At 60.0% G+C, this 57,493-nt stretch carries 53 protein-coding genes and 2 pseudogenes (2 of these 55 cut by a window edge); 22 read left to right on the top strand and 33 right to left on the bottom strand.

Annotated elements, in window-relative coordinates; genetic code table 11:
• Positions 1-28: pseudogene (locus NLK58_RS15000) on the top strand (helix-turn-helix domain-containing protein); its annotated part reaches 236 nt to the left of the window's first position; the annotation flags it as partial.
• A 52-nt stretch (positions 29-80) separates the two neighbouring features.
• Here the strand turns inward: NLK58_RS15000 and NLK58_RS14995 are convergent.
• Entirely contained in the window at positions 81-1,511 is a 1,431-nt protein-coding gene (locus NLK58_RS14995) for an IS66 family transposase (RefSeq protein ID WP_341581198.1), read from the bottom strand.
• Between the two features lie 352 nt (positions 1,512-1,863).
• Here NLK58_RS14995 and NLK58_RS14990 point away from each other — a divergent pair, with 352 nt between their 5' ends.
• Both NLK58_RS14990 and NLK58_RS14985 read left to right on the top strand, forming a co-directional pair.
• Positions 1,864-2,136 (top strand): CopG family ribbon-helix-helix protein, encoded by a 273-nt coding sequence (locus tag NLK58_RS14990; protein WP_341581197.1) that lies wholly within the window; start codon positions 1,864-1,866, stop codon positions 2,134-2,136.
• Positions 2,124-2,414 carry a type II toxin-antitoxin system RelE/ParE family toxin gene (locus NLK58_RS14985; protein ID WP_341581196.1) on the top strand — a complete coding sequence of 97 codons (291 nt, stop codon included), beginning with the start codon at positions 2,124-2,126 and terminating at the stop codon, positions 2,412-2,414. Before NLK58_RS14990 ends, NLK58_RS14985 begins: the two co-directional genes overlap by 13 nt.
• A gap of 701 nt (positions 2,415-3,115) precedes the next feature.
• On the opposite strand, the pseudogene NLK58_RS14975 reads toward NLK58_RS14985, so the two are convergent.
• Positions 3,116-3,301: pseudogene (locus NLK58_RS14975) on the bottom strand (IS4 family transposase); the annotation flags it as partial.
• Position 3,302: 1 nt separating this feature from the next.
• On the bottom strand, positions 3,303-3,980 hold the full coding sequence (locus NLK58_RS14970; RefSeq protein WP_117619224.1) for a hypothetical protein: 678 nt from the start codon (positions 3,978-3,980) through the stop codon (positions 3,303-3,305).
• A 162-nt stretch (positions 3,981-4,142) separates the two neighbouring features.
• Between NLK58_RS14970 and NLK58_RS14965 the strand changes: the two genes are divergently transcribed.
• Positions 4,143-5,477 carry an HD-GYP domain-containing protein gene (locus NLK58_RS14965; RefSeq protein ID WP_117619223.1) on the top strand — a complete coding sequence of 445 codons (1,335 nt, stop codon included), beginning with the start codon at positions 4,143-4,145 and terminating at the stop codon, positions 5,475-5,477.
• 19 nt (positions 5,478-5,496) lie between these two features.
• Here the strand turns inward: NLK58_RS14965 and NLK58_RS14960 are convergent, their stop codons facing one another.
• Together NLK58_RS14960 and NLK58_RS14955 are read right to left on the bottom strand one after the other, a co-directional pair.
• On the bottom strand, positions 5,497-5,922 hold the full coding sequence (locus NLK58_RS14960) for a hotdog fold thioesterase (RefSeq protein WP_117619222.1): 426 nt from the start codon (positions 5,920-5,922) through the stop codon (positions 5,497-5,499).
• Between the two features lie 361 nt (positions 5,923-6,283).
• Complete coding sequence (locus NLK58_RS14955) at positions 6,284-7,036, bottom strand: ABC transporter substrate-binding protein (RefSeq protein ID WP_117619220.1); 753 nt, start codon at positions 7,034-7,036, stop codon at positions 6,284-6,286.
• A 194-nt stretch (positions 7,037-7,230) separates the two neighbouring features.
• On the opposite strand from NLK58_RS14955, the gene NLK58_RS14950 reads away from it, so the two are divergent.
• Complete coding sequence (locus tag NLK58_RS14950) at positions 7,231-7,914, top strand: type 1 glutamine amidotransferase domain-containing protein (RefSeq protein ID WP_117619219.1); 684 nt, start codon at positions 7,231-7,233, stop codon at positions 7,912-7,914.
• A gap of 77 nt (positions 7,915-7,991) precedes the next feature.
• On the opposite strand, the gene NLK58_RS14945 is transcribed toward NLK58_RS14950, so the two are convergent.
• Positions 7,992-8,444 (bottom strand): thioesterase family protein, encoded by a 453-nt coding sequence (locus tag NLK58_RS14945; protein ID WP_117619218.1) that lies wholly within the window; start codon positions 8,442-8,444, stop codon positions 7,992-7,994.
• A 94-nt stretch (positions 8,445-8,538) separates the two neighbouring features.
• Here NLK58_RS14945 and NLK58_RS14940 point away from each other — a divergent pair, with 94 nt between their 5' ends.
• The gene (locus NLK58_RS14940; RefSeq protein ID WP_117619217.1) at positions 8,539-9,267 is read left to right on the top strand and encodes a MotA/TolQ/ExbB proton channel family protein; all 729 of its coding nucleotides are present in this window, start codon (positions 8,539-8,541) and stop codon (positions 9,265-9,267) included.
• Entirely contained in the window at positions 9,264-10,310 is a 1,047-nt protein-coding gene (locus NLK58_RS14935) for a peptidoglycan -binding protein (protein ID WP_341581194.1), read from the top strand. The genes NLK58_RS14940 and NLK58_RS14935 overlap by 4 nt, the downstream gene beginning before the upstream one ends.
• A gap of 40 nt (positions 10,311-10,350) precedes the next feature.
• On the opposite strand, the gene NLK58_RS14930 is transcribed toward NLK58_RS14935, so the two are convergent.
• Positions 10,351-11,463: an S-(hydroxymethyl)glutathione dehydrogenase/class III alcohol dehydrogenase gene (locus NLK58_RS14930; RefSeq protein WP_341581193.1), complete on the bottom strand. Its 1,113-nt coding sequence runs from the start codon at positions 11,461-11,463 to the stop codon at positions 10,351-10,353.
• Positions 11,464-11,554: 91 nt separating this feature from the next.
• On the opposite strand from NLK58_RS14930, the gene NLK58_RS14925 reads away from it, so the two are divergent.
• From NLK58_RS14925 to NLK58_RS14860, 14 genes are all read left to right on the top strand, one after another.
• Positions 11,555-12,142, top strand: coding sequence for a TetR family transcriptional regulator C-terminal domain-containing protein (locus NLK58_RS14925; RefSeq protein WP_341581192.1), 588 nt, complete (start codon positions 11,555-11,557; stop codon positions 12,140-12,142).
• An 84-nt stretch (positions 12,143-12,226) separates the two neighbouring features.
• Entirely contained in the window at positions 12,227-13,348 is a 1,122-nt protein-coding gene (locus tag NLK58_RS14920; RefSeq protein WP_341581191.1) for an alkene reductase, read from the top strand.
• Positions 13,349-13,379: 31 nt separating this feature from the next.
• A complete protein-coding gene (locus NLK58_RS14915) occupies positions 13,380-14,129 on the top strand; it encodes an SDR family oxidoreductase (protein ID WP_341581190.1) in 750 nt (249 codons plus the stop codon).
• A 136-nt stretch (positions 14,130-14,265) separates the two neighbouring features.
• Positions 14,266-14,730 (top strand): FAD-binding domain-containing protein, encoded by a 465-nt coding sequence (locus tag NLK58_RS20645; RefSeq protein ID WP_376788051.1) that lies wholly within the window; start codon positions 14,266-14,268, stop codon positions 14,728-14,730.
• A gap of 14 nt (positions 14,731-14,744) precedes the next feature.
• On the top strand, positions 14,745-15,242 hold the full coding sequence (locus NLK58_RS14905) for a DUF6231 family protein (RefSeq protein ID WP_341581189.1): 498 nt from the start codon (positions 14,745-14,747) through the stop codon (positions 15,240-15,242).
• Positions 15,233-16,879 carry an NAD(P)/FAD-dependent oxidoreductase gene (locus NLK58_RS14900; protein WP_341581188.1) on the top strand — a complete coding sequence of 549 codons (1,647 nt, stop codon included), beginning with the start codon at positions 15,233-15,235 and terminating at the stop codon, positions 16,877-16,879. Before NLK58_RS14905 ends, NLK58_RS14900 begins: the two co-directional genes overlap by 10 nt.
• Positions 16,880-16,952: 73 nt before the next feature.
• Positions 16,953-17,372, top strand: a complete 420-nt coding sequence (locus NLK58_RS14895) for a YkvA family protein (RefSeq protein ID WP_341581187.1) — start codon at positions 16,953-16,955, stop codon at positions 17,370-17,372.
• A 70-nt stretch (positions 17,373-17,442) separates the two neighbouring features.
• Positions 17,443-18,213 (top strand): MotA/TolQ/ExbB proton channel family protein, encoded by a 771-nt coding sequence (locus NLK58_RS14890; RefSeq protein ID WP_341581186.1) that lies wholly within the window; start codon positions 17,443-17,445, stop codon positions 18,211-18,213.
• Between the two features lie 2 nt (positions 18,214-18,215).
• Positions 18,216-19,133, top strand: a complete 918-nt coding sequence (locus tag NLK58_RS14885; RefSeq protein WP_341581185.1) for a flagellar motor protein MotB — start codon at positions 18,216-18,218, stop codon at positions 19,131-19,133.
• Positions 19,134-19,367: 234 nt separating this feature from the next.
• Entirely contained in the window at positions 19,368-20,576 is a 1,209-nt protein-coding gene (locus NLK58_RS14880; RefSeq protein ID WP_341581184.1) for an ammonium transporter, read from the top strand.
• A gap of 84 nt (positions 20,577-20,660) precedes the next feature.
• Positions 20,661-22,094, top strand: a complete 1,434-nt coding sequence (locus NLK58_RS14875) for a circularly permuted type 2 ATP-grasp protein (RefSeq protein ID WP_341581183.1) — start codon at positions 20,661-20,663, stop codon at positions 22,092-22,094.
• The gene (locus tag NLK58_RS14870; RefSeq protein WP_341581182.1) at positions 22,088-23,026 is read left to right on the top strand and encodes an alpha-E domain-containing protein; all 939 of its coding nucleotides are present in this window, start codon (positions 22,088-22,090) and stop codon (positions 23,024-23,026) included. The genes NLK58_RS14875 and NLK58_RS14870 overlap by 7 nt, the downstream gene beginning before the upstream one ends.
• Entirely contained in the window at positions 23,023-23,808 is a 786-nt protein-coding gene (locus tag NLK58_RS14865) for a transglutaminase family protein (protein ID WP_341581181.1), read from the top strand. Before NLK58_RS14870 ends, NLK58_RS14865 begins: the two co-directional genes overlap by 4 nt.
• A gap of 95 nt (positions 23,809-23,903) precedes the next feature.
• Positions 23,904-24,635 (top strand): proteasome-type protease, encoded by a 732-nt coding sequence (locus tag NLK58_RS14860; protein WP_341581180.1) that lies wholly within the window; start codon positions 23,904-23,906, stop codon positions 24,633-24,635.
• Here the strand turns inward: NLK58_RS14860 and NLK58_RS14855 are convergent.
• The 20 genes from NLK58_RS14855 to NLK58_RS14760 all read right to left on the bottom strand — a co-directional run bounded on the left by NLK58_RS14855 (position 24,632) and on the right by NLK58_RS14760 (position 48,730).
• Positions 24,632-25,711 (bottom strand): lipocalin-like domain-containing protein, encoded by a 1,080-nt coding sequence (locus NLK58_RS14855; protein WP_341581179.1) that lies wholly within the window; start codon positions 25,709-25,711, stop codon positions 24,632-24,634. The two genes, NLK58_RS14860 and NLK58_RS14855, sit on opposite strands and share 4 nt — an antisense overlap.
• Complete coding sequence (locus NLK58_RS14850; protein WP_341581178.1) at positions 25,708-27,978, bottom strand: FtsX-like permease family protein; 2,271 nt, start codon at positions 27,976-27,978, stop codon at positions 25,708-25,710. Before NLK58_RS14850 ends, NLK58_RS14855 begins: the two co-directional genes overlap by 4 nt.
• 7 nt (positions 27,979-27,985) lie before the next feature.
• Entirely contained in the window at positions 27,986-28,669 is a 684-nt protein-coding gene (locus NLK58_RS14845; protein WP_117619199.1) for an ABC transporter ATP-binding protein, read from the bottom strand.
• A gap of 15 nt (positions 28,670-28,684) precedes the next feature.
• Positions 28,685-31,852 (bottom strand): efflux RND transporter permease subunit, encoded by a 3,168-nt coding sequence (locus tag NLK58_RS14840; protein WP_341581177.1) that lies wholly within the window; start codon positions 31,850-31,852, stop codon positions 28,685-28,687.
• Complete coding sequence (locus NLK58_RS14835) at positions 31,849-33,087, bottom strand: biotin/lipoyl-binding protein (protein ID WP_341581176.1); 1,239 nt, start codon at positions 33,085-33,087, stop codon at positions 31,849-31,851. Before NLK58_RS14835 ends, NLK58_RS14840 begins: the two co-directional genes overlap by 4 nt.
• A 63-nt stretch (positions 33,088-33,150) precedes the next feature.
• Entirely contained in the window at positions 33,151-36,387 is a 3,237-nt protein-coding gene (locus NLK58_RS14830) for an efflux RND transporter permease subunit (protein ID WP_117619196.1), read from the bottom strand.
• A complete protein-coding gene (locus NLK58_RS14825; RefSeq protein ID WP_341581175.1) occupies positions 36,384-37,463 on the bottom strand; it encodes an efflux RND transporter periplasmic adaptor subunit in 1,080 nt (359 codons plus the stop codon). Before NLK58_RS14825 ends, NLK58_RS14830 begins: the two co-directional genes overlap by 4 nt.
• Before the next feature lie 86 nt (positions 37,464-37,549).
• A complete protein-coding gene (locus NLK58_RS14820; protein WP_117619194.1) occupies positions 37,550-38,440 on the bottom strand; it encodes a F0F1 ATP synthase subunit gamma in 891 nt (296 codons plus the stop codon).
• Positions 38,424-39,959 carry a F0F1 ATP synthase subunit alpha gene (locus NLK58_RS14815; RefSeq protein WP_341581174.1) on the bottom strand — a complete coding sequence of 512 codons (1,536 nt, stop codon included), beginning with the start codon at positions 39,957-39,959 and terminating at the stop codon, positions 38,424-38,426. The genes NLK58_RS14820 and NLK58_RS14815 overlap by 17 nt, the downstream gene beginning before the upstream one ends.
• Positions 39,952-40,719, bottom strand: a complete 768-nt coding sequence (locus tag NLK58_RS14810; RefSeq protein WP_117619193.1) for a F0F1 ATP synthase subunit B — start codon at positions 40,717-40,719, stop codon at positions 39,952-39,954. Before NLK58_RS14810 ends, NLK58_RS14815 begins: the two co-directional genes overlap by 8 nt.
• Before the next feature lie 3 nt (positions 40,720-40,722).
• Positions 40,723-41,010 (bottom strand): F0F1 ATP synthase subunit C, encoded by a 288-nt coding sequence (locus tag NLK58_RS14805; RefSeq protein WP_117619192.1) that lies wholly within the window; start codon positions 41,008-41,010, stop codon positions 40,723-40,725.
• Entirely contained in the window at positions 41,007-41,702 is a 696-nt protein-coding gene (locus tag NLK58_RS14800) for a F0F1 ATP synthase subunit A (RefSeq protein ID WP_341581173.1), read from the bottom strand. The genes NLK58_RS14805 and NLK58_RS14800 overlap by 4 nt, the downstream gene beginning before the upstream one ends.
• The gene (locus NLK58_RS14795) at positions 41,702-41,998 is read right to left on the bottom strand and encodes an ATP synthase subunit I (RefSeq protein WP_205422207.1); all 297 of its coding nucleotides are present in this window, start codon (positions 41,996-41,998) and stop codon (positions 41,702-41,704) included. The genes NLK58_RS14800 and NLK58_RS14795 overlap by 1 nt, the downstream gene beginning before the upstream one ends.
• Entirely contained in the window at positions 41,985-42,293 is a 309-nt protein-coding gene (locus NLK58_RS14790; protein WP_117619189.1) for an AtpZ/AtpI family protein, read from the bottom strand. Before NLK58_RS14790 ends, NLK58_RS14795 begins: the two co-directional genes overlap by 14 nt.
• A complete protein-coding gene (locus NLK58_RS14785) occupies positions 42,290-42,700 on the bottom strand; it encodes an ATPase (protein WP_341581172.1) in 411 nt (136 codons plus the stop codon). Before NLK58_RS14785 ends, NLK58_RS14790 begins: the two co-directional genes overlap by 4 nt.
• Positions 42,697-44,085 (bottom strand): F0F1 ATP synthase subunit beta, encoded by a 1,389-nt coding sequence (gene atpD / locus NLK58_RS14780; RefSeq protein WP_117619187.1) that lies wholly within the window; start codon positions 44,083-44,085, stop codon positions 42,697-42,699. Before atpD ends, NLK58_RS14785 begins: the two co-directional genes overlap by 4 nt.
• A 12-nt stretch (positions 44,086-44,097) precedes the next feature.
• Positions 44,098-45,006: a carbamate kinase gene (gene arcC / locus NLK58_RS14775; RefSeq protein WP_341581171.1), complete on the bottom strand. Its 909-nt coding sequence runs from the start codon at positions 45,004-45,006 to the stop codon at positions 44,098-44,100.
• Between the two features lies 1 nt (position 45,007).
• On the bottom strand, positions 45,008-46,009 hold the full coding sequence (locus NLK58_RS14770) for an ornithine carbamoyltransferase (RefSeq protein ID WP_117619185.1): 1,002 nt from the start codon (positions 46,007-46,009) through the stop codon (positions 45,008-45,010).
• Between the two features lie 18 nt (positions 46,010-46,027).
• Positions 46,028-47,257, bottom strand: coding sequence for an arginine deiminase (locus NLK58_RS14765; protein ID WP_341581170.1), 1,230 nt, complete (start codon positions 47,255-47,257; stop codon positions 46,028-46,030).
• Between the two features lie 24 nt (positions 47,258-47,281).
• Positions 47,282-48,730 carry a YfcC family protein gene (locus tag NLK58_RS14760; RefSeq protein ID WP_341581169.1) on the bottom strand — a complete coding sequence of 483 codons (1,449 nt, stop codon included), beginning with the start codon at positions 48,728-48,730 and terminating at the stop codon, positions 47,282-47,284.
• A gap of 470 nt (positions 48,731-49,200) precedes the next feature.
• On the opposite strand from NLK58_RS14760, the gene NLK58_RS14755 reads away from it, so the two are divergent.
• On the top strand, positions 49,201-51,333 hold the full coding sequence (locus tag NLK58_RS14755) for an EAL domain-containing protein (protein WP_341581168.1): 2,133 nt from the start codon (positions 49,201-49,203) through the stop codon (positions 51,331-51,333).
• Between the two features lie 12 nt (positions 51,334-51,345).
• Here NLK58_RS14755 and NLK58_RS14750 read toward each other — a convergent pair whose 3' ends face one another.
• The 6 genes from NLK58_RS14750 to NLK58_RS14725 all read right to left on the bottom strand — a co-directional run.
• Positions 51,346-52,005, bottom strand: coding sequence for an energy-coupling factor ABC transporter permease (locus tag NLK58_RS14750; protein ID WP_117619181.1), 660 nt, complete (start codon positions 52,003-52,005; stop codon positions 51,346-51,348).
• Positions 52,006-52,086: 81 nt separating this feature from the next.
• Positions 52,087-53,820 (bottom strand): SulP family inorganic anion transporter, encoded by a 1,734-nt coding sequence (locus tag NLK58_RS14745; RefSeq protein ID WP_117619180.1) that lies wholly within the window; start codon positions 53,818-53,820, stop codon positions 52,087-52,089.
• Positions 53,821-53,828: 8 nt separating this feature from the next.
• Positions 53,829-54,695 (bottom strand): MBL fold metallo-hydrolase, encoded by an 867-nt coding sequence (locus NLK58_RS14740; protein WP_341581167.1) that lies wholly within the window; start codon positions 54,693-54,695, stop codon positions 53,829-53,831.
• Positions 54,696-54,780: 85 nt separating this feature from the next.
• Positions 54,781-56,295 carry a sensor domain-containing diguanylate cyclase gene (locus NLK58_RS14735; RefSeq protein WP_117619178.1) on the bottom strand — a complete coding sequence of 505 codons (1,515 nt, stop codon included), beginning with the start codon at positions 56,293-56,295 and terminating at the stop codon, positions 54,781-54,783.
• 233 nt (positions 56,296-56,528) lie between these two features.
• A complete protein-coding gene (locus NLK58_RS14730) occupies positions 56,529-57,311 on the bottom strand; it encodes an SDR family oxidoreductase (RefSeq protein ID WP_117619177.1) in 783 nt (260 codons plus the stop codon).
• On the bottom strand, positions 57,298-57,493 hold the 3' portion of the coding sequence (locus NLK58_RS14725) for an AMP-binding protein (protein WP_341581166.1). Its footprint extends 1,991 nt past the window's final position; the window shows 196 of its 2,187 coding nt (coding positions 1,992-2,187); its start codon lies beyond the right edge, outside the window — the gene reads right to left on this strand; its stop codon occupies positions 57,298-57,300. The genes NLK58_RS14730 and NLK58_RS14725 overlap by 14 nt, the downstream gene beginning before the upstream one ends.

Below are 57,493 nucleotides of genomic sequence, written 5' to 3'. Positions count from 1 at the left end.
GCCGCGACCGGGGCAGCCCCGAAAACTGGACAACAAAACCGTCAAGTAACTATTCAGTTGCCTCCCCGTAAAAAGCCCTGTTAGCCCCGTTCCGGTGCCGACATAAAAGCCGGCTCACGCCCGGTAAACAGCTGCGTCAATACCTCGGAGGCACCCAGGTTCTGTTTCCGCGCCGTGGACAGAAGACTGCGCACACGACAGAAGATCAGGGCCCCCTCGAATGAGCGGAAGCAGCCGGAGATTTTCTGCTGCACCTTGAGCATGCGGATATCACGTTCGCCTTGGTTGTTCGTAAACGGAACCGTCGGATCGTCCAGGAAGCGAAGGACATCCGTCTCGTAGTCGCGCAGCCGCTCCAGCAGGTTGCGGGCCCGTGTGCGTTTGAGCCGACCGCGTTTGCCCTGCCGTTGGCTTTCATCCGGGGGCGGACACTCTTCTTCTGCTTTCTTGAGGCATTGCCGGTATGCCTTGCGCCAACCCTCCGCCTTGTCCGGCGGCAGGCTGCCACCGGCATTCTTGACCGCATCATTCATGGTGCGCAGCAGGGTCTGCATGCGCTGCGCCCAGGCCTGCTTGTCCTGTTCCCAGGCGCGCTGCAGTTCCCGCAGATGGTGGGCATTGCAGAGCGCATGCCCGCACTCATAGCGGTAGTACGGTTTCCAGTGGTCGTGACAGAGCACGCCGTGAAAGCGTGGCAGGATACCGATCTCCTCCATGGCCTCGTGGCCTCGCTGCGCATGGGGTGCCAACCAGGTCAGGCCGTCGTTGGAGGCACAGTGCAGCCAGTGGCGTTGACCACCGATGTTGATGCCGGTTTCATCGGCATGGATCAACTCCGACTCGGCCAGACGGTCCTTGACCCAGTGCTCGAAGCCCTCAGCTTTGTCGAAGGCTTCCTGATTGAAGTTGAACAGCGACCCCGCGCTCAGCGCAAGGCCGACCTGATCCTCGAAGTACTCGCGGATGCGTTCGTAGGGCAAGAGCTGGTACTGCGACAGATAAACCGCATGCGCCTTCAACCGGGGCCCATACTGCACCGGGCGGTCGACACCGGCCGGGAACGGCGCCACTATGCGCTGTCCCTGTTCGTTCTCCAGGATCTCGGCCTGGTACTCGGTGACGAAGCGGCTGATGTCCAGGTCGAAGACCTGGCGCTTCTCGTAGCCGACCACTCGGAATTGGTTGCCCTGGGGCAGGGTGCGCCGGTCCACTTTCACGGTTCTGATCGCATCCGGCTCCTCGACCGGTTGCAGTGTCTTGCCAATACGACCAGGCTGCCCGCCCGGTTTGCGCTCGCCCTTGCTGCGGCTCTCCTTGGGCCGGTTCGGATCCTGGGAGGGCGGCTTGCTGCTGTTGCTACTATTGGCGCTGACCCGGCCGAGCAAGATCTGGATCAGCACCATCAGCAGCTCAATGGCCGCGCGCAGCGAAGGCGAGACCGCTGAATCGTCCTTGAGCTGTTGCCTGACATTCGCCAGGGCGGCGTCGACATCAATGTTGCTGATCTTCATGAACCGGGATTCCGTCGCTGGATGCCCCATTATCGCACGACTTTTTCAGGCCGGATTTTCCCTCCTGAGCAGGTTTGTGCGGGACTTTCCCTGTTGGCGACCTGCCCGGGGATGTCTGTCCGCTTAAAACACCACTGACGGGTTGACAGGCGACTTGAGCGCCCCTTTACCGCAACGTCCCGGGCGCGGCCGAAATTCCCGGGATTTGAGAAAAAACCCTGTCAAGCACTTTTTGAGAAAAAGTGAGCTGAATAGTTACAACAAAAATAAGGGCTTTCTTTACTCAGTGGCGGGCGAGAGATTTTTCGGTATAGTATTTGAAGGTACTACCTTTAAATACCGAGGTGACAAAATGGCAACATCCGTAAAACTTGACGATGATATGAAAAGCCGGATCCAGCACTTGGCTGAAGCGCGACATCGTTCATCGCATTGGATCATGCGCGAAGCGATCCGTGACTATGTTGAGCGTGAGGAAAAGCGAGAATCTTTCAAACAGGATGCATTATGCGCTTGGGAGGCGTACCAGAAAAACGGCCTGCATCTGACGCTTGAAGAAGCTGACGCCTGGCTGGAGAAGCTTGAAGCGGGTGAAGATGTGGAGCTGCCTAAGTGCCACGTCTGAACTGGTCGCCGCCAGCTCTCGATGACGTACAGCGACTCTATCGCTTCCTTGCTATAAAAGATGAAGATGCCGCGCGCCGTGCCATCAAAACAATACGGGCAGGCGTAAAAATACTCGCACACCAACCGGAGGCAGGACGTCCTGTTGAAGATATGGATCCGGTGTTTCGGGAATGGCTGATTGATTTCGGAAGTAGCGGCTATATTGCCTTGTATCGCTTCGATGGTGAAACAGCAACCATCCTTGCTGTGCGACATCAAAAAGAAGCCGGATACTAAGACAAGAAAGAGTAATGACAGATGGTCCAGCAATACTTCAATCTCACTGGGCCGACCGCAGAACTGGCCATGCGCAGCATGACTGAACCCAGACCCAGGGGTGCCGCTGAGAAAACGGCGGTTGCGGTTCGAGCCTCGGGGCTGAGGCTGCTATCTTTCAACAGGATCTGACCAAAGCTGACAATGTCGAAAAGTTGTTCGCGGATACCGAGGCCCCACTTGGCAAAGCTCTGTCTGGTCTCACAGGCAATGCCGATTTTACCTCGACCCCCGTTAACCGAACCGCTGGCAAACCACTTTAACTTGCTGCAACACAAGGGCATGGTCATCCAGCTGATTCTGCTGGCCGGGCTCGGCACCTATGCGCTCGTTGATTATACCCTGCTCACCAACTACCTTGTTTCCGGTGACTTGCCACTCTGGCCCTTTGTGTCGGCGGGACTGCTGGCAGGTGCCCTCGGTTTTCAACTTGGGAAAGGTGCTCCGGGAGCAGAGCGCCTGGGCCTCGCCGCCCTGCTCGGTGTCATTGCGATGGTGGCCGCCTACCCTGGCCTTCAACGGTACACACTGATGAATTCTCCCGAACCAGTGGCCGTAGCTTTCAAGATGACTCAACCCGGCTACTTTGAGCACTCTGACTATCCGGCTATCAACCAACAGGAAAGCAGCATCCCGGAATACTGGCAGAGTCTGCCTTCAGGAAAGGCGCGCACGGCGGGAGTGAAGTTCAAGCGCAGGCGCATCACGAACGGGAGCTGCCGTTGCATCAGATCGGCGAACAGCCAGTGGGCGGGATAGCCGCGATCAAACAGGATCAGGCTGCCGGACGGGGCGTCATCGAGATGGCGTTGGGCGCAGCCGCGTTCACAGGTATCAGGGGAGACGAGGCTACCCTGCCCAGAGCCGAACCCGGAATCGGTTCTTTCGCCACAGCAACGCCAACCAGAGAGCGTGGGCGTTGATCAGCAATGCGAGAATCCATTCAAAGGCATCATCCTTACGGCTGTAGAACTCGGGCGCGACGCCGTTGAGGACCACCGAGAGAATGCCGACACCCAGAATCAGCTGGCACAGGTTCAGCAGTCTCATGCCGGTGTGTTTCCAGAGCGGATGGCCTCGCAATCCGGCACTGACGAGCAGCTCGCAGATAAACGTGAGCGAAAAGTACAAAACCACACCAATCCGGCGGATCAGATTAAAACCATCCCCGGCATGGCCCAGCGCCAGCGTATAAGCGCCCAGGGATAGGCTGGCCACCAGCCCCAACCAGGGAACCCAGGCAACGCCGGCCGAATGAACGCCCAGCTGGCGCAGCCAGCGGCTATTCAGCCACCAGAACAGAATCCCCAGCAAAGCCGCGGGCAACATGGTGCCCTTGAAGATGAAATAAGAGGTGCCATGGCGGCCGGTTCGGCTGATGCTGGTGCAGCTGTCCCAGTAGGGCATGCACAGCTCGACGTACCCTTCCAGCACCGAGACCACAAAGGTGGTGTGGATAGTAAGCAACGGCACAAGCCCGGCGGCAAGTGCCAGCCACCAGAGATGGAATGAACGATGGTCTGCCATGGCAGAAGGTCCTCAGCGCATCCCCGCCAAAGGGAGATCAACCTACAAAAACCGGTCGCTAACATCTTGAATGAACATTATTTGACCAAATTTTGCAATCGAGTCCATGCTGTCAGGGTGCTTTTGCCTCAAAATAGGGTCTCAGGGAGTCAGGATCGGTTTATGAGTACACCGCATCAGGAAATTGTTGAGAGCCAGATCGATGTGTCGGAACTCGCCATCGGCATGCATGTCATCCGTCTGGACCGGCCCTGGGAAGACACCGACTTCCTGCTTCAGGGGTTTGTGATTCGTGATCAGTCCGAGATCGATGCGCTGCGCGCCCAGTGTGATTTTGTCGTTATTGAAGGACGAGTCAGCGGCGCCCCCTTGCCAAGGCCTGAAAAAAGCGGCCTGAAGCCATCAGGCCTGATGCGCCTATTCAGGCGAAATACGGCTCCGGAGGTCTCCAGCAACACGGCCAAAGCAGTGCCACCACGCAAACGTGTCACGTACATTAACAAGGTCGAAGCCGGGCGGGAGATGAAAACGGCGGTTATCCGCTTTGAGGAGGCCCAGAAGACGGCCAAGTCGATCATGTCTGGCCTCAGGGTAGGCCGCACGCTGGACCTGAACAATGCCCGCACCGTGGTCAACAGCTGTGTTGAGAGCGTGCTTCGCAATGAAAACGCGCTTCTACTGCTCACCAAAATCAAACATCAGGACGAGTATACCGCCGAGCATTGCATCAACGTGTCCATTCTGGCGGCTGCGTTTGGCAAGCACCTCGGCTTGCTGGAAGGCGAGATCCGTAATCTGGCACTGTGCGGTTTGCTGCACGATGTGGGCAAGACACGGATTTCCGATGAGATCCTCAACAAGCCGGGGGCTCTCACCCCCCAGGAGTTTGACGTGATGCGCCTGCACACGACTCACGGGCGCACCATTCTGATGGGTACCAGCAACTCCCTGAATACTGCCGTGGATGTGGCATTCAGCCACCATGAGCGCATGGACGGTTCCGGTTACCCCCGGGGCCTGCAGGCACAACAGATCCCCTACTTTGCCAAGATGATCGGGCTGGTGGACACCTACGACGCCATTACCAGTAACCGGGTGTACGACAAGGGGCGAGCCTCCATGCAGGCACTGGAAATCATTCACAAGCACCGTGGCACCCAGTTTGATGAGGAGTTGGCCGACGCCTTTATCCAGATGATTGGGGTGTATCCGCCGGGCTCGATTGTTGAAATGGTGAATGGGGAGGTGGGTATCGTTGTCGAGAGCTACCCCAGCCACAAACTCAAGCCCAGAGTGCTATTGGTAAGAGACATCGACAAAAGCCCGCTTATGCCTTTCCGCACCCTCGATCTGAAAGCCTCGCCCGAAGATGCCGCCGGCGACATCTACCGCATTGCCCGTGAAGTCCCGGATGGTACCTACGATATCGTTCTACAGGACTTCGTGGACGAAGGCCTGATCGTAGTCAAATCACAGGAGGACTCGAACCAGGCTTGATCTGAGCGGCTGAGCCAGGCTACGGGCGCCTGGTTACCGCCATGGTCAGCCGGGAAATGCAGGTGGTTTTCCCTCCTTCGTTCTCAAGCCGGATTTCCCACACCTGGGTCGTACCGCCGATATGAATGGGCTTTGCAGTGCCGTACACCCAGCCTTTGGTAACCGGGCGGATGTGGTTCGCGTTGATACCCAGCCCCACAGCGACAGTCTCCGGGTCTTTCAGGCAACAGTTGGCGGCCATGCTGCCGAGGGTTTCTGCCAGCAATACCGAGGAGCCACCGTGGAGAATGCCAAACGGTTGAACGGTACGTTCATCAACGGGCATGCGGCCTTTTATGTAATCATCGCCGATTTCAAGGTACTCAATACCCATGTAGCTGACAGCCGTGCTTTCGCTGGCTTCGGCGAGGTGTTCGAGGTTCGGGGTCTGGGTCCAGATTGCCATACAGATGCAGCTCTCATTTATCAGGAACAGGGTTAGAAACAGGGCATTCAGTTTATACAGATAGGATGCGAACTACCAAGATCTCTTTAACCTGTGCTCAAGACGAGTATGTGCGAAGGTTTTCTTCGGCGTAGTGGTCGAAATTCCGCCCGAAACTGTTATTGATCGGGGTGCTTCCTCCGATAACCCATATCGGTTTACTCAACTCTGACAAGTACCCCTTTTCCCAGCTCGGGCAACCGGTTTCTGCCATCTGGCGCCGGATACCGATACCCGGCACCGGCCGTATCATGAAAAGGTCACCGTTTCGGCCAACCATGGCCCGGGGGACGCCCTTCGCCTTGGTAATGTCTGCCGGGAATCATCGGGGGGCTCTGCCCAGGTATTTCAACACCAGGTCCTCGTGTATACCTTCCATTTCGATCAGTTTGAGTGCCGCCCTGATATCATCAGCGTATTGGAGCACTGGCGAGTTTTTCGCCACCGCGATGTAGGACCGCTCACCAGGCACGAAAAATGGGGAGATATCGGCTTTAATGTCCAGTTTGTCAATCACATAGAGTCCTGCAAGTTCCGGAGCAATCACCACATCCACCCGGCCTTTCTGCATCATCCGCATCAGGTTTTCGTAGCGCGGCGCAGGCTCTTTCAGCAAATTTTCATCCGTGTCGAACCGCCGGAAATAGGAAGCACCCTCAAGAACACCAATGGCCCGGCCATAGAGATCCGAGTAGCGTTCGATCCTGTGCTCCTTATGCAGGTAAAAGAAGAGGCGGCGTTCAGGTGGAAAAGCCGGGGTCACCAACTCCATCAGCTCCGCCCGCTCCTCGGTCTCCAGAGGGCCGAGCATTACATCCACCGCCCCCTGCTGAACCATCCTCAAAACCCGGCGGAAAGGCGCCTCCCGGTAATGCACTTTCCAGCCCAGGCGGTCTGCGATTTCCTCGAATATTTCTACGTAGAGGCCAGTTCTCTCACCATTTTCGATAATCCTGTACGGAGGTGCATGGCTGGCGCCCACGGTTACTGTCAGGGCTTCCACGGTTTCCGTGCCCTGCTGGGCCGTGGCGGGAAGCGCCAGCGCCATCACGAAGGCGGCTATGAATACTCGCATTCCTGTCGTCCTTGCCTGTGTGCTTTTTGCGTTTTTTCAGGATCTGGCCATATATGTCCAGAGTATAGACGGTTCAAGATCTGCGGGGGCCGGATTTACGTAACGGTGGTTGAATTCAGCCACCGACGGCACAAGGTTGTTTCACAGACCAGTCAAGAAGTGCCATTCATTCGTTAACGTTAAGGACAGACACCATGAAGATTCTGATGGTTCTCACCTCACATGACCAGATGGGCGATACCGGCCACAAGACCGGCTTCTGGCTCGAGGAGTTCACCGCACCCTACTACGTTTTCCGGGATGCCGGCGCGGATATCACCATTGCCTCGCCGAAAGGCGGCCAGCCACCGGTGGATCCCAACAGCGAGACGGAAGAAGCCCTGACCGAAACCACCCGGCGCTTCCAGGAAGATCCCCACGCCAAGGAGTCCCTGGCCAGCACCAGGAAGCTGAGCGACGTGGACATGAACGAGTACGACGCCATCTTCTACCCGGGCGGCCACGGCCCGCTGTGGGACCTGGTCAACGACGACAAATCCGTCGCCCTGATCAAGACTGCGTACGAGCAGGGCAAGGTCATCGGTGCCGTATGCCACGCGCCGGCCGTGTTCAAGAACGTGGAAATCAAGCCCGGCCAGAACATTGTTGGCGGCCGGGAAGTGACCGGCTTCAGCAACAGTGAGGAAGAGGCGGTGGGCCTGAGCGGCATTGTGCCTTTCCTGCTGGAAGACATGCTGAAGGAAAACACCGCCACCTACACCCGGGGTGACGACTGGGCACCGCATATTGTGGTGGATGGCAAGCTGATTACCGGTCAGAACCCGGCGTCTTCCGAAGGGGCGGCGAAGGCCGTCGTGCAGGCCCTGCAGGAAAGCTGACCGGTTGAAATCGGGGTCAGATGAAAATGGGGTCAGATGAAATTTTCATCTGACCCCATTTTCATCTGACCCCATTTTCAGTCCCTCTCTCCGGCGTGGCTGATCAATCCGCCGGGCGCACCCGCCTCCAGCAACTGCCGTATGTGGTCCGGTATTGTCACCTTCCCCATAACCGAAGGCTGAATCACTACATAGGTGATGTCGGCGTCGGCTATAAAGGCCTCATCTCCGTACCGTAAAAACTCCAGATGCAACGTGAAGGACGTGTTGCCGATTCGCCCAGTGCGAATCCGGGCCTCAAGAACCTCATCGAATTTTGCCGGAGCTTTCCAGTTCACCGTGAGACTCACCACCTGGATGTCCAGATCCTGGTCCAGCAGATTCTGGTAATCCCCGAACAGCATGCGGATGTATTCGTTGACCGAAATATCAACAAAATCCGCATAACGGGCATTAAACACCACACCCTGGGCATCACATTCGCCGTAGCGGACGCGGAAGCGAAAGTGGAAAGGCAGATCACCAGCCATGAAGCTCCCCGATTAAAGTTCAGTTACCGATCCCAACAGCATCTCATATCTGTGCTAACGTGTTGAGGAATATCTCAAAAGGCTGGCCCTCTCCATGAGCAATCCCAAACACACCCTTTTCTGGATGACGATTTTCCTCGGCGTGGTCGTGGTTGTCGGCGCCCTGATCCACAAACCCCTGATCTCCGCCTTTATGGCCAACTGGGTCTTCAACCTCCTGATTCTGGGCGTACTGATTGTCGGCATTGCCCTGACCTACCGACAGGTGTTTGTGTTATTCCCGGAGCTGAAGTGGATCGCCCAGTTCCGCACCGGCCACGCCGGGCTCTCGGTAGTCCAGGAACCGCGGCTGCTGAAGCCACTGGCCCGGCAGCTGGGGGAGGACGCCAAGCGCGATCGTTTTACCCTGTCTACCATGTCCCTGCGCACGGTGCTCGATGGCATTCATTCGCGTATGGACGAACAGCGGGAAATTACCCGATATTTCATCAGCCTGCTGGTATTCCTCGGTCTGCTTGGCACCTTCTGGGGGCTGCTTGGCACCATCAATTCGGTCGGTCAGGTGATCACCGGCCTGGACATGAGCCAGGAGGACTTCGGCAAGGTGTTTGCCGAGCTTCAGGAGGGCCTTTTGACACCTCTTGAAGGCATGGGCACGGCCTTCAGTTCATCCCTGCTGGGTCTGGGCGGATCGCTGATTCTCGGCTTCCTCGACATCCAGGCCGGCCATGCCCAGAACCGGTTCTATGACGGGCTTGAGGAGTGGCTGACCGGCGTGACCAACCTGGTGGACCGGGTGGATGACAGGAAAGACCTGTCATGATCGGATCCAGACGCCGCAGCCGAAGCACCACCAACGTCTGGCCGGGTTACGTCGATGCCCTCTCGGCGCTGCTGATGCTCGTGATCTTCATGCTGCTGGTCTATGTGGTGAGCCAGCTTTATCTTTCCCAGACCCTGTCTGACCGCGACACCCAGTTGGCCCGCCTCAATGCCCAGTTGAACGAATTGTCGGAGCTTCTGGGCCTGGAGCAGAACAAGACCGATGCCCTGGAAGACCAGATGGCCAGCTTTCAGGACGATTACAGCGCCAGCCTGACCCGAAACGACAAACTGGTGAACCAGCTCGAGTCCACCCGCGAGCAACTGATGCAGCAGACCGCCATGGCCGAAGCCCGGGCCGAGCGGCTGGCAAGCATGGAGCAATCCATTGATGAGAAAGAGGAGATGTCCGCCAGCCAGCAGGCGATGATCCTGCGGCTGTCCAATCAGATTGCGTCGCTGCGGGAGCAACTGAGGCAGATCGCCTCCGCGCTGAAGTTGCAGGAGCAGATGACGGCGGAAAAAGAGCAGGAACTGGAACAGGTCAGCCGGCGGCTGAATACCTTGCTGGCCGAGCGGGTAAACCAGCTCGAACAGTACCAGTCGGAATTCTTTGCCCGACTACGGGACATCCTCGCCAGCAACGAGAACATCCGGGTGGTGGGCGACCGTTTCCTGCTGCCCTCGGAGTTGTTGTTTGCCTCGGGTTCGGCAGAACTTGGTGAGGATGGCATGCGCGAACTGGACAAGCTGGCAAAGGTGTTGCTCGCTGTCGCCGACAAGATTCCGGAGGATGTCGACTGGATTCTTCGAATTGATGGCCATACCGACGTTGTGCCCATCAACACCCCCAAATTCCCCTCCAACTGGGAGCTTTCCACCGCCCGCGCCGTGGCCGTGGTCCGCTATCTGGCAGCACAGGGGGTGCCCGAGCGACGCATGGTGGCCGCCGGCTTCGGCGAATTCTTCCCGGTGGCAGAAGGCACCTCGCCGGAAGCGCTACAGAAGAACCGGCGGATTGAGCTCAAGCTGACGGATCGCTGACCGGGCGCGGCCCACGCCGCCAGCCCCGACCAGCGGCCCATCAGAAATGAATAACCGTCCGGATGCTCTTACCCTCATGCATCAGATCAAATGCCTTGTTGATATCCTCCAAAGGCATTTCATGAGTAATAAACACATCCAGCGGAATCTCGCCTTTCTCGGCCTTTTCCACGTAGCCCGGTAGCTCGGTACGGCCCTTTACGCCACCGAAGGCTGAACCACGCCAGACCCGGCCGGTCACCAACTGGAACGGACGGGTGCTGATTTCCTCGCCGGCGCCGGCAACGCCGATGATGGTGGATTCGCCCCAGCCCTTGTGACAGGCCTCGAGTGCCGCGCGCATCAGTTTCACGTTACCCACACACTCGAAGGTGTAGTCCGCGCCGCCGTCGGTCATCTCGACGATCACTTCCTGAATCGGCTTGCCGTAATCGTTGGGATTGACCACATCGGTGGCACCCAGCTGTCTGGCGATGTCGAACTTGCCCGGGTTGATGTCCACACCAATGATCCGGCCGGCTTTCGCCATCTTGGCACCGATGATGGCGGCCAGGCCGATGCCGCCGAGACCGAAGATCGCGACGGTCGCGCCTTCTTCAACTTTGGCGGTGTTCAGAACCGCGCCGATACCGGTGGTCACGCCACAGCCCAGCAGGCAGACCTTGTCCAGGGGTGCTTCCCTGGGAATCTTCGCCAGGGAGATTTCCGGCAGCACAGTGTACTCGGAGAACGTGGAGCACCCCATGTAGTGGTACAGCGGCTGGCCCTTGTAGGAGAAGCGGGAGGTGCCGTCCGGCATCACGCCCTTGCCCTGGGTCGCCCGCACGGCACCACACAGGTTGGTCTTGCCGGAGGTACAGAACTTACACTCTCCGCATTCGGCGGTGTACAGGGGAATCACATGGTCGCCGACTTCCAGGTTCTTCACGCCAGGGCCTACGGCCTCGACAATACCACCGCCTTCATGGCCGAGGATCGTCGGGAACAGTCCCTCGGGATCAGCCCCTGAGAGGGTGTAGGCATCAGTGTGACAAACACCGGTGGCAACGATACGCACCAGGACCTCGCCCTCCTGCGGCGGGGCAACATCAACTTCAACGATTTCCAGCGGTTTGTTGGCTTCAAACGCCACCGCGGCACGGGATTTAATCACTGGCAGGCTCCTCTGGATCGATCGGGAATCTCGGCTATTGCGGATCCCGGTTATTTGACGGACTCTAGACGACCGGTCTAATATAGCAAACATGACAACAAACGACACCCGCACTCACATTATTCACACCGGCGCCGACCTGATCGGCCAGAAAGGTTTTGGCGCAACCGGCATTAATGCCGTGCTGACGGCCGCCGGCGTGCCCAAGGGGTCGTTCTACCACTACTTTAGCAGCAAGCACGATTTCGGCCTGGCGGTCATTGATACCTTCGCGGAGGAATACGACGCCAAACTGGATCGGATTCTCAACGACACCAGTCGCACCTGCGTGGACCGCTTGCGCGCCTACTTCGACACCGGCTTTGAGACCATGACCAGTTGCGAGTACACCCGGGGCTGTCTGATCGGCAATCTGGGCCAGGAACTGGCGGGGCAGAACGAAGCCTTCCGGCAACGGCTGGACACGGTCTTTGCCAGTTGGGAAAAACGGTTCGAACAGTGCCTTGGTGACGCCCAACGGGCCGGGGACATCAGCGCCGGCATAGACCCGGCCGACGCCGCCAGCTTTCTGCTATCCGGCTGGGAGGGCGCCATCCTGCGCTCCAAGGTTCTCAAGTCCACGGAACCCATGGAGCGGTTCGTGCGGGTCTTTTTCAAGCAGTGCCTGAACATCGACTGAACTTTTTTTCGATCACTGACTAGTAGACTGGTCTAATTAATAGCATTTAATCTTAAGAGTATTTCATCTGAAGGAGGATGCCCGATGAGCAACCAGAACGATCCACTGTTTCAACCGTGCCACCTGGGCCAACTGGCCCTGCCCAACCGGGTTCTGATGTCGCCACTGACACGCTCCCGCTCAAGCCAGCCCGGGGACGTTCCCAACGACATGAACGCCCGCTACTACCAGCAACGGGCCAGCGCCGGCCTGATCATCAGTGAAGCCACCCAGGTGTCACCACAGGGCAAGGGCTATGCCTTTACCCCCGGCATTCATTCGCCCGAGCAGGTTGAAGGCTGGAAGAAGATAACCGGTGCGGTGCACATGGCCGGTGGCCGGATCCACATGCAGCTGTGGCACGTGGGCCGGATTTCCCATCCGGATCTGCAGCCGAATGGTGAGCAGCCCGTTGCGCCGTCCGCCATCAGGCCCGAAGGCGCCAAAACCTTCATCAGCGCCGACTCCGGCATGGTGGATATTCCGGAGCCACGGGCCCTGGAAACCGGGGAAATGGCCGATATCATCGAGCAATACCGCCAGGGCGCACTGAATGCAAGGGAAGCCGGCTTTGATGGCGTTGAAGTCCATGCCGCCAACGGCTATCTGCTGGACCAGTTCATCAAAAGCGGCAGCAACCAGCGCACCGACGAATACGGCGGCCCGGTGGAAAACCGCCTGCGCCTGCCGCTGATGGTGGTCGAGGCCGTTATCGACGTCTGGGGCAAGGACAAAGTCGGGGTTCGCGTCAGTCCCACCGGCAGCTTCAACGCCATGGACGACGACAACCCGGTTGAGACCTTCGGCACCTTCGCCCGGCACCTGAACGACCTGGGCATTGCCTACATCGAAGTGGTGGAGGACTCCTTCCAGGGCAATCATGCCAACGGACGCCCGGAAGAGGTGATCGATGCCATCCGTGCCGGCTTCAAAGGCACCTATATCGCCAATGGTGCCTACACAGCCGATGAGGCCCGGAAGCGTATCAGCGAAGGTCGCTGCGATCTGGTCAGCTTCGGTCGACCGTTTATCGCCAACCCGGACCTGCCGGAGCGCTTCCGCCAGGGTGCGCCGCTGAACGAATGGGACGACAGTACCTTTTACGGCGGCGACGAGCGCGGATACACCGATTACCCAACGCTACAGGAACTCGAAAAGAGCGCCTGAACAAGGCTTTCATTTCCAAAGGAGACAAACCATGAGCAATACCAACGACCCGATCAACAGCAAAGTCGTCATTATCACCGGTGCCAGCAGTGGTCTCGGTGAAGCCACTGCCCGCCGTCTGGCCGACAGGGGCGCCAGGCTGGTACTCGCCGCCCGCCGTGAAGATCGCCTGAAAGCCCTGGCGGAGGACCTGAAATCCAGGGGCGCCGAGGCAATCTGGCAGGTCACCGACGTGACCGACCGCGCCCAGGTGGAATCCCTGGCCGCCGCCGCAAAAGAGGCCTTCGGCCGGATCGATGTGCTGGTCAATAACGCCGGCCTGATGCCTCTGGCGCCGCTGGACGCCCTGAAGGTAGACGAATGGGAACAGATGGTGGACGTCAACATCAAGGGCGTGATGTATGGAATCGCGGCGGTGTTGCCAACCATGAGGGAACAACACAGCGGACACGTCATCAACCTGTCGTCCGTCGCCGGCCACAAACTGTTTCCGGGGGCCGCTGTCTACTGCGCCACCAAATACGCCGTCCGGGCCCTGTCTGAAGGGCTGCGCATGGAAGCGGGTGACGAAATCCGCAGCACCAACATCTCGCCGGGGGCGGTGGCGACCGAGCTCACCAGCACCATCACCGATCCGGACGCCAAACAGGCGGCGGATGAGCTCTACAAGGTGGCGATTGATTCCGACGCCGTGGCCCGGGCCATTGTTTATGCCATCGAACAGCCCGCGGACGTCGATATCAACGAAATCATCCTGCGGCCCACCGCCCAGGAGTTGTAACACCAACCAGCAGCCTGTCGGACTTAAGTGATCGTCACGAGCCGCTTTCCCACCGGCACAGTAGATCAGCCTTAAGTCCGACAGGCTGCTGGTCCTTCAAATCCGTCGCAACGCCGCCGTATTCCATCTGGCGGCGTTGGCGGATGTTATTCACCACGCATTCGTAATTGCCCGTCACACCACCAGCGCCCGGGACAGTGGGAACTCCTCCAAGTGCTCATCCTGGCTGGCCATTCGCTGCCTGCCGGGGCGGGCGCTGCAGCAACCATCAGTGAATACGAAGCCGGTGAGACCGGAGACGAGCCTGCCTATCGGTGGCCCTGGCCCGAGTTGCCGTATCAATGAGCCGGATCTGGACTGGCGTTACGGCGCGGCATGGCCTGAGGAGCAACTGATCGACTATGATGTGGGGAGCAACTACGGCAACTGGCAATACCTCGCCGGCGTGGGAGCCGACCCCAGAGGCCTGAGGCAGTTCAGCCTCGATAAGCAGACGCAACAGTACGATCCCACGGGCACCTTCGTGGATCACTGGGGTGGACAAGCGGAACAGCCCGTGGGATTACACACAGTGGATGCAGCAGACTGGCCTCTGTTGTGACAGGCGTGGCAGCTATGACAAATTCCGGAAATACCAGCACAGCGCGGGACACCCTGGCCCGCATTATCGACACCACTGCACCGGGCACACTGCTAAGCTGCGGAGCTCTGGCCACAGAGGTATCCCGGTTCTGGCAACAGCATCGGGAAGACACTCACCTGCACACCCTGGACACCAGTGACCCCAACGCCAGCCTGCCAATGGACCGTGTTGCGGATCTCGCACTGATCAGCGACACCCTGGAACATCTGCCCCACGGCGAAGGGGCGCTGCTGCTGGGCCAGCTCAGGAACTACGGCACCCATCAGATAGCCGTGCTGGTGGGCGAAGCGCCGGGCTGGGCCTTTACCGATTTCATCGGCCTGGGCTTCCGGCGCCATGCCGAGCTGGAAAGTGAGAACGGCGTACTCACGCTGTACACCTACAACCTGGATACTTACAACCATAAACGGACCTGGAACAATCCAGAGAACTGGGCCAATCCGGAAATGTGGGGAAAAGCATGGTGGTGAACAGCCCGTCTTCAGGAAAACTCAAACCCAGCACCATCCGAATCGGCACCCGGTACCGGGCCAACCGTCTGAAAGGTCCCTACGATGCCATCGTGATCGGCTCCGGCATTGGCGGCCTGACCACGGCAGCGTGTCTGGCGAAGGCCGGCAAGAAGGTTCTGGTGCTGGAACAGCATTACACCGCCGGTGGCTATACCCACAGCTATGCCCGCAACGGTTACGAGTGGGATGTGGGTGTGCACTATATTGGTGACATGGGCTCACCCCATACCCTCGGCCGCCGGCTGTTCGACTACATCACCAACGGCAAGCTGGAATGGGCCCCCATGGACGAGAACTACGACCGGTTCTTTCTGGGCGACAAGGTGGTCAACCTGCGCGCCGGCAAGGAAGGCTTGCGGCACTCGCTGCTCAGCGCTTTCCCCGATGAACAGAACGCCATCGACCAGTACCTGAAGCTGCTGGGCAAGGTAGCCGACGGCATGCAGTGGTACACCCTCTCCAAGCTGACCCCCGGCATTCTCAGCCCACTGGTCCACAGGGGCCTGGATGTGGCACTGCCGGAGTGCTTTAACAAGACCACCTGGGAGGTACTGAGCGAGCTGACCGACAACCAGGAACTGATTGGCGCCATCACCGGCCAGTGGGGCGATTGCGGGGTTACGCCGAAACAGTCCAGCTTCATGGTCCATGCGCTGATTGCCAAACACTACCTGTATGGCGGTTTTTACCCTGTCGGCGGCGCCTCGGAAATCGCCAAAACCATTATTCCGGTGATTCAGGAGCCCGGCGGAGAGGTATTCACCTACGCCGATGTTACCGACATCCTGGTCGAAAAAGGCAAGGCGACGGGTGTACGCATGGCCGATGGCGAAGAGATCCGCGCGCCCCTGGTGATCAGTAATGCCGGTGTCATCAATACCTTCGAGAAGCTGCTGCCGGCCGCTGTAGCCGAAAGAACCGGCTATCAGGGCAAACGCCAGCACATCACCCCGTCCATGCCTCACATTGGCCTGTACATTGGTTTGAAAGGCACGCCGGATCAGCTCGGGCTGCCCCGCACCAATTTCTGGATATACCCAGGTGCCGATCACGATGGCAACGTGCAGCAGTTCCTTGATGACCCCGAGCACGCGGATTTCCCGGTGGTGTACATCTCCTTCCCGGCCGCCAAGGATCCGGATTACCAGAACCGCTGGCCGGGCACCTCCACCATCGAGATAGTCGCCCCCACCACCTGGGAGATTTTCGAGCCCTGGCAGGACACCCTCTGGGGCAAACGTGGCGAGGACTATGAAGCCCTGAAGCAGAAGATCACCGACCAGTTACTGGAGGTAATGTACGAAAAGCTGCCGCAGTTGCGGGGCAAGGTGGATTACGTGGAAACCTCCACCCCGCTTTCCACCGCCTGGTTCTGCCGTTATGGCCGGGGCGAACTGTATGGCCTGGATCACAACCCGGAACGGTTTGAACAGGACTGGCTGAAACCCAAAACCGACATTCCGGGCCTTTACCTTACCGGCCAGGACATCCTCACTTGCGGGGTGGTGGGCGCCATGATCGGTGGCCTGGTCACCACCCTGGCCATTCAGGGCTGGCGCGGTACCGGACTGGCGAAGCGAATCTTCGTGGGTTAATGCCATTGGCAATGCCTCCGGGGTTGCGCGATCATGGCTGCCCAACATCTCAGGTAATAAAGGGAACCTGTTCATGGCCCTGTTCAGCCAGAAAAACGCCGAGAAACAGTTAAACGCGGAAGCCAGCAAGGTCCATCGGGAAGACCTTGAAACACTGCTGGACCGGCAACACGCCATCGAGGAAAAAGTGAAAGGCAGCGGCAAACTGAAGCGTTTCAGTGCGGATATCCAGCTGATGTTCTCGATGATCCGGGACTACTGGTACGGCAATTACCGCAGCGTTCCCTGGAAGACAATCGCAGCGGTGGCGGGAGCGCTGCTGTATGTCATGAACCCGCTGGATGTTATCCCGGATCTGATTCTGGGTTTCGGTTTTCTCGACGATGCCGGCGTGGTCGCCCTGTGTCTGAAGCTGGTGGAATCCGACCTGCACCGTTACGCGGCCTGGAAAGAGCAGCAGGAAGAAGTGAAAAGTGTCCCTCAGACGAATTGATTAAACTCTGAACTGAAGGTAACCTCACCCCCCCAGTTCTGTCGGCACGTCAATCAAATCTGGAGTTCCCGTGGATTTCGCCACTCTTATTGGTCTTGCTGGCGCCATAATACTTATCGCCTCCGCAGTGATTCTCGGCGTATCGCCTTTGGTTTTTATCAATCCTGCGTCACTCTTGATCGTTGTTGGCGGCACGTTGCTGGTGGTACTTGCCAAGTTCAGCATTGCCCAGTTTTTCGGCGCCTTCAAGGCCGCTGCCAGGGCATTCAAGTTCAAGTTACCGGAAACCCAGGCCAGCATTGAAGAACTGGTGGAAATCGCCAATGTCGCCAGAAAAGAGGGCGTACTCGGCCTTGAGGGCCGGGAAGTAAGCAGCCCGTTTCTGGGGCAGGGCATCCAGATGCTGGTTGACGGACAGGGCGGCAATACCATCAAGCAGCTTCTGAGCAAGGAACGCCTGATGACACTGGAGCACAATCGCTCCGGCGCCAAGGTTTTTACCGCCATGGCGGACGTCGCTCCGGCCATGGGCATGATCGGCACCCTCATCGGTCTGGTTCAGATGCTTTCCAACATGGAAGACCCGAAATCCATCGGCCCTGCCATGGCCGTTGCGCTTCTGACCACACTCTATGGCGCCATGATCGCCACCATGATCGCTACGCCCATCGCAGACAAGCTGTCTCTGCGAATGACAGAAGAAGCCCGGATGCAGTCTCTTTACACAGACGCTCTTGTGGCCATTCAGGAAGGCACCAATCCGCGGATTATAGAACAGATGCTGTCAAGCTACCTGCCACCGAAGGAGCGTGAGAAACTGGTCGAAGCCGAGGGCACATAGGCATGGATGAGCTGCCGGAAGAGGAAAAACCGGGCATCCCCGCCTGGGTAGTCACCTTTGCAGACCTGATGTCTCTGCTGATGTGTTTCTTTGTTCTGCTGCTTTCGTTCTCGGAAATCGACGCCCAGAAGTTCAAACAGATTGCCGGCGAACTTTCCAAGGCCTTCGGGGTCCAGCGCGACGTACCGGTGCTGGAAATACCCAAGGGCACCAGCCCCGTTTTTGACACCTTCTCGCCCGCCCCTCCGGAGCCCACGGTAGTAAATGAAGTAAAGCAAACCACCACGGATGAACAGCCGGAGCTACAGACCCTGAAAAGCCCCGCAGACCTGGCCGTGGAGGCCGCGATCCAGGACCAGATAAAGGAAACCATGGGCGATCTTCTGCAGGTGCTGGAGCCGGCCATCGCCGACGGACGCATCAACGTCAGCCAGGACCAGCGGCGCATCGTGATCCGCGTCGAGGAAAAAGGCTCGTTTCCATCAGGCTCCGCACAGCTGACCTGGGAGTTCGAGGGCCTCCTGCTGGAAATGGCGAAAGTTCTGGCCACGATTCCCGGCAACCTGACCATTGAAGGCCATACCGACAACGTGCCCATCCGCACAGAACGCTTCTACAGCAACTGGGACCTGTCCGCGGCCCGGGCGGCGGCTGTGGCCAATGTATTGCTGGCCCGGGATTACGTGCAGCCCACCAGGCTTGCGGTAACCGGGCTGGCGGATACCGAGCCGAGAGTGTCGAACACTTCCCCCGAGAACCGCGCAAAAAACCGCCGGGTGGAGATCATCATTGATCTTTCCGAGCCCATGCAGGAACAGGAAATTCGCCTGCGGGAGCTTATTGAGTCCGAATCCGTGGATCAGGAAACGATCATTGGGATCGAGTCCGGCACCCTCTCTTCCGGCGAAATTAGCTGGTAAAAACACGCCAGATTGGTGCATTCACCCTGAAAACGCACAACTATAGTGCGGTAAGCGCCAACCATACCCCGCCAGCCGCTTTCAATATTGCCGCAACCCCCGTCCCACTCTCGAAATGCATTGTTTTGGAACAGCTCTTGCTTATCCTGCACCTCATCAATGCACAATTCCATGCCCTTTCCATGCACAACGGCCCGGAAGAGGCCCGATACCCAACATCAGGAGCGAAAACCCGTGGACATCACGAGTGCAGTAAACACCCTGACTGAAAGCGCCAACACACTGTTCATCCTGATCGGTGCCGTTATGGTGCTGGCCATGCACGCCGGCTTTGCCTTTCTGGAAGTCGGTACCGTCCGCCACAAGAACCAGGTAAACGCGCTGGTCAAGATCATGACCGACTTCGGCATCTCCGCCGTGGCCTACTTCTTCATCGGCTATTACATCGCCTACGGCACTCATTTCATGAGTGGGGCCGCCGAGCTCACCGCCGCCAACGGCTATGATCTGGTGAAGTTTTTCTTCCTGATGACCTTTGCCGCGGCCATTCCCGCCATCGTATCCGGCGGCATTGCCGAGCGGGCAAAGTTCTACCCCATGCTGATCGCTTCGGGCCTGATCGTGGCGTTCGTCTACCCCTTCTTCGAAGGGCTGGTCTGGAACGGCAACTACGGTTTCCAGAGCTGGCTTGAGAACCAGTTTGGTGCATCCTTTCACGACTTTGCCGGCTCCGTTGTGGTGCATACGGTCGGCGGCTGGATTGCGCTGGCGGCTGTGCTGGTACTCGGCGCCCGTAAAGGCCGGTATCGCCACGGCAAGGTCGTGGCGTTTGCCCCTTCCAATATTCCGTTCCTGGCCCTCGGTTCCTGGATTCTCACGGTTGGCTGGTTTGGCTTTAACGTCATGTCCGCCCAGACCCTCGATGGCATCAGCGGCCTGGTGGCGGTCAACAGCCTGATGGCCATGGTCGGCGGCATCCTGGTGTCGATGCTGCTGGGCCGCAAAGACCCGGGCTTTATTCACAACGGCCCGCTGGCCGGACTGGTGGCCGTGTGTGCCGGTTCAGACCTGATGCACCCGGTCGGGGCACTGATTACCGGGGGTGTGGCCGGCGCCATCTTTGTGTACCTGTTTGAATGGGCCCAGGCCAGGATTGTACGCCTGGACGATGTGCTGGGCGTCTGGCCCCTGCACGGTGTCTGCGGTGTCTGGGGCGCCATCGCCTGCGGCATCTTCGGCCAGGAGGCTCTGGGTGGCCTCGGCGGCATCAGCCTGATGTCCCAGATCATCGGCTCGGTGACCGGTGTCGCTGTCGGCTTTGTCGGCGGTCTGATCGTCTATAGTGTTATTAATGCGATCTCCGGCCTGCGGCTGACCGAAGAGGAAGAGTTCAACGGTGCGGACGTAAGCATTCACCGCATTGGCGCAACGGCTATCGAATAATCTTGTCGGTGGCCCGTCTTTTGCAGCCGGTTTTTTCATTCCGCGCCGTTATGTACGGCGCGATTGACGGAGACGAACCGAACCATGCTGATCCAGACGCCGGCCGAAGGCCTCTACGACGAGCTGTTTGATGAAGATAACCGGGTACGCCCCCAGTGCCGGATGCTGGAGCATTGGCTGATCAACTCAAACGAGGAGTTGATCGCCGAAAAACGTCGGGAAGCAGATGTACTGTTCCAGCGACTCGGCATCACTTTCAATGTATATGGTGAGGACCAGGGGGCGGACCGGCTTATCCCCTTCGACCTGATCCCCCGCGTAATTTCCGCCAGCGACTGGCAGAAACTCCAAAGCGGACTGCGGCAGCGGGTCCAGGCCCTGAACCGGTTTCTCTTCGACATCTACCACGACTACGACATCGTCAAGGCCGGCGTGATCAGTGCCGAACAGGTGTTTTCCAACCCTCAGTACCAGCCGGGGATGCAGAACCTGAAGCTGCCCCGCAACCTGTATTCCCACATCGCCGGCATCGACCTGATTCGTCATAACGACGGCGATTTCTACGTGCTGGAAGACAACCTCCGCTGCCCCAGTGGTGTGTCCTACATGCTGGAAAACCGGCGGATGATGATGCGGCTGTTCCCGGAGCTATTCACTCACTCCGCGGTGGCGCCGGTGGAACATTACCCCAACCTGTTGGGCGAAACCCTGCGGGCGGCCTCACTCAGAGCCGACCCAACGGTGGTTGTGCTCACCCCGGGCCGGTTCAACAGTGCCTATTTCGAACATGCCTTCCTGGCCAGGCAGATGGGTATCGAACTGGTGGAGGGCGCAGACCTGTTCGTGGCCCACAACAAGGTGTACATGAAGACCACCATCGGCCCGCAGCAGGTAGACGTCATCTACCGGCGCATCGATGACGACTTCCTGGATCCTCTGGCCGGCAACCCGGATTCCATGCTGGGGGTACCCGGCCTCTATGCGGCTTACCGGACCGGCAACGTGGTTCTCACCAACGCCATGGGGACCGGGGTTGCGGATGACAAATCCATCTACCCCTACGTCCCGGACATGATCCGCTTCTATCTGGACGAGGAACCCATCCTGAAAAACGTCCCGACCTGGCAGTGCCGCAAACCGACAGACCTTCAGTATGTACTGGATCACTTGCCGGAACTGGTGGTCAAGGAAGCCCAGGGCGCCGGGGGCTACGGCATGCTGATAGGCCCGAAGGCGGGCAAGAAGGAACTGGCCACTTTCCGCGACCTGCTCAAGGCCAGGCCCCAGAACTATATCGCCCAGCCAACACTGAGCCTCTCCACCTGTCCGACCTTTGTCGATGAAGGCGTCGCTCCCAGACACCTGGACCTGCGACCTTTCGTGCTATCCGGAAAGAAGATCCAGATGGTACCGGGCGGACTGACACGGGTGGCCCTGAAAGAAGGGTCGCTGGTCGTTAACTCTTCCCAGGGTGGTGGCACCAAAGACACCTGGGTACTGGAGGGCGACCCATGCTGAGCCGCGCCGCCTCAAGCCTGTTCTGGATGGCCCGTTACCTGGAGCGGGCGGAAAGCCAGGCCCGACTTCTCGATGTCAGCCTGACGATGGCCCTGATTGATGTGCCGGAAGACCGCACGGAGCAGTTATCCGTGCCCTTGCTGGTTTCCGGCACCCGCGAAGTTTTCCTCGACTACCATGATGAGATCACGCCCCAGAATCTCATCGATTTTCTGTTGCTCGACAACCGGCACCCCGCCAGCGTGTTCAGCATCATACAAAGTGCCCGGGACAACGCCCTCCACGTGCGCGGCAACCTGTCCTCGGATGTCTGGGAAAGCATCAACCAGGCCTGGCTGGAGATGCAGGAATTGCAGCGCAGGGGCGTTACCGAATCCAATGCCAGCACTGTGTTCGACTGGGTCCGGGAACGCTCCCACATGTTCCGGGGCGCGGCGTATGGCACCCTGCTGAGAAACGATGCCTTTCATTTCCTGAGATTGGGCACCTTCATTGAACGGGCCGATACCACCGCCCGGGTGCTCGACATTCGCCATGTCATGGCCATGAAAGCCATGGAGGACCATGCCACCCAGGCCTTTTTCGAGTGGACAGCCGTGCTGCATTCCCTGGCAGCCTTCGAGGCCTACCAGAATACCTACGGCCATAACCTCGATGCCATGAGCGTTGCCGAACTCCTGATCCTGGAGCCGGACGTGCCTCGTTCACTGCATGGCTGCCTGCAGGAAATCGCCAGCCTTTTGGAGCAGGTGGAAAGCGGGGATGCCCAGCGTTCACGGCGCCTGGCCTCCAGCCTTTACGCCAATATCCGGTACGGTGACCGGGATTACATAGCCGAACGGGGCCTGCACGAATACCTGGTTGATTTCCTCGACCGAATTCAGGGGATCGCCGCTCAGATCCAGAGAGACTACATGGGGTGGCAGGGATGAGACTTCATATCCGGCACGAAACGCGTTACACCTACGAAGCACCAGTGAGTGACAGCATCCAATACATCCGGCTGACACCCCGCAACACCCCTCAGCAACGCATCCACGACTGGCACCTGGAGGCACCCGGTGAAACCAGCCAGATGGTGGATGGCTTCGGCAACCTGGTGACGGTAATGACCCTCGATAAGGCGGTAAACGAGATTGTGCTGACCGCCGAAGGTATTGTCGACCTAACGGGAAAACCACTGACCCGGGATGATTCTCCCTTCCCGCCGGAGGTCTTCCTGCGCCAGACCCCGCTCACTGAAGCAGACGAAGCGCTGAAAACCCTGGCCGTTCAACACCCCCCCAATAAGCGGGGCCTGGTACGGCTGATGAAACACCTGCGGGAGCACGTGGCGTTCATGCCGGGTGCCACCACGGTGACCCATACTGCCAGCGAAGCCTTCAAACAGAAAGCCGGTGTATGCCAGGACCACACCCACATGTTCCTGGCCTGTTGCCGGCACATCGGCGTTCCCGCCCGTTATGTCAGTGGCTACATACACTCGTCGAACGACGCCCATGTTGCCACCCACGCCTGGGCCGAAGCCTGGATCGGGCGAAACTGGCAAACCTTCGATGTGGTGAACACCCTGAACGTGGCCGAGAGCCACATCAAGCTGGCGGTGGGACTGGATTACCGGGATGCAGCTCCGGTTCGCGGCGTTCGGGCCGGTGGGGGAATGGAGCATATGGAAACTCGGGCCTGGGTGACCAACCCGGCGGGCAGTCAGTAACAAAAAGCCGGCAAACGCCACAATAAAGCGCTCACACCTAACCGGAGGAGTTGATTAGACTACGCGCAACAGAGCAAGCCTTACAGGAGGGCTTCATGACCTATTGCGTAGCGATGCGGCTGGCCGATGGTCTGGTGTTCGCATCGGACTCCCGGACCAACGCCGGCTTTGATCAGATCTCCACCTTTCGCAAGATGCACGTGTTTGAAAAACCGGGCGAGCGCGAACTGGTCCTGCTGTCTGCCGGCAATCTGGCCACCAGCCAGAGTGTGATCAGCCTCCTGGAGCGACAGGCCGGGACCGATGTGCACAATGTCCTGAATACCGGCTCCATGTTCGAGACGGCGGAAATCGTTGGCCAGACCATGCGGGAAGTGATCCGGCGGGACAACCCGGACGGCAGACTCAGCCATGTGGACTTCAGCTGTTCACTGATTCTGGGGGGCCAGATTCGGGGCGAGGAGCCCCGGCTGTTCAATATCTACCCGGAAGGGAATTTCATTGAAGCCACGGAAGAAACGCCGTTCTTCCAGATCGGCGAGTCCAAGTACGGCAAGCCGATTCTGGATCGGGTCATCAGCTACAAGACGCCGCTGAACCGTGCCTATCAGTGTGCCCTGATCTCCTTCGACTCCACCATGAAGAGCAATCTCTCGGTCGGCATGCCCATCGATGTCGCCATCTACCAGCGGGATGCCCTCAAGCCCTGCTTTACCGAACGCGTTGAGGAGAACAGCAACTACTTCGATGAGCTACGGCAGCAATGGCACGAAGGCATTCAGGGGCTGTTCAATCAGCTTGAACCGCCGGTGCTTGCCAGCCGCTAATTGCCATACCCCGTCAGTTCCATGTAGCCCACACCGGAGTGACTGCCCGAGACCGTGACCGGGCTCTCCCAGTATCGATAGAGCCCGTCGTTACGGTAGTCTCCGGCCGGCGCGGACACTTCCAGGTGAACCCCGTAGCCGGGAACCTCCAGGCGCCACCGGCGCGGATATCCGCCCTGGCCGGCAATGGGTGCCATACGGATCTGGTCCGGCGTGAGCGCCACGGGCCCTTCCCCTGCCGGAATCCAGGTGCCGGACCGGAAGGCACCGTCGTCCTCCCTCAGTTGAAAGGCCATCAGCCTGTCGCCCGAATCCAGGTGCAGGGCGAACCAGTCCCAGCCCTGCTGCCCGGCCTTGAGAAACTGGCTGCTCCATTCCCGGTCAAACCAGCCCTGGCCCGAGACTTCCAGTGTCTCACCGGCCAGGGTAACCGTGCCTTCAATCTGCAGGTCCACCAGGCTGAAGTACATGGAACCCTCGCCACTGGCGGATTTGGCGCTGAAGCCCTGATTGCCATGGGCGACGGGGCCACGGTTGATGCTCAGAAACAGATCGTAGGACCAGCCATCCGCTGACACCTGCAACCGCCAGGGGCCGTCACCGGACGGGCCGCTGAGTTGCCAGTCATCCAGCCACACCGCCAGTGGCTCCGCAGTCGCGCCGGCATGGCCAACATCGCCGCGGGCCAGTTTCTCCGCAAAATGGTGTCGGCCCTTGAAACTGACCGCGCCATGGGCCATCCAGGCGGCCTCCAGAGGCCATTCGCTGGCGGGAGGCGGTTCGGCATCCACCGGCCTGGGCTTGATGGCCTGACGGAACTGGGTCCATTGCAGACCCAGAGGGTCGCCCCCGGCGGTTTCCAGATTGGCGGTCAGATACCACCATTCAACCCGGTACTGGGGGTGGGCTCCGAAGTCGGCCGGGAAGCTAAGCCGGTTACCGGGACCGGGTTGCAGATACGGCACTTGCGTTTGCGAATCCCGGTCCCCGACCAGCCCAGCAAAGCCGGTTGTTTCCGGTCGATCCGAACAGCCGCTCAGGAAAAGCATGAACACCAGCCAAGCGCTCTTTGTCATCGCTCACCCCCCGACAGGGCACTGGCACTCTCCGGTGCCGGGACTGGGCTCGTGAGCTGCCGGCGCATCAGCAAGGCAATGCCGAGGCCCACCAGCAGGCTCAGCACGCCAAGCTCCAGCCAGAACCGCGGATACACTGCCATGGGCAGGGACCAGCCAAAGGCCAGCGGGTTGATGCGATGCACCAGAACCCAGGTCAGCCAGATACCCAGAGGCAGTGCCAGCAACGCGATCGCACTGGTCAGGGAAAGCGACAGCCGGGTCAGCTGAACCGCGGCCTGACGGGGCGAAAGTCCCCAGACCACCAGCAGCCGGAAGTACCAGGCCCGGGTGGAAAAAAACATCCAGCCCATCATCATCAGCGCAATGGTGGCCAGTATCAGGGTCAGTATCGTCATCGCCCGGGTCAGCAGGAAGGTCTGGTCGAAAATCGCGGAGGCCAGGGCTTCGATCGCCCGGTTGTCCCTGACAGTCAGTTGCTCCACAGCCCAGACCTGCTTCAGGCCACAGGCAATCGTATCGATCGGCAGGTTTCCCGGCGATACCGACAAACTCTGGAAACCCGCTTCGAAATCCGTGGGAAGCATGGACACATTAATCAGAACCTCGCCGGCAGGCCGGCCATAATCCGGGTAAACCGCCAGAATCGGGAAATCGCCAACCTGATTGCCGAGTTTGAGCGACAGGAGATCGCCAACCGCCAGTCCCCGCCGGCGGGCCAGCTGTTCATTCACCATCAGCCCCTGTCCCGCTGCCAGCTTTTGCCAGGGCGCGCCGGTGGATTCAAACAGTTGCCACCCGGTAACCAGGGGGCCAATCGGTCCCAGCGCGAACACATCCACGACCGGGCCCGGTTCACCGCCAGGCTCCATAACCGTGGCCTGGCCCCGAACCACACGATGCCACACCCCGGACGATACGAGTTCCGGCTGTTCCGCCAGCCAGTCCACAGCCAGGCCCGCATCCACTCCTTCCGGTACCTCGATGTAGAAGTCCGCCTCCAGGCGCTGGGCCAGCCAGCGATCAAAGGTGCTTTCAAAGGTCGTGACCAGGGCCTGCACCGCCAACACCATGGCCATGGCGAATTGCAGAGCCACCAGAGGTAAGGCCAGGCGCCGGGCCAGTACCGACAGTTCCCGGTGGCGCCAGCGCGATAGCGGGTCAGCCTCCCGGCTGGCACGCCAGTCCGCCAGCCGGGCAATCAGCAATGGGGCCAGAATGCCGGAGGCCACGAATACCACGGCCACCGCCACGAACAGCCAGACAAGGGCGGGCGCCCAGACAGACAGGCCAATACCCGCGAGCAAACACAGCATCAGGAAACCGCCTTGCCAGCGGCTGCCCATGGACAGCCCACGGGCCAATGGCCGGAGAAAATCCGCCAGGCACGCCACCAGAACGACCACCAGCATGGTGACCACCGGCACCAGCCAGCCACCCTTCTGCCCGGCGTACAGCGGCCTATCGAAAAGCCCTTCCAGCGCCTGACCGAATCCGGTGCCAAGGCCGTCCGCCAGCCACCGGCCGAGCCAGACCCCGGGCACAATACATACCAGCGCCAGCAGCATTATCTCGAGCATTAGCAGGCGGTTGATGCGGCCTCCGGGGACCCCGAAACGATGAAGCAGGGCGAAGCTCTCGCGTCGTTGGGCTAGTCCGAGGAGATAGACGCTGCGTAGCAACAGCGCGGTGATCAGCAACACAAGTACGCCTAACGCATCCATATTCAGGAGGAAGCTCTCTCCCAGTTCTCCGGAATCCGGCCCTACCGTGAAAGGTTCAACCCGGTAACCGGATGGCAAACCTGCATCGCTGTCGGCCCCGGACACCAGTAACGACAACTCGCTCCAATGCTGTTTCGCCAACCCGGCGGCTTCACGGATATCCACAAACGGTGCGCCATCCAGTTCACCGCGCCAGGGCCGGTCTTCCCCGGGGGAGCTCTCAAAGCACCCGGCCGCCAGCGGGTCCAGACCCACAACCCGCCCGGTTTCCGGCGTTGCCACCTCAAGCCAGGGCATGACGCACAGACCCGCCCGCCTGAGTTCAACAAAATCCTGCACCGAAACCGGCTTACCATCCGCCCGTGTCACCTGCCGGCGCTCGGCCACCGCCAACTCACTCCGGTCCAGACTGGCCCGGGCCTGGCTGGTCAGGTGATGAACACCGGTCCAGAGCATGGTGGCCAGCACAATCAGGGCGGCCAGCGCCAGCAGCTGCATGGGGTGGCGGCGGTAGTGGCTGAATAAGGCGGCCAAAAGGGTCATGGCGGGTTCAGGTTCCGGGCTGGTGCCCAAGGTCCAGGCGGTGGCTGCAACGGGTGGCTAATTCGGTATCGTGGGTGGCAAGGATCAGGCCACAGCCGTGGCGGGCCTGAAGATCAAAGAGCTGCCGGGTAACATCTTCAGCCGTGTGGCGGTCGAGGCTGCCCGTAGGTTCATCGGCAAGGATCAGGGCCGGCTTCATGGCAAACACCATGGCCAGGGCGGCGCGCTGGCGCTGGCCGCCAGACACCTGATCCGGATAGCGTTCGGCGAGTTCGCCAATATCCAGGCGTTCGAGCCAGTCCTGGCAGTCAGCCTCACTCTGCCCGGCCAGCCGGGCGCGCAGGCGAACATTGTCCAGCAAAGACAGGGCGGGCATCAGGTTCGCGTCCTGGAATACCACACCGATCCGCTGCCGACGAAGGCTTGCCCAGCGGGCTTCCGCCTGGCTGCCGGCTTCAGGGGCCCGGCTGTCGAAGACTTCACCCAGCACCTGCAACCGGCCGGCGTCCGGCTTTTCGAGGCCGCAAAGGATATTGAGCAAGGTAGTCTTGCCGGAGCCGGAGCGGCCTGTCAGCGCCAGAGATTCACCCCGTTCCAGATGCAGTGCGAGATTACTGAGCACGGCAACCGGTTGATTGGCACTGCGGAACTGCTTGTTCAGGCCGCGGGCTGTAAGTAAAGAATCCACCATAGCTACCCATTCAGATTATTCCGGAGCGCCCAGGGGTTCGGCAGCCGTACCGTGGCGACTCGCCCGCCATTCCCGGAACTGCTCCAGCCATGACAGCAGCGCCGGAACCACCAGCAACACCAGCAATGTTGATAACCCCAGCCCAAAAGCGATAGACGTGGCCATGGGAATCAGAAACTGTGCCTGCAGGGACGTCTCGAACAGCAAGGGCAAAAGTCCGCCGATGGTCGTCAGAGATGTCAGCATCACAGCTCGCACCCGCTGAACCACCGCTTCGTTGAGCGCATCGGTAATGCCGAGCCCTTTTTTCCGCTGCTGGTTGTAGAAAGCTACGAGGATAATGGCGTTATTGACCACAATACCGGACAGGCCGAACAAACCAAACAGCGACAATATGGTCAGTTGCAGTCCCATCAGCCAGTGGCCGAGCAACGCCCCCACCAGGGCAAACGGAATAATGGCCATGACGATCAGCGGCAGACTCCAGGAAGCAAACACCCAGGCCAGAACCACATACATCAGCGCCAGGCCGATCACCAACCCGGTCTGCATATCGGACATGGTTTCCCGCTGATCCGCGGCCCGTCCCTCAAAGCTGTAACGCACGTTATAGCGGCTGGCAATTTCTGGCAGCGCCACGGCCTGAAGGCTTGCCAGAATCTGGTCTGTGGTGCTGACCCGGGTATTCAGGCCAGAGGTTACCTCAACCGCCAACCTGCCCTCGGCATGGCGCAGAGCCTGGAATCCCTGGCGGTGGTCCAGGTTCATCACCTGAGTCAGCGGAACAAAGCGCCCGTCCGGAACCCGAACCGTCATCCGGGACAGGGTGGACAGACGCTCACGCTGATCCCGGGGCAGTTGTACGCGAACTTCCACTTCGTCCCGGCCATCCTGGTAGATCTGGGCAATCCGGCCATCAAAGGCCGCCCTGAGCTGCCGGCCAAGATCTGAAGTGCTCAGCCCCAGGGCCTCGCCGTAGGCGCTGACCTGATAGATCAGCTGTTCCCGCCCCCAGGGCATGTCGTCTTCCACGTCCAGCACCCCGGGCAGAGTAGCAAGCGCCTGAATCAACTCGTCCGCTGCCTGTTTCAGGTTCTCGGCATTGTCGCCGGTCAGGCGGACGTTCACATCCCGACCCGGCGGCCCCGCCTGCCGTTCGGATATGGTCAGGCTATCCAGCCCGGCCGGTGTCTCCAGCCGGCTGCGCCACTCGGTTATGAATTCGGGGTTACGGACTGAACGCTGGTCCGAGGGCACCAGCTCGATCATCATTGAGCCCAGCTCATCGCCACTTCGTGAGTTGCCTTCGGCGCCCTGGGTTGCCCCCCGGGTAGTGACCGCATGGAGGATGAAATCGCCCCCCAGGGCCTCTTCGGTATCGTTGAGGGTTTGTTGCATCTGCTCAAGGAAGCCGTCCACCGTTCCCCGGGAAGTTCCGGCCACGAAACTGGCATTGGCGTAGAACACCGACGGCTCCGGCGTCGGGAAAAAGTTGAAACCGAGTCGGCCGCCAGCCAGTAGCCCGACGGTCACAATTGCCAGGGCAACCGCACCGGCAACCGTCGCGCCCCGGTGCTCGAGGCTGTAGCGGGAAAACCGGCGAAACCGGCCCTCCCGGAACTGGTCAAAACGTTGCTCAAAGCCGCGCCGAAACCGCTCGATCGGGCCCGGTTTTTTCGATTCGGGTGCCTCAGATCCTGTTGTTTGCTTTCGACGGGGAACAAAGGCGTGGCGCAGGTGCGCCGGAAGAACGATAAAGCACTCCAGAAGAGAGGCGACCAGTACGCAAATCATCACCAGCGGAATATCACCCAGGATATTGCCGATCACACCACCGACCACCAGCAGGGGCATGAAAGCTGCGACGGTAGTCAGGGAAGACGCCAGCACCGGCCAGACCATCCGCCTGGCGGCACCCTCGGACGCATAAATGGATTCCTCCCCCATTCGGGCGTGGGCATCGGCGTCTTCACCGACCACAATGGCATCATCCACGATGACCCCCAACGCCATGATCAGGGCAAACAGGGAAATCATGTTGATGGAGCCACCGATCAGCCAGAGTACCGCCATCGCCGCCAGGAACGCCGTCGGGATGCCAATAGCCACCCACATGGCCACCCGCCCCGGCAGGAACAGGTATAACAGACAGACCACCAGCACCAGACCGCCCAGGCCGTTTTTCACCAACAGGGAAATACGATCGTCCAGCAACTGCCAGGTTTCATCGTAGACTTCCAGTGCCACCGTCGGCGGCAGCGCCGGCCGGGTGTCCGCCAGCCAGGTTTCCAGCACCTTGGCGGCCGCCAGTGAGTTACCGTTTTCTGACCGCTGCAACTGGAGCTCCACCGCCGGCTTGCCGTCTTTTTCCAGGGTTATCTGGCTTTCCCGGGCTTCCTGCCGGATGCGCGCAACATCTCCGAGGTTCAGTTGGATGCGCTCACCACTGAGTAACGGAATAGTTTCGAATTCCTGGGGGCTACGGCGCTGCTCCACGGCCCGAAGTTCCCGGGTCGCATCCTGTTGCGCCATCATGCCCGCTGGCAGATCCCGTGAAATGGCGGCAACTCGCTCAGCGACCTGCTCCAGCGACAGCCCCAGCGTCTCCAGCCGCTCCACCGGCACATCGATGCTGATTTGCTGCTCCGGCAAGCCCCGAATGGACACCCGGTCAATGCCCCGCTGCAGCAATTCGTCCTCGAACCGATAAGCCAGCTGTCGCAACTCACTACGGTCCACATCACCAATAACCAGCAGCCGGGCGACGGGCTCATACCGTTCTATCCGGGTTACCTGGGGTTCCTCCGCCTCGGCGGGGAAGTTGGTGAATTCGTCCACCTGTTGGCGAACGTCGTCCAGGGCCAGAATCGGATCGGTGCCCTCCTCGAATTCCAGGGTGATGGACGACACGCCCTGGGCCGATGTCGAGGTCATTTTTTTCAGGCCGTCGACACTGCGCAGGCGCTGCTCCAGCGGGTTGGTAATGCCCTGCTCCACGTCTTCGGCGGAAGCGCCGCTCCAGACCACGCGAACGCTGACCACATCCAGGGCAAAGGTGGGAAAAAACTGGATGTTCATCCGGGTCAGGGCCAGCACGCCACCGAGCAACATCACCAGCATCACCAGGTTGGCAGCAACCCGGTGATGAACGAAAAAGCCGATTACCCCCTTTTTGCGCCTCATTGGGCCGCTGCTCCGGAATCTGCCACGTCCACCCTGAGGCCGGCAATGGCATTGGGCAGATGTGTGGTGATCAGGCGCGCCCCGGAGACAAGCGCCTCACCGGACACCAGCAGGCGACGCTCGCCATTGCTGCCACGGGCTTCGCCGACCCGCTCGATCCTGGCCCGCTCCATCCGGTTATCCGGGGTCATCAGGTAGACGCTGTCGGCACCATAGAGTGCACTGAAAGGAATCGCGACAGTATTGTCCCGGGCAGCGCGTTCGAGGATCACCGGCGTCAGATCTCCCGGGCGAAGCCCCCCGGGTTCGCCCTCAAGTTCCAGGATGGCCTCGGTACCGGAGGGATCGCTGGTACCGGCGAATCGAACCAGCCGGAACCGGTGTTGACCACCCGTGCTGGTCGCCATCAGGGTTTCTCCCCGCTCCAGGGCATCCAGCAATTCGCCACGAAACATCTCCGGCACCCGCGCCCTGAGTTCGAGACCGTCGACGGGATACAGCGACAGCAGGGACTCGCCGCGGCTGACCTGGTCACCCTCGGCCACCTGAATGTCGGTGACGATACCATCGAAGGGCGCGATCATCCGGGCCCGCCCGGCATCCCGGCGGGTGCTGTCGAGGTTGGCTTCGGCCTGGGCCAGCTTCGCCTCCAGGCTCTGCAGGCGGGCCGGATGTTCCTCAATCGCCCGCTGCCGGGTAGTCACGGTCAGTTCTGCCCGGGCGGCGGCGTCAGTGGCCGCTTCCAGCCCCTCCCGGGACGCCAGGTTGCGGTTCACCAGTGACCGCGTACGCTCAAGCTGGCGACGGGCGTTGTCGAGAATGGCCTGCTCACTGGCCAGCGCCACCTGATCATTCCGGTAGCGCACCTGTTCCGAGCGGATCTGGGCCTCCAGGTCCGCCACCTGCGCTTCCGCCTGGGCAAGCGCCGGCCGGATGTCGGCATCCTCCAGAGCCACCAGCAGGTCGCCCTCCCTCACCCTCCAACCCTCGGTCACGGGGCGTTCCCCGATACGCCCGGCGAGCGTTGCAATAACCGTCAGTTGCTCCGGGGCGGTGACCTCCCCATACAGCGGCAACACCGGAGTGTGGGTGCCCGGTTCAATCCGCTGTACCTGAACACGCCAGCTACGCTCGGTGGCGCTCACTTCGGCGGGCTCCGGGCGAGTCATCTTGAGAAACAGGAAACCGGCAATGCCGATGGCGAGAATCAATACAGGAGTGAGTCTTTTGGACATTACGTGCTGGCCAGCTATGGTAAATAAGGCCCGTCGGGCTGTTAGGTTCAGGCTACTATACAGTCAACCACCGTTTTCGGATCGGCGAGCCAGAGTGTAGTACAGCAGGGGAACCACCAGAACCGTCAGCAGCGTGGACATGGCCAGACCAAAGATCAGCGAGATTGCCAGGCCGTTGAATATCGGATCATTCAGAATGAAGTAAGCACCTACCATCGCCGAAATGGCGGTCAGGACAATGGGCTTGATCCGAACCGCACCGGCCAGAACCACCGCTTCGTCCAGTTCCACCCCTTCCTCGATCAGTTGCCGGATAAACACCACCAGCAAAATGGAATTACGCACGATGATACCGGCCAGGGCTATCATGCCGATCATACTGGTTGCGGTGAACTCTCGCCCCAGCAGGGCATGGCCGGGCATGATCCCGATCAGCGTCAGCGGAATGGGGGCCATGATGACCAGTGGCAGGATATACGAGCGGAACTGCGCCACCAGCAGAACAAAGATCATGAACACACCCACGCTGTAAGCGGCCCCCATATCCCGGAAGGTTTCATAGGTAATCTGCCATTCACCGTCCCATTTGAGCGCGCCTTTTTCCGGGAGCGTCGGCTGGCCGATAAAGTATTGTTCCGGGGCGCCTTCCAGCTGCTTCAGGCGCTCCACCATGGCAAACATGCCATACAGCGGTGAATCAGTCTCGCCAGCCATATCCGCCGTCACATAGGTCAGCGGCAGCAGGTCCTTGTGATAGATCGCACCCATCCAGTCCGCTTCACGAATGTCGGCAATGCTCGCCAGCGGGACCAGATTGCCGTTACGGCTGCGCACCTGCAGGGAGAGAAGCACCGACGGCTGAGCCTTGTCGCCCTCGGCAAGAATCACCCGGATCGGAACGGGATACTTGGCGTGATCGTCATGCAGGAAGCTGACACTGGTCCCGCCAAGCGCTGTCTGCAGGGCACCGACGACCTGGGCCTGAGAAACGCCAAGCCGCGCCGCCCGTTCACGGTCCACCACAACTTCCCACTGCCGGGTCGGAGCTTCGAGGGTGGTGTCGATATCCACCAGTCCATCGACTTCCGTCATACCCTCTGCCACGCCGCGGGCCAGTTCCGCCCGACGGGATTCATCCACCGCGTAGATTTCGGCCACCACCGGAGACAGAACCGGGGGCCCCGGGGGCACCTCCACGACCTTCACGCTGGCACCGTATTTGTCGGCAACCGCCTTCAGTGGCGCCCGCAAGGACTGGGCAATGTCGTGGGACTGTCGATCCCGGTTTTCCTCGCTGCTCAGGTTGATCTGGATATCGCCCTGGTAGGGATCATTGCGCAGGTAATACTGGCGTACGAGGCCATTAAAGTTGATAGGGGATGCCGTGCCGGCGTAGGTCTGCCAGGTGGCGACTTCGTCTACCGATTCAAGGTACCCGCCCATTTCCATCAGTACCCGCTGGGTCTGCTCCATCGGGGTGTATTCAGGCATGTCGACCACGACCTGCAGCTCGGACTTGTTGTCGAAGGGCAGCATTTTCAGGATAACCGCCATAAAGACCGGCAACGACGCAGCCGCAATGGTTAGTCCAACCACACCCAGCCCAAGCAGTCGGCGACGCCAGGGATGATCACCGAGAAACGGGCCCAGGACCGTCCGGAAAATGCGCAGGGACAAGGGGCTGACGCCGTCAGCGGAACTGGAAGCCTCGTCCGCTTCGGAGGCCATTTCTCCTTGCTTGTGTTTCAGCAACCGGAAGGCCAGCCAGGGCACGACAACAAAGGCCACGATCTGGGACAGCACCATCCCCGCCGAGGCATTGATCGGGATGGGACTCATGTACGGCCCCATGAGGCCACTGACAAAGGCCATCGGGATCAGCGCCGCCATGACGGTCAGGCTGGCCATGATGGTGGGCGTTCCCACTTCGTCGACGGCGACGGGAATGATGTCCTTCACCGCCTGGCGGGAGTTCCGGATCCGACGATTGATGTTCTCGGTGATCACGATACCGTCATCCACCAGTATGCCGATGGAGAAAATCAGCGCGAACAGGGACACACGATTGAGGGTAAAACCCCAGGCCCAGGAAAACACCAGGGTCAGCAACAGGGTAATCAGGACCGCAACACCGACGATCAGGGCCTGGCGCCAGCCCATGGCCGCCAGCACCAGCAGCACCACGCTCAGGGTGGCGGAGATCAGATCGGTGATCAGCTTGCGGGCCTTCCGGGACGCCGTCACGCCGTAGTCCCGGGTAACCAGCACTTCCACGCCCTCGGGTAATGCCCGGTTTCGCAACTGCTCCAGACGCTCTTCAATGGCCGTGGTGATATTGACGGCGTTTTCTCCCGGTTTCTTGGCGATCGCCAGGGTTACCGCGGGGTACATTTCGCCGGGCCGACCGGCGATTCCGTTTTCATGTGCCGGCCCGAAGCCCGTCATTACGCTCTGATCGGCCACCGTGCCACCCCGGCTGATTTCGGCCACATCCGCCAGGTAAACCGCTGAGCCATTCTGCATACCCACCACCAGACGGCGAACATCGTCGACCGATTCCAGCAGGGTTCCGGCCTGAACCGGGATGGAGACGTTATCCCTTGTAATCCGGGCCTCCTGGCTGCTGGCATTGGCGGCAGACAGCGCATTTCGTAGATCGTCAATGGTCAGGTTGAAGCCTGCCAGCAGTGCCGGATCAAACCGGATATCGACCCGGTCGGGGATGCCCCCGGTGGTGTAGACGTCCCGGGTGCCCGGAACCCGCTTCAGGACGACCTCCAGCATATGGGCAAGGCGGGTAAGCTCTTCCCCGGTGTGCCCGTGAACCGGATCGTAAAGGGTCAGGGTCATCACCGGAACATCGTCAATCCCCTTGGGCTTGATGACCGGCTGGCTGGCTCCGAGGTTGGCTGGCAGCCAGTCCTGATTCGAATACACCTGGTTGTAGAGCCGCACCAGCGCCTCCTGGCGCGGCACGCCCACTTCAAACTGGACGGTAATCACTGCCTGGCCCTGCCGCGACACCGAGTAGACATGCTCCACGCCCTGAATCTCGCTCATCACCTGTTCGGCGGGCGTGGCTATGGCGTTTTCCACCTCGCGGGTGCTGGCTCCGGGAAACGCCACCATGATGTCGGCCATGGTGACATCGATCTGGGGCTCTTCCTCCTTGGGTGTGACCACCACGGCCAGGATACCGAGAATAATCGCCAGAATAGCAAGCAATGGCGTGAGATGATTGTTCTGAAACACCCGGGCAATGGCCCCGGATGGCCCCACAGGCGGCAGCTCCCGGCTCACGGATTCGCCTCCGGGCCCGACTCTGTACCTAACTCCGTGACAAGGTTCAGCCGATCACTGCCAACCTGCTCCGATGGGTTGGTAACCACCCGTTCGCCTTCACTCAGGCCCGCCAGGATTTCGAGCCGGCCATTATCGCGGACCCCGGTGCGCACCTGGCGGAGCCGGGGCCGGCCCTGATCATCCAGCACAAAAACCGCTCTCAGTTCGCTGCGCTGAATCAGGCTGCTGGCCGGCACCCAGAGGGCCTCACGACTGGCGACGGGCACGCCGACTTTGACCAGCATGCCGGGAAACAGGGAGCCGTTGGGCTCACTCAGGCGCATTCTCAGGCGGAAGGTGTGGGTTTCCGGATTCGCGTAGGGGTAAAAGGTCATCTCACCGGTCTCCAGCACCCGGCCATCGGCAAGAGTGACCTTTGCCTGGCGCTCGGTCCGCGCGAGTTCCGCGTATTTCTGTGGCAGTTCAACCACGACCCGGAGCTGCTCCAGGGAGAGCCCGCTGAGCAGTGGCTGGCCGGGATTTACGGACTCTCCTACTTCCACATGCCGCTCGGTGAGGATGCCGCCATAGGGCGCCAGCACCCGGGTGTAGGACAGCTGCTCCCGGGCCTCGGCAACCGTGGCGCTGGCACGCTCCACCCTGGCCCGGGCGGCCGCCAGATTGTTGCGAGCCTGATCAAACTCCTGGCGGGACACCAGTCCCCGTTCATGAACCGCCTCGATACGCTCAAAGCGTTGGCGCGCATCCGAGAGTGCCGCTTCGGCTTCCTCCAGTCCCGCCTGGGCCTGGCGCAGCCGGGACCGTTGTTCACTGTCCTCGAGCTGAACGATAAGGTCTCCGGCGGCGACAGAATCGTCAACATCATAGGGCAGGCTCTGGACGGTACCACTGGTCTGGGCAGAGACAGTGCTCTGCTGAACAGCCTCAATAACACCATCAAGATGGACGGTCTCATGAAACTCGCTGCGCTCCGTGACCGCTGTCATCAGCGCCCGGGCGCCGTCCTGCCCCTGGACCGCAGAGGCCAGCAGCCCCAGAGTGACGATAAAGCCCGCAGCAGCTAACCGCCCCATTGAGCACCTCCTGGATGACACATTTGGTTATTAGTTAATAAGCCAATGTTATCAGCAATCCTCCCCTGAAAACATGCGGGGGCTGCTCATAACGCTGGTGATTCCTTTTTCAGTGCCTCAAAACCGATAATGATGTCCATGAGCTCATTGGTAATCTCATCCTGACGCACCAGCCTGAATTGCCCTCCAACCTCCTCAAGCCGTTCATCAACCGCCTGTTCCGCCTGCTGCATCAACGCAAGCCTGGCCGCGTTCTCGGTGACCATTGCTTCCGCCGATGCCTGAAAAACGCTGGCAAAGATATGGTTACGAAGCAGCGCTGCAAGCAGCGGCGTCGCCTGCATCGTGTAGTCGGGGAGGGACCGGGACTGCCAGCCCACCTTGCCCGGATCCGACAGCAGCGAGGGTGGCAAGGGCAACAACGGGCTTACTGCCGGTTCACGCTGCCCCTTTCCTGCCCGCCGGGTGAACACCAGGGTTACGGCAATCCGGTTATGTACGTCGCCACCCCCGATCTCGTCCAGCCGGGTCACGATGTCACTGGCAAGGCGCCCGATGCCATCGGCCGACGCCGGCGGCAGGAAGGTGACTTCCGGGCCAAGCCCCTGATCGCTGAGGGCGTCATTCATGCGGGCGCCGACGCACAATACCCGGGTACCGCCCTCGCTCCGGGAAGCCTCGATCAATGCCCTCGCGGCAAGCACCTCGTTGTAATTGCCACACAGGCCATGATCAGAGCCGAACACCACCAGAATCCGTTCAGCCCGCGCAGCGACAGGCATCGCAATGGGGCCGGTTTTGGCAACAAATGCCCGGATGCCGGTCAGCACCGTCTGGTGGTAGGACTCAACAGACCTCGCCGCATGCTCATACGGTACCGCGTTGATCGCGGACATGGTTTTCATGGTGTGAACAATGCCGCGAATACTGGTCAGCGTGGCGGTGAGGCGGGACAGGGTTTCAAGTGTCTGGGTCATGGCCATCGCCTCCAGGCAACTTTAACACCTCACGGGCCACCCGCAGGAGGGTTGCCTTTTCGTCGTCGTCCAGAGAACGGTTTTGCCCGATGCTCCCGGCAACGCCTTTCAGGGTGTCGCCGACACCTTCCCGCATCCTGGCCATGGCCTCGGCAACGGCGGTTTCGGACAGTCCGTCGAGCAGCCCTTCCATCGCGGCCATCAGCACCAGAAGCTGTTCCACTGCCGGAACCGGGTCCCGCTCGGGCTGACGCAACGCGGCACGCACGGCAGCCCCGCGGCTCAGGCGGGCCCGGGTGTTATCATCCAGGCGGGTACCAAAACGGGCAAAATCCTCCAGTTCCTCAAACTGGGACAGGGTGACGCGCAGGTTGCCCGCCACATCCCGGAACGCCCGATGCTGGGCCTTGCCCCCTACCCGCGATACGGATAACCCGATATCCACCGCAGGAAACTGGTTTTTTCGCACCAGCCGGGGCGACAGATAGATCTGGCCATCGGTAATCGAAATCAGATTGGTCGGAATGTACGCGGACAGATTTTCCGCCTGCGTTTCGACAATGGGCAGCGCGGTGATGGACCCCCCCCCAGCTTCCGGCGTGAACTGTCCCGCCCGTTCGAGGAGTCGTGCGTGCACATAGAATATGTCACCCGGGAAGGCTTCCCGACCCGGCGGGCGACGCAGTAGCAGGGACAGCTCGCGATAGGAACGGGCATGGTGTGTCAGGTCGTCGAGAACAACCAGCACATCCCTGCCATGGTTTGAAAAGTATTCGGCCATGGTCATCGCCGCATACGGTGCGATGTAGGCGAGGCCCGGCGTGTCCTCATCGCCGGCAGCAACCACGATGGTGTTCGCGATCTGACCACTTTGCCGAAGGGTTTCAATCACACGGGCAACCGCGTCACCGCGCTGGCCGATCGCGCAATAAATGCTGAGAACATTCGAACGGGCCTGGTTGAGAATGGTATCGACAGCAATGGACGTTTTTCCGGTTTGCCGGTCGCCGATAATCAACTCCCGCTGGCCCAGCCCAACGGGCACCGCGCCATCAATCGCCTTGATGCCGGTGGCGAGGGGGCGGGTGACCGGCGCACGGCTCAGTATACCCGGGGCGCTGGCCTCCACCGGCCTTTCCGCGGTCGAGGCCACCCTGCCTTTCCCGTCCCGGGGCTCGCCGGTGGCATCGACAACACGGCCGATGAGGCCAGGCCCCACCGGCACACTGAACACTTTATGAGTCCGCCAGACATCCTCCCCGAACATCACCCGCTCCGAGGGCCCAAGCAGGATAACGCCCAGCCGGCCTGGCTCCAGATCAAGCACCACACCCCGGACACCCGAGGCAAAGACCAGCAGCTCATCCGCCAGGGCCCTCGCCAGGCCAGACACCACGGCAATACCGTCACCCACCTCCGTAACCATGCCCACTTCGGTCAGTGCCAGTGAAGGACTCGGGATGTCCATCAGGGTATCAATGAACCTCTTTGTTGCGGTCATCGCCGGTTCTTCAGCCATGATTGTTTACCCTGCCGGATCCACCGGCGGCCAGCCGGTCTGCCAATAACCCGGTCAGCTCGTCGGTATAACTATCGACTGTCCAGGCCACCTGAACACTGCCAATCCGCAGAATCAGACCAGGAGCCTGACGGGCATCCGTGGTAAAACTCAAGGAAAGACCGGGAGCCAGACGTTCCAGCGCGGCCCTGATCTTTTCCTGCGTGTTCTCCGGAAGCGGCGTATGGGTAGTGGCAATGGCCTGTTCCGAACGGCCAGCAGCGGAGGTAAGCTCCCGTACCAAAGGTTTCAGCTTGCCGATCACATTCAGGGCAATGTGTTCCTCCAGATCCTCATCCGCCAGATCATGCAGTGCCCGGCGAACCAGTCGGTAGAGGGTTTCGGCGCTGGCCAGGTGCAACTCCCTGGTGAACCTTTCCCGCTCTGCCTCCAGATGCGACTGCCAGTCCTGTTTTTCGCGTTCCAGGTTCTTGCGAGTGTCGGCCAGCAGGGCATCTTTCTCTTGTTCCGCCTGCTCGCGAATCCGCTCCGCATTAACGGAGTTATCTGCCAGCAATTTCTGCTTCTGTTCCAGAAACGCGGCTTCGGCTGCGGCGGCTTTTTTCCGGGCGACCTCCGCCTCACCCATGCGTGTTGCGATCTCCGCCTCACGGGCATCAATCCCATTCAGGATGGGCTTGTACAGAAAGCGCTTGAGCAGCCAGACCAGCACAAGAAAGTTGCCAACCTGGGCAAGGATCGTGACCCAGTCAACAGACATGGTTCAACCCGCGGCCGACTGGGCGGACTGCAGAGCCTGATCCCAGAAGGGATTGGCAAACAGGACGATCATCGCCACGACAAAACAGTAAATTGCCGTGGACTCAATCATTGCCAGGCTGACGAACAGGGTCCGCGAAAGTGTCGATGCCGAATCCGGCTGCTGGGCAATGGCGGCAAGGGCCGCGGCTGCAGCCCTGCCTTCTCCCAGAGCAGGGCCGATTGCACCAAAAGACACGGACAGGCCAGCGGTCAGAATCGAGACCGCAGCAATAAGCGCAAAGTCAGTCATTTGTCGTTCTCCTTGCTCAGGGACTTTCCAGTGGTGGCTGTCGCCGATGAGATATAAACCGTCGCCAGGATGGCGAATATGTAGGCCTGGATCAGGCCCGTCAGCAAACCGAGTACATCCATAACCACGGGAAAAAAGAATGGGGCGACACCCAGCAGGATGCCCGCGATGACCGCGCCGCTCATAACGTTGCCATACAGACGGATGGCCAGGGAGATACCGCGCGAGAACTCGCTGATGATATTGAACGGCAACATGATGACGGATGGCTGGATGTAGGTTTTGAGATAGCCACCGATGCCCTGCCGGGTAATCCCGAACAGCGGCACAGCAATCAGTACCGACAACGCCAGGGCAGCGGTGGTGGAGAGCGAGGCAGTCGGCGGGGAAAAGCCCGGCACCACCAGCAGCAGATTCGACAACGCGATGAACAGGAACAGCGTTCCGGAAAAATAGAGCACATGGCGCGAGGCGTGCGGCGAGATTTCCTCGATCTGGCTCTGGATGACCGTCACAATCACTTCCAGGGCGGTGCGCCAGCGGTTTGGTGGCACATCCGGCCGTAAATTGCGGGTAATGAGAATTGAGGCAACGGTCAGTATGATCATGACGATCCACGTATTAACGACCGTTTCGTTAATGCCCATGCCCCAGATCGTGAACACTATGGTCTCATCGGGTGTCAGTTCCATCAGATATCCTCCGGACGTGGCAGGCGGGCAAGCGTGGTAGCAAACAAGCGCACGAGGAAAAAGGCCAGTCCATAACCGGCAAAGGCCCAAGGCAGGGTTACACCGGCAGTCACCAGCCAACCAACGGATAGCAGCAGCCCGATCCGAACCAGAGCGCTGGGCAGAAGCACCGAACTGGGACGGGAGGCACCCAGTGCCACACGCACAGTCACTGCCAGACCCGCAAAATACAGAATGCTCACCACCACACCGGCACCAAAGCCCATCAGCGCGCCCGGCCAGTCAATGATCACCATTGTCATCCTCCTCTTCCCTGCTTTCCCTGCTGATCCAGGCCCAGGCAATGAAACCACCCAGGGCGACACCGCCCAGAATCAGCGCAATAACCCACGGAAATTCCTGGGGCAGGTTGCGATCAAGCCACATCCCCAGGAAAGCGCCACCCACGGTCGGGACGGCAATGGACCAGCCAATCATACCGAAGGCCCCCAAACCGCGCAGCGGGCTGACCCCGGGGTTATCCCTGGTTTTTTTCAGACGTCGGGCCCGACGGCCAATATCGTCCTCCGGGGATCCGCGCCGCCGGGTCATGGCTTGGGCCGCTGCAGGTCGGCAAACCGGCGCACCATGCCGGCCTCCAGCCTGGACAGTGCGGATCGGGCCACGCGTTCGTCTTCGTCCACCTCGATAAAATTCTTCTTGACGCTTGCCTGCAGGGAGTCGAGGTTCTCGCCGAGGACACCTCGCCGGATGGCGATATCCACCTGATGGCCTTTTTTCACCAGAATGCCCTCGTCGATGCCGAAGATCTGCTCATTGCCATCCGCCAGGGTCAGAATCAACACCGACGGTTCCAGCGCGGTGACGAAATCAATGTGATTGGGCAATAGCCCGAAGGCTCCGTTTTCCGCCACGGCGAACAGCTTGCAGGCCATGCCCTGATAGAGAACCCGGGTCGGCAGCCTGAGGCACACCTCCATCTCCGTCGCCATTGTCATGCCACCACCTCCGGCAATGCGCCAATCATGTAGTACTCACTTTCGCTCTGCCCGAACTCAGTCTGCTCCAGAATGGTTTCACAGCCATCAAGTGTCTCAGCGATGGTCACACGCTTGCCTTCGGCACCGGTAAAGGCCGCGGTGGTAAAAAACGGCTGGGTCAGGAATCTTTCCAGCCGGCGGGCACGGGCAACGGTTGACCGGTCCGCCGCCGACAGCTCCTCAATGCCCAGCATGGCGATGATATCCCGCAGTTCCTCGTATTCAGCCAGGGTTCGGCGCACCGCCCGGGCAATATCGTAATGTCGCTGCCCGACCACAGAGGGCGTAAGCATGACCGAGGACGATGCCAGGGGATCTATCGCCGGGTACAAACCTTCGCTCGCACGTTTTCGTGACAGCACCACGGAACCGGACAAATGGGAGAAAATATGGGCGGCAGCAGGGTCGGTGAAATCGTCGGCCGGCACGTAAACGGCCTGAACCGACGTGATTGCGGCGCTGCGCGTTGAGGTGATTCTCTCCTCCAGCTCGGCCAGCTCGGTCGCCAGTGTCGGCTGATAGCCAACCCGCGAAGGCATCCGCCCCAGTAGCCCGGACACTTCCGAGCCCGCCTGGACAAAGCGGAAAATGTTGTCGATCAGCAACAGCACATCCCGGTGCTGTTCGTCGCGGAAATATTCCGCCATGGTCAGCGCGGTCTTGCCGATCAGGAACCGGACACCCGGAGCCTCGTTCATTTGCCCGAACAGCATGACGGTGTTATCAAGTACACCGGCCTCGCCCATTTCCCGGTAAAGCTCTTCCGCCTCCCGGGACCGTTCGCCAATACCGCAAAACAGGCTGACGCCCTTGTGTTGCTGAACCGTGTTATGGATCAGTTCGGTAATCAGAACCGTCTTTCCCACCCCGGCGCCACCGAACAGGCCGGTTTTTCCACCCCGCTCAATGGGAGACAGCAGATCAATGGCCTTGATGCCGGTTTCCAGAATCTGGCTTCGGACCACACGGTCTTCCAGCAACGGCGGGAGCTGATGGATAGCGCGGCGCTCACTGGTAGCCGGGACCGGTTTGTTATCCACAGGCGCACCAAATACGTTGAGCATACGCCCCAGTATGGCATCACCCACCGGCACGGTGATCGACGAACCGGTCGCCCGAACCGGCATCCCCAAGCCCAGCCCCTTCACCGGGGCCAATGCCATGCAACGGACCACGCCCTTGTCCTCAAGTGCGGCCACCTCGAGGGCAATCTTGCCAGCGTACAGGAGCTCGCGAATGTGGGGTACCGGCTCAGGAAACCGGACACTCACAACACCCCCCCTGATACCAACGATGATGCCGGTGCCAGGCCCCGGCGACGCGTCCAGCGTATCCTGACTCATAACAGGAACCTGTTACCCGGCAGACACACGAGTGCCTGCCGCCCCCTGAAGTATGGCAATGGCATCCCGCAGCCGGCCGATGCCGCTGAATCCGCCGGCTTCCGCAAATTCACAGGCGGCGGCCAGCTTCGGCCCCATCGAGCCGGCGGGCATATCCAGTGCTCGCGCCTCGGCCACCGTCAGTGTGGAAACCGGCGTCGACTGATCGGTGCCAAAATCCCGGTAGACGGCATCAACATCGGTCAGCAGGAGCAGCGCATCCGCGCCCAGTTGTCTGGCCAGCAGCGCGCTGGCGGCGTCCTTGTCGATGACCGCTTCAATGCCCACCAGACTGCCGTCTTCCCGGCGCAGCACCGGTATTCCGCCACCACCGGTGCAGACCACGACCACACCCTGCTCCAGCAACAGTTGCAACACTCGCAAATCCGGTATTTCCAGGGGTTTGGGGGAGGGCACCACCCGTCGCCACTTGTCACCGTCCGGCGCAATACTCCAGCCCGCGCCTGCTGCCCGGCGCTCGGCCTCAGCGCGTTCGTACACCGGCCCGACAAACTTGGCCGGTTTCGCAAAGGCGGGATCTTTCGGGTCCACCACCACCTGTGTCAGTAAGGTGGCGACCGGACGGTCATGTTCCAGGGCGTTTTCCAGCTCCTGTTCGATCATATAACCGATCATGCCCTCGGTTTCCGCACCCAAAACATCCAGCGGATAAGCCTCATCCGGCTTGTAGGACGCGCCCTGAAGTGCCAGCAACCCCACCTGCGGACCGTTGCCGTGGGTCACTACCAGATCGTGTCCGGCACGGACAATCTGTGCCAGCGATTTGGCCGCGACCTGCACATTACGGCGCTGAGCCTCTGCCGTCAGCGGCTCTCCGCGCTTCAGAAGGGCGTTACCACCCAAAGCTGCGACCACCAGCATGTCAGCCTCCCAGGGTCGCCACGAGGACGGCCTTGATGGTATGCATGCGGTTTTCTGCCTGATCGAAGACGACGGACGCCGGGCTTTCAAACACCTCCTCGGTCACTTCCATGGCGTCGATGCCAAATTCGTCCCGCATTTCCTTACCCACCGTGGTCTCGGTGTTATGGAACGCCGGCAGGCAATGCATGAAGCGCACGCGGGGATTGCCGGCTTTCTCCATCAGCGCGGCGTTGACCTGATAGGGCATCAGCAGCTTGATGCGCTCAGCCCACTTCTCCCTGGGTTCCCCCATGGAGACCCAGACATCGGTATAGACGAAGTCGACACCGGCCACGGCCGCGTCTGTGTCATCGGTGATGGTGATCCGGGCGCCGGTTTCGGCCGCGATTGCCTTCGCCTCATCCTGAACGGCCTGTTTCGGCCAGCAGGCTTGCGGGGCGCACAAACGCACATCCATCCCCATCTTGGCGCCACCGATCAGCAGGCTGTCGCCCATGTTGTTGGCGGCATCGCCGATAAATACATAGGCCACTTCGCGCAGGGGCTTCTCCACATGCTCCTGCATGGTCAGGAAATCCGCCAGTATCTGGGTCGGATGGAACTCGTTGGTCAGCCCGTTGTAGACCGGCACGCCCGCGTATTGCGCCAGCTCTTCCACAATGGTCTGCCCGAAGCCCCGGTACTCGATGGCATCGTAGACCCGGCCCAGCACCCGGGCGGTATCCTTGACCGATTCCTTGTGCCCTATGTGGGTACCGGTCGGCCCCAGGTAGGTCACCCGAGCACCCTGGTCGAAGGCGGCAACTTCGAACCCGACCCGGGTTCGCGTGGAGTTTTTCTCGAAGATCAGCGCGATGTCCTTGCCCTGCAGCCGTGGCACCTCGGTGCCGGCATACTTGGCGGTTTTCAGATCCGCCGCCAGCTTGAGCAGGAAACTGATTTCGCGCGGGGTGTAATCGCGCAGGGTCAGAAAATGCCGGTTCTTGAGGTTAAAAGCCATTACACGTCTCCTTCGCTGTCAGACAGCATCCCTGATGGTTGGGCAACTCATGCAGCGGCCACCGCCGCGGCCCCGGCCCAGCTCGGCACCGGGTATTGCCAGGACCTCGATGCCCGCCGCGGACAGGGCGGCATTGGTATCGTCATTTCGGTCATAACCGACAACCACGCCAGGGCTCAGCGCCAGCACGTTGTTACCGTCGTTCCATTGTTCACGCTCCCGCTCTTCCGGACTGTCGCCACCCGTGGGCACAACCTCCAGGGCCGGGTACCCGAGAATCTCCGCAACCACCTCGAACAAGTGTCGCGATTCCTGCCGGAAGGACAGCGTTTTTGCGCCCTCGCCCGGCCTCAGGTCAAAGCAGATCACGGCATCGGCCACCTCCTTGAAGGCAGTGACCACGTTGCCGCCACAAAACGTAAATACGGTATCCAGATGCATCGCTGAACGGGCTTTCGGCAACTGGCAGGCAACAACCCGATCCACCATGCCACCGTCAAACAGTGCTTTTGACAGCTGGCCAATGGCCTGTGGCGAGGACCTCTCGCCCATCCCGACCAACACTGTACGATTGCCCACCGGCATGACGTCCCCGCCCTCCAGAGTGGCCAGGCCATGGTCCGCCAGAGGATCGCCCCAATGCACCTCTACCTTGCCCGCGAACCTTGGATGAAACTTATAGATAGCTGCCATCAGAAGGGTTTCGGGCCGGCGGGCGGACCAGTACATCGGGTTCAGGGTCACGCCACCATAGATCCAGGCACTGTTGTCCCGGGTGAACAGGAAATTGGGCAGCGGAGGCAGCACGAATCCCAGACGTCCGAGATGGTTACCAAAAAGCCCCACCGGATCAAAGGGCAGATCCGCCACCTCCAGGCCGCCAATCAGGAAATCGGCCAGGGCTTTTCCGGGCAGCTCGTCCATCCAGGCCCGCAGGTCCGACACCATGCCGACACCAATGTGGTTCCAGTTGATCCGGTGGTCCAGCACCCAGGCCCGGCCTTCAGCAATATCCAGGGTTTCCGCCAACAGCTCGTTGACATCCAGGACCTCCGCACCCCGGCTCCGGATGACACTGGCAAACACATCGTGGTCTTTCTGTGCCTGCTTTACCCAGAACACATCGTCAAACAGCAGGGCATCGCAGTTCGACGGCGTCAACCGCCGGTGGGCCAGGCCAGGTCGGCAGACAACGACCTGTCGCAGGGTTCCTGTTTCAGAATGCACTCCAAGGCTTGGTTCAGACATGGCGAAACTCCTTTTTCAGAAAATTCACAGCATGGTGCCGATGCTGATTATCACGCTGATAAACACAGTCAGAATGAGCAGCAAGGGCCAGATAAAGGCGATCCAGCGATCGTAGGAGACCCGGCCGATGGCGAGACCGCCAACCACAACCGCGAAGGTGGGATTGATCAGGTTTACCAGACCGTTGGCAGACTGGTAGGCGGTAACCACCAGATCCCGCCCCACATTCGCGAAGTCCGCCAGCGGTGCCAGAATTGGCATGGACAGGACGGCTAGCCCCGAGGACGAAGGCACAAAGAAGCTCATGCCTACCTCGATCCAGAACATGAGGTTGATAAAAGCCAGCTCCGGCAGACCACCCAGCGAGGTTTCCGCGCTGTGCAGAATGGTGTCGGCGATCATGCCCTGCTCCATGATCACCACGATGCCACGGGCAAGGCCGACCACCAGGGCGACACCTAGAAGATCCCGGGCGCCATCCACAAAGCTGCCGGTCAGTTTCTTTTCGCCCAGGCGGGCAATAAGGCCAATCACAATCGCGGCGCCGAAGAACAGGGCCCCCATTCGTGCCATCCACCAACCCTGGGAGGACACGCCCCAGATCATCACCGCAAAGGTCAGCCCGAAGATAATCAGGGAAATGATCTGAATGGTGGTGAGGCTTGCGCTGTGAATCTCTTCATCATGCCCCTGCAGGAACAGCTTACGGTGGGCTGCCCACTGCTTTGACACCACCGAACGTGACGGGTCTGCCTTGACCCGGTGGGCATACCGCATGACATAGGCAATGCAGATCAGCAGGCCACCGATCAGCAGAATGAAACGCAGCACGATGCCGTCGGTAAACGGTATGCCGGCTGCATTGGCGGCGATCACGGTGGCGAAGGGATTGATGGTGGAGCCAAGCACGCCAACCCCGGCACCGACCAGGATAATGGCAACACCGGTCACTGCGTCGTAGCCGGCCGCGAGTATGACGGGAACCAGAATCGCGTAGAAGGCCAGGGTTTCCTCGGCCATCCCGTAGGTGGTGCCACCCAGGGCAAACAGGGTCATCAGGATAGGAATCATCCAGATTTCATGGCCTTCCAGGTGTCGCATGGCGCTGCGAATGCCGGTATCTATGGCACCGGTTGCATTCATCACCCCGAGAAAGCCCCCGAGAAACAGCACGAACAGGGCAACATCAATGGCGTTGGCCGCGTAACTGTCGGGATCGTAGAACCCGGCAGTCGGTGCCAGCATGACATCAACAAAGCCCTGGGGGTTGGGGTCCACCGTTTGGTAGGTGCCAGGCACAGCAACCTCTCGCCCGACCTCTTCATTCATCGCCCGTTCATATTGCCCTGCCGGGATAATCCAGGTCAGAGCAGCGACCAGGGCAATCAGACAGAACAGAATGGTGTAAGCTGTGGGGAATCGCGAAGCAAGATCGTTTTCGGCATTTTCGGGCGGCGTTTCGTCTTCAGTCACGATGCGGTCTCCTGTCCTTAATCGCATTGTGCAGACAGCTCCTTTCCGGGAACCTCGGGGAGGGGCTGAACACATCCTCACGTGGCTGCGCGCCACTGGTTCAGATCTGCATGGCAACAGCATAGTTCATCAAGTCATATCTGAAGTTGAGGTAGAGCAAATTTTTAACAGACCCCGAAAAGCCCCGGTGGCCCAGCTGGCAACCGTGAACACCGACAACAATCTGGCAAAAAACTGACACCCATCAATTCCCTTCGACCAACAACCAATAGTTTTCCAGCGCCGTTCCGGCATCCTATCCTGCCCTATTGGACCCTGATTGGAGAATCCAGACACAGCCAGCCCCATACCCCGACCCGTTGCCTAAACTATGGACGTTGAATGTTTGCTCAACTGCTACACTTACAAAAGTGTCTCAAAGGCAAGGGAGTTCGTAACATTTACCAGCCCAGAAACCGGAATCCGCTCTTATGGCCAGACGCCCGACTGCGATCAATCCGCCCTCAGACATCGACCCCGGTCGGCTCGCCCTGATTGCCTCGGTAACGCCCAACTTTCTGGTCATGCTGGACAACGCGGGGCGTATCGAGTGGGTCAATCCCAGCTTTGAAAAGCACACGGGTTACCGCCTTCATGAGGTTAAGGGGCGCTTCCCGGGAGACGTGTTGTACGGGCCCGGCACGAACCCGGAGACCGCGAAACGCATCAGCCAGAAGCTCCAGCAGGCGGAAGTTATTGAAGAGGATATCCTCCACTACACCAAGGCCGGCTCGCCCTACTGGGTGCATACCTATTGTGTTCCGATCAGTGCCGATCAGGACGTTGGCCAGGGCTTTATCGCTATCCACAACAACATTTCAGACCGCAAACACAGTGAACGCAGCCTGCGTATTGCCGCCAGCGTTTTTGACCACAGCCACGAAGCCATTCTGATTACCGATCAGTCGAACCAGATTCTGGATGTGAATCCCGCGTTTTCCCGGATCACGGGCTACAGCCGCAACGAGGTTCTGGGGCTCAACCCCGCCATTCTCAGTTCCGGGCGCCATTCGGCGGGCTACTACCAGTCCATGTGGCGATCCATCGAGCAAACCGGCCACTGGTGTGGTGAAATCTGGAATCGCCGGAAAAACGGCGAAGAATACATTGAGCTGCTCGCCATCAGCCGCGTACACCTGGACGAACCCGCCCAGCACTACCATGTTGCGGCGTTTTCAGATATCACCGCAATCAAGAACCACGCCAGGGAACTGGAGCGGGCGGCCAACTACGATGACCTGACCGGCTTGCCGAATCGCCAGCTGCTTGAGGCGCGGCTGCGCACCGCCCGGGATCACGCTGACCGGCAAGGCCGCAGCCTGTCGGTCTGCTATCTCGACCTGGACGGGTTCAAGGCCATCAACGACCGCCTGGGACTAGCAGCCGGCGACCAGACGCTGCGAACCCTTTCCGAGCGACTGACCCGGGCATTGCGCAGTGGCGACACCGTGGCCAGGATCGGCGGCGACGAATTTGTTCTGCTGCTGCAGGGCGACGACAACCACGACGCGGTCTATCAGCGCATTCTTGCCACCGTTGGCAAGCCCGTTCCGGTGGGCGACCAGAGCGTTGCCCTGACAGCAAGCCTGGGCATTGCCCGCTACCCGGAAGACGAGGCAGACGCCGAAGGTCTGATCCGCCACGCCGACCAGGCCATGTATTCAGCAAAAGAAAAGGGCCGTAACCAGTATCACTTCTTCGACCCCGGCCTGGATGAGCATCGCCGGAACCGTCGCAACCAGCTGATGGAAATCAGCCGGGCGCTCGAAAATGAGGAATTCGAGCTCTTTTTCCAGCCCCAGGTCCAGGTTACCGACTGCCAGTTGCTTGGCTTCGAGGCGCTGATCCGCTGGAACCACCCGGAAAAGGGCCTGGTTTCTCCGGGTGAGTTTCTGCCCGTTATGGAAAACAGCCACCTGGAGGCTCCCCTGGGCCAGTGGGTGCTGAAAGAGGCCATTTACCGGATGAACGTCTGGAGGGAAGCCGGCGAGAACCTCGCCGTCAGTATCAACATCAGCGCACCACACCTGATGGACAGAAGCTTTATCGACTATCTGAAAAGCTACCTTCACAGCCACCCTGATCTCGATCCGGCGCAGATTACCCTGGAAGTACTGGAAACAACGGCCCTTGAGGATACCAAACGAGCCAGCAATGTCCTCACTCGGTGCCGGAAACTCGGCCTGCAGGTGGCCCTGGATGACTTCGGCACGGGATTTTCATCGCTCACCTACCTGCGCACGCTGCCGGTGGACATCATCAAGATTGACCAGAGTTTCGTGCGGAACATGCTCGAGGATGCCAGCGACCGCGCCATTGTGGAGAGCGTGATCTTCCTGGCCCAGCGGTTTGCCCACCCGGTACTCGCTGAAGGGGTGGAAACCGCGGAACACGCCCGGGCGCTGCGGCAGATGGGCTGTAACTTTGTTCAGGGTTATGGTATCGCCCGCCCGATGCCCGCAGGGGAGGTTCTGGACTGGGCACGCCAGTGGCAGGAACGGGTGGCGTCTGGCAAACACGGGGATGCGTTCAATCCGGTTCTGGCTTCCGGCGAAGGCCTCTGAGCCGGGATGGGCTTATCGGTAACGCCTCTGATCGAGTGTTGTCAGCCGGTCCGGGTGAAACACCATCAGCCCGGTCACCAGGGTGCCATTCACAAAGCCCTCCGGAATCATGAACAGAGGCAGATAGCGCAGGTATTCATGCACCAGCTCATCAAAGGTATAGACGCCGCTGGTCCATAGCATCAGGCACATGACGGTGCCGGCAGCGGCCACCGAAATGCCCGCGCCGAAAAAGCCGCAGAAAAAGATGTAGGCGAAAAAATTCCGGAAATCCCGCCGACGCTCCCAGAGCATGATCCAGTGACTGACAAGTGCCGGCGCCATCACCGTAACCAGGCCGTTGGCGGCAAACATCAGCAACGGCTCGCGGCCGGTAATCACGGTAATCACCAGGGCCAGCAGCCCCGAAAGAACCGCCAGAGCCCAACCCAGCATCAACGTTAAAGCTGTGATACCGAAAATATGGATGGCCAGGCCCGGAGAAATCCCCGCCCGCAACTGCCAGACAAACCCCAGCACCACGGCTGCCCCGAAAAACGAATGCTGGAGTGCGCTATCCTTTCGGAACGCCTGCCAGTCAATCGAACGCACTGCCCGGACCAGAATGACCAGGAAAAGCAGAAGGGTGGTGATCCACTGGCTGGTCGATAGCAGGTTTTCAGTCATGCCCATAGCGAAAATACCGCAGAAACCAGGTCGGGAATGACATCATAACGGCCGGCCCCACCCCCGGCGCAAGCGGATCCTGATTAATCAGGCGACCTGTTTTTCGAGCTTGCCAGGGTCGGTCAGGCGCTGCCAGGCTTCGTAGGTGCTCAAATACACCTCGCCGCCCAGGTGGGAAAGCAGTTCCGTACCCTTCAGCCTGTCCATCACCGGCCCTTTCACCTCGGAAAGATGCAACCGGACCCCGGCATCCTTCAGGCGCTCGTTGATAGTTTCAAGGCTTTCCAGCGCAGAGGCATCCACCAGGTTGACCGCCGGACACACCAGCACCAGGTCTTTCAGTTCCGGTTCCCGGGTCAACAGATCCATCACGGTTTCCTCGAGGAAACGGGCGTTGGCGAAGTAGAGGCTTTCATCCACTCTCAGGAAGGTGACCTTGGGGCACAGCTCCACGTCGTGGCGGAGCACATTGCGGAAGTGCTCAGTGCCGGGCACCCGGCCAACCACCGCGCTGTGAGGACGGCTGGTACGATACAGGAACAGCCCGATGGACAAGGCCACACCCGCGATGAGGCCCGCCTCCACACTGTGCACCAGTGTCAGCACGATAGTGGCGAGCATGGCACCGAAATCCGTCCGGGAATAACGCCAGGTGCGGCCCAGGGCCGGAAAGTCGATCAGGGTGGCGACGGCAACAATGATGGTTGCCGCCAGAGTCGCCTGGGGCAGATACGCAATCGCCGGCGTCAGGAACAGCGTTGCCAGGGCAATGCCCACCGCCGCATAGGCGCCCGCGGCCGGCGTTTCGGCACCGGCATCAAAGTTGACCACCGAGCGGGAGAAACCGCCGGTTACCGGCATACCGCCGGAAAAGCCGGCGCCCAGGTTGGCGGTACCCAGGCCAATCAGTTCCTGGTCCGGATCGATTCGCTGGCGCCGCTTGGCGGCCAGAGTCTGGCCGACGGATACCGATTCCACGAAACCGACCACGCTGATCAGCAGGGCGCTAACCGCCAGTTGCTGCCACAGCCCCATATCCAGACTGGGCAAAGCCAGCTCCGGCAATCCCCGGGGAACATCGCCCACCAGGCGCACACCCCGGGCATCAAGCTGGAACTGCCAGGCCACCAGGGTGGTGGCCAGAACCGCCAGAATGGGAGCGGTTTTGGTCAGGATATCCGCCCTTCCCGGCGCCAGCCCCACAGCCATCAGAAGCGGCTTCAGGCGCTTGCGTGCCAGCACCAGAAACAGCAGCGCGCCGATGCCAACGGCCAGGGTCGCCGGATTGGTATCGCCGATCGACCGGATCAGGGACTGGCCAATCGCCAACAGGTTGTGGCCGGAGGCCTGAATCCCGAAAATATGCTTGAGCTGGCTGGCCGCAATGACAATACCGGAGGCGGTAATAAAGCCGGAAATGACCGGGTGACTGAGGAAATTGGCGAGGAAGCCAAGCCTGAAAATACCCATTAGGGTCAGCATCAGGCCTGACATGACCGCCAGCAGAATCGCTCCGGAAACGTATTCCGGAGTACCCGCTTCCGCCAGCGGCGCCAGCGCGGCCGCGGTCATCAGGGAAGCCACCGCCACCGGTCCTACGGACAAGGTGCGGCTGGTACCGAACACGGCATAGATCACCAGCGGCAGGATACTGGCGTACAGCCCCACCTGGGCGGGCAGGCCTGCCAGCAAGGCGTAAGCCAGGGACTGGGGAATCAGCATCACGGTCACGATAACCGCGGCCACCAGATCACTGGTGGCCTGATTGCGCCTGTACTGTGGCGCCCAGTCAAGAATGGGCAGATAGCGTTTAAGATTCATCGTGAATCTCAGAACAGGTTAACTGGCACTTTCAGGTAAACCTGCCCATTGTCTTCGGCAGGCGGCATGTGCCCTGCCCGCATATTGACCTGCACCGACGGCAGAATCAGCTGCGGCATATCCAGTGTCGCGTCCCGTTCGGTCCGCATCTTCACAAACTCTTCCTCGGAAACACCCTCATGAACATGAATGTTCGCTTTACGTTGTTCAGCCACAGTGGTCATGTGCTGGTATTCATCACGCCCCGGCGCCTTGTAATCGTGACAGAGGAAGATGCGGGTTTCCGCCGGCAGGGCCAGCACCTTCTGGATGGACCGGTACAGGGTGCGGGCATCTCCCCCGGGAAAATCACAGCGGGCAGTGCCGTAATCCGGCATGAACAGGGTATCGCCGACAAAGGCGGCGTCGCCGATGACATAGGTCAGGCAGGCAGGTGTATGACCAGGCGTATGCAATACCCGCCCTTCAAGGCCGCCAATGGCAAAGGTGTCCCCTTCGCGGAAAAGCTGGTCAAACTGGCTGCCGTCGCGCAGGAATTCAGTACCGGCGTTGAACGCCTTGCCGAAAATCTCCTGAACGTCACGGATGTGCGCGCCAATGCCGGTTTTACCACCCAGCTTCTCGTGCAGGTAGGGCGCGGCAGACAAGTGGTCTGCGTGCACGTGGGTTTCCAGAACCCACTCAACGTTCAGGTCGTTACTGCGAATATACTCAATGATCTGGTCGGCAGACCGAACGTCGGTGGTACCGGCGGCATAATCAAAATCCAGGACAGAATCGAGAATGGCGCAGGCCTGGCTTTCCGGGTCCCGCACTACATAACTGAAGGTGTTGGTGGGTTCATCAAAAAAATGCTGAACGGTCGGGTTGCTCATGACTGTCACCTCTATCGGAGTTGATATCTAGAGATTTAATTCTAAAGATATACTATCTAGTAATATGAGGTGAAATGATCTCTCCTTATATGCGCAATGTCCCTGATGCATCGACAAGGCAGCCCCTGCCCGACTGCTTGGCAAGATACAGCCGGTCATCTGCCCGGGCAATGAGGGCATCCGGGCTCGCCGGGATCTCGGCCAGCTCTTCAATACCAGCCACACCGGCGCTGACCGTGACGGGAACGATCTGGTCATCAAACACAAACGTCTCGTCATACACCGCTTCCAGAATCCGGAGAACGAGCTGACGCACATCGTTGACTTCAACAGCGTTGAAGACAACGATGAACTCCTCCCCTCCAAAGCGGGCCACAACATCCATGGACCGGGTCTGCTGGTTCAGGATCTCGGCAAACCGCTGGAGGATATAGTCTCCCCCCAGATGTCCGACGGAATCGTTTATCCGCTTGAAATGGTCAATATCGAACATTGCCAGGGCAAACCCCTCACCACGCCGGTTACTCCGGCTCAGCATCTCGTTCAACCTTGGCATCAGGTAGCGACGGTTGTGCAGGCCGGTAAGAGGGTCCCGGATTGACTGATTCAGCAACTCCTCTTCCAGGCGGTGACGTTCCAGCGCCCCCGACAGCAGCCCGGAAACGATGATAAGCAGATCAGCCTGATCCTGGCGCCATTCACGACGCCGTAATGAGTCCACGCCAAAGAAACCGGTGACCCGGCCACGGACCCGGATGGGCATACAGAACATGGAAGAAACACCCTGCGCCTGAAGCAGTGCACGTTCCGGCGCGGCTTCGTGCGGAAGACTGTCTACATCTTCAATGAAAACCGCCCGATTGCCGGCCACCATGCCGTCGATTTTTTCCTGCCACCAGTAAAAGTCCTCAATCGAAACCTCCTGCTGGGAGTCGATCAGCGCCTGAACGCCATCACGACACCATTCATGGGTGTTGGTCATGAGCGCATAGTTGTCTGAGAACCGGTACAAGTAAGCCCGGTCTACGTCGAAGAATTCACCGATCGACCTGAGCAGTTCGTCAATGCACTCATCAATGGTGCCAAAACCAAGGTTGATAAACTCGGTGGACAGACGGGCAATCAGTTTCTGAAAGCCCGCCTGGAAGGAAAACTCGGACTCGCTTTCCCGGAGGCTACGCTCCAGGTTTTTGTAATGCTGAATGTTGTGAAACTGACCGTACCAGACAGTACTGCCGTCAGGCTGGCGTTCCGGTGCCGAATACGCCTCGAACCATTCGTATTCCCCATGACTGAGCCTCAGGCGGGCGCAATAACACCAGGGCTCCAGTTTGAGTGCCGATTCCTGAATGCTTGCCATGACGGCGGAGGCGTCGTCCGGATGAATCACAGAGAACACGGCATCGGCGTTTTCATTGAGTACCGAAGGATCGATACCAAAAAGCGTCTGCACCTGATTGCTGACAAAAGGGTAGTGGTGGGACTGTCCGTCAGCACTCAGCCAGTAGGTAAAGAGCACACCAGGAACGCCCGAAGCCAGCTTCTGAAAAAACCGGGCAGACATGGGGAATTTCTGCCCGTTATTGGACCTGGTTGCCATGGACAATACGTCTCCCTGACAGAGGCTTTGCCCCTTCTCATAAAAGAGTGTAGTTCACCATGACAGGGGCAGCGAACCCATGGGAGTCTGATACCGTCCGGATTAATGGCCAGTGCTCTCTGCAGGTAGTTCCGGGCTTTGTCGTCGTCACCGAATCCCAGTGGCCAACCGGGTACCCGATAGTAGAGACTGCCGAGGGAGGAGCACCCAGGCCATCATCAGAACCATCCACTTCATGACAATACCCCTGAATTGAGAAAACGCCGGATGATCGGCAGTTGCTTGAGCATGGCTTTATCGACGAGGCGCGGGAGCACTCCGTTGATGACCACGAACAGTTTCTCCGGCCAGCCAAGGAACCGGCGGCGGTCATCATTCACCATGGCTTCCAGAATCTGGGATGCCACCGCCTCCGGTGTGTCGACGCTGTTGCCGAGGGCCCGGTTAAGCTCATTCACTTCTTCCGGATTCATTTCCGTGGCGGTGGCCCGGGGCGCCACGTAAACCACCTGAACGGCGGTATCCGCCAATTCCCGGCGCAGTGCCTCGGTGAAACCGCGAAGGCCGAATTTTGTGGCGCAGTAGGCGGTATAGCCGGGGAAACCGATGCTGCCGAAGGTGGACCCCACAAACACCAGAGCACCGCTCCCGGACTTCTCGAATCTGGGTGCAAAATGCCTGGCCACCAGCATGGCAGAGCGAAGGTTCACGGTGAGCTGGGTGTCCAGTTCACCAACGGCCATGGCCGGGAGCCCGGCGAAGCGATTCTGGCCGGCACAGTGGATCACCCCGTCAATATCCGGATAGGCTTCACTCAAGCGCAGCAACTGCTGGTCGAGATCGGCGGCAGCCAGATCCAGGTGCACCACGGACACCCCTTCCCGGTGTCCGATCTTTTCCGGATGCCGGGAAGCAACAATCACTCTCGCTCCGGCGCGCACCAGCGGATCCACCAGCGCCTTGCCAATACCACCGGTGCCACCGAGCAGGAGGAATACCCGGTCATGCAGCCTCATGATTCTGCCCCTTTCGGCTGGCCGGCAGCGGTATACTGTGCAACATGTCGCCATAGAGCCTGTACACCACCCGGGCGGCATCAATAATGGCCTGCTGGTCGTCCGGGGCTGTGACGTCATTCATCAGGTTGCGGAAAAACTCAAAGTGTTCCTGGTCCAGGGCACCATGGGAATACAGGTAG

It is taken from the genome of Marinobacter metalliresistant (assembly GCF_038098645.1).
GTDB classification, from domain to species: Bacteria; Pseudomonadota; Gammaproteobacteria; order Pseudomonadales; family Oleiphilaceae; genus Marinobacter; species Marinobacter metalliresistant.
This window is presented reverse-complemented; position numbering and strand designations above follow the sequence as displayed.

Excerpts from the sequence above, each read along its gene's own strand:
- NLK58_RS14995 (WP_341581198.1), bottom strand. The coding sequence starts at position 1,511 with ATGAAGATCAGCAACATTGATGTCGACGCCGCCCTGGCGAATGTCAGG.
- NLK58_RS14990 (WP_341581197.1), top strand. The coding sequence starts at position 1,864 with ATGGCAACATCCGTAAAACTTGACGATGATATGAAAAGCCGGATCCAG.
- NLK58_RS14970 (WP_117619224.1), bottom strand. The coding sequence starts at position 3,980 with ATGGCAGACCATCGTTCATTCCATCTCTGGTGGCTGGCACTTGCCGCC.
- NLK58_RS14965 (WP_117619223.1), top strand. The coding sequence starts at position 4,143 with ATGAGTACACCGCATCAGGAAATTGTTGAGAGCCAGATCGATGTGTCG.
- NLK58_RS14960 (WP_117619222.1), bottom strand. The coding sequence starts at position 5,922 with ATGGCAATCTGGACCCAGACCCCGAACCTCGAACACCTCGCCGAAGCC.
- NLK58_RS14955 (WP_117619220.1), bottom strand. The coding sequence starts at position 7,036 with ATGCGAGTATTCATAGCCGCCTTCGTGATGGCGCTGGCGCTTCCCGCC.
- NLK58_RS14950 (WP_117619219.1), top strand. The coding sequence starts at position 7,231 with ATGAAGATTCTGATGGTTCTCACCTCACATGACCAGATGGGCGATACC.
- NLK58_RS14945 (WP_117619218.1), bottom strand. The coding sequence starts at position 8,444 with ATGGCTGGTGATCTGCCTTTCCACTTTCGCTTCCGCGTCCGCTACGGC.
- NLK58_RS14940 (WP_117619217.1), top strand. The coding sequence starts at position 8,539 with ATGAGCAATCCCAAACACACCCTTTTCTGGATGACGATTTTCCTCGGC.
- NLK58_RS14935 (WP_341581194.1), top strand. The coding sequence starts at position 9,264 with ATGATCGGATCCAGACGCCGCAGCCGAAGCACCACCAACGTCTGGCCG.
- NLK58_RS14925 (WP_341581192.1), top strand. The coding sequence starts at position 11,555 with ATGACAACAAACGACACCCGCACTCACATTATTCACACCGGCGCCGAC.
- NLK58_RS14920 (WP_341581191.1), top strand. The coding sequence starts at position 12,227 with ATGAGCAACCAGAACGATCCACTGTTTCAACCGTGCCACCTGGGCCAA.
- NLK58_RS14915 (WP_341581190.1), top strand. The coding sequence starts at position 13,380 with ATGAGCAATACCAACGACCCGATCAACAGCAAAGTCGTCATTATCACC.
- NLK58_RS14905 (WP_341581189.1), top strand. The coding sequence starts at position 14,745 with ATGACAAATTCCGGAAATACCAGCACAGCGCGGGACACCCTGGCCCGC.
- NLK58_RS14900 (WP_341581188.1), top strand. The coding sequence starts at position 15,233 with ATGGTGGTGAACAGCCCGTCTTCAGGAAAACTCAAACCCAGCACCATC.
- NLK58_RS14895 (WP_341581187.1), top strand. The coding sequence starts at position 16,953 with ATGGCCCTGTTCAGCCAGAAAAACGCCGAGAAACAGTTAAACGCGGAA.
- NLK58_RS14885 (WP_341581185.1), top strand. The coding sequence starts at position 18,216 with ATGGATGAGCTGCCGGAAGAGGAAAAACCGGGCATCCCCGCCTGGGTA.
- NLK58_RS14875 (WP_341581183.1), top strand. The coding sequence starts at position 20,661 with ATGCTGATCCAGACGCCGGCCGAAGGCCTCTACGACGAGCTGTTTGAT.
- NLK58_RS14870 (WP_341581182.1), top strand. The coding sequence starts at position 22,088 with ATGCTGAGCCGCGCCGCCTCAAGCCTGTTCTGGATGGCCCGTTACCTG.
- NLK58_RS14865 (WP_341581181.1), top strand. The coding sequence starts at position 23,023 with ATGAGACTTCATATCCGGCACGAAACGCGTTACACCTACGAAGCACCA.
- NLK58_RS14860 (WP_341581180.1), top strand. The coding sequence starts at position 23,904 with ATGACCTATTGCGTAGCGATGCGGCTGGCCGATGGTCTGGTGTTCGCA.
- NLK58_RS14855 (WP_341581179.1), bottom strand. The coding sequence starts at position 25,711 with ATGACAAAGAGCGCTTGGCTGGTGTTCATGCTTTTCCTGAGCGGCTGT.
- NLK58_RS14850 (WP_341581178.1), bottom strand. The coding sequence starts at position 27,978 with ATGACCCTTTTGGCCGCCTTATTCAGCCACTACCGCCGCCACCCCATG.
- NLK58_RS14845 (WP_117619199.1), bottom strand. The coding sequence starts at position 28,669 with ATGGTGGATTCTTTACTTACAGCCCGCGGCCTGAACAAGCAGTTCCGC.
- NLK58_RS14840 (WP_341581177.1), bottom strand. The coding sequence starts at position 31,852 with ATGAGGCGCAAAAAGGGGGTAATCGGCTTTTTCGTTCATCACCGGGTT.
- NLK58_RS14835 (WP_341581176.1), bottom strand. The coding sequence starts at position 33,087 with ATGTCCAAAAGACTCACTCCTGTATTGATTCTCGCCATCGGCATTGCC.
- NLK58_RS14825 (WP_341581175.1), bottom strand. The coding sequence starts at position 37,463 with ATGGGGCGGTTAGCTGCTGCGGGCTTTATCGTCACTCTGGGGCTGCTG.
- NLK58_RS14820 (WP_117619194.1), bottom strand. The coding sequence starts at position 38,440 with ATGACCCAGACACTTGAAACCCTGTCCCGCCTCACCGCCACGCTGACC.
- NLK58_RS14815 (WP_341581174.1), bottom strand. The coding sequence starts at position 39,959 with ATGGCTGAAGAACCGGCGATGACCGCAACAAAGAGGTTCATTGATACC.
- NLK58_RS14810 (WP_117619193.1), bottom strand. The coding sequence starts at position 40,719 with ATGTCTGTTGACTGGGTCACGATCCTTGCCCAGGTTGGCAACTTTCTT.
- NLK58_RS14805 (WP_117619192.1), bottom strand. The coding sequence starts at position 41,010 with ATGACTGACTTTGCGCTTATTGCTGCGGTCTCGATTCTGACCGCTGGC.
- NLK58_RS14800 (WP_341581173.1), bottom strand. The coding sequence starts at position 41,702 with ATGGAACTGACACCCGATGAGACCATAGTGTTCACGATCTGGGGCATG.
- NLK58_RS14795 (WP_205422207.1), bottom strand. The coding sequence starts at position 41,998 with ATGGTGATCATTGACTGGCCGGGCGCGCTGATGGGCTTTGGTGCCGGT.
- NLK58_RS14790 (WP_117619189.1), bottom strand. The coding sequence starts at position 42,293 with ATGACCCGGCGGCGCGGATCCCCGGAGGACGATATTGGCCGTCGGGCC.
- NLK58_RS14785 (WP_341581172.1), bottom strand. The coding sequence starts at position 42,700 with ATGACAATGGCGACGGAGATGGAGGTGTGCCTCAGGCTGCCGACCCGG.
- atpD (WP_117619187.1), bottom strand. The coding sequence starts at position 44,085 with ATGAGTCAGGATACGCTGGACGCGTCGCCGGGGCCTGGCACCGGCATC.
- arcC (WP_341581171.1), bottom strand. The coding sequence starts at position 45,006 with ATGCTGGTGGTCGCAGCTTTGGGTGGTAACGCCCTTCTGAAGCGCGGA.
- NLK58_RS14770 (WP_117619185.1), bottom strand. The coding sequence starts at position 46,009 with ATGGCTTTTAACCTCAAGAACCGGCATTTTCTGACCCTGCGCGATTAC.
- NLK58_RS14765 (WP_341581170.1), bottom strand. The coding sequence starts at position 47,257 with ATGTCTGAACCAAGCCTTGGAGTGCATTCTGAAACAGGAACCCTGCGA.
- NLK58_RS14755 (WP_341581168.1), top strand. The coding sequence starts at position 49,201 with ATGGCCAGACGCCCGACTGCGATCAATCCGCCCTCAGACATCGACCCC.
- NLK58_RS14750 (WP_117619181.1), bottom strand. The coding sequence starts at position 52,005 with ATGGGCATGACTGAAAACCTGCTATCGACCAGCCAGTGGATCACCACC.
- NLK58_RS14745 (WP_117619180.1), bottom strand. The coding sequence starts at position 53,820 with ATGAATCTTAAACGCTATCTGCCCATTCTTGACTGGGCGCCACAGTAC.
- NLK58_RS14740 (WP_341581167.1), bottom strand. The coding sequence starts at position 54,695 with ATGAGCAACCCGACCGTTCAGCATTTTTTTGATGAACCCACCAACACC.
- NLK58_RS14735 (WP_117619178.1), bottom strand. The coding sequence starts at position 56,295 with ATGGCAACCAGGTCCAATAACGGGCAGAAATTCCCCATGTCTGCCCGG.
- NLK58_RS14730 (WP_117619177.1), bottom strand. The coding sequence starts at position 57,311 with ATGAGGCTGCATGACCGGGTATTCCTCCTGCTCGGTGGCACCGGTGGT.